This is a genomic window from Methylobacterium sp. J-030, from assembly GCF_022829545.1.
Taxonomy (GTDB): domain Bacteria; phylum Pseudomonadota; class Alphaproteobacteria; order Rhizobiales; family Beijerinckiaceae; genus Methylobacterium.
The window spans coordinates 55,361-112,556 of sequence record NZ_JAKSYM010000084.1 but is presented as its reverse complement, the minus strand read 5'-3'; the positions used below and the strand labels follow the sequence as shown (position 1 = coordinate 112,556).

The 57,196-nt window shown below is 69.4% G+C and carries 45 protein-coding genes, 1 tRNA gene and 1 rRNA gene; 26 read left to right on the top strand and 21 right to left on the bottom strand.

Going from position 1 to position 57,196, the window contains the following annotated elements; translation table 11 throughout:
• The 5 genes from rrf to MKK75_RS05355 all read left to right on the top strand — a co-directional run.
• A 5S ribosomal RNA gene (gene rrf, locus MKK75_RS05375) occupies positions 1-113 on the top strand; the annotation flags it as partial.
• 111 nt (positions 114-224) lie between these two features.
• Positions 225-301, top strand: a tRNA-Met gene (locus tag MKK75_RS05370).
• A gap of 769 nt (positions 302-1,070) precedes the next feature.
• Positions 1,071-3,002, top strand: a complete 1,932-nt coding sequence (locus MKK75_RS05365) for an autotransporter assembly complex protein TamA (protein ID WP_244041597.1) — start codon at positions 1,071-1,073, stop codon at positions 3,000-3,002.
• 51 nt (positions 3,003-3,053) lie between these two features.
• On the top strand, positions 3,054-7,358 hold the full coding sequence (locus MKK75_RS05360; protein WP_244041592.1) for a translocation/assembly module TamB domain-containing protein: 4,305 nt from the start codon (positions 3,054-3,056) through the stop codon (positions 7,356-7,358).
• Between the two features lie 128 nt (positions 7,359-7,486).
• Positions 7,487-7,804 carry an HPr family phosphocarrier protein gene (locus tag MKK75_RS05355; RefSeq protein ID WP_244041591.1) on the top strand — a complete coding sequence of 106 codons (318 nt, stop codon included), beginning with the start codon at positions 7,487-7,489 and terminating at the stop codon, positions 7,802-7,804.
• Positions 7,805-7,810: 6 nt separating this feature from the next.
• On the opposite strand, the gene nth is transcribed toward MKK75_RS05355, so the two are convergent.
• From nth to MKK75_RS05335, 4 genes are all read right to left on the bottom strand, one after another.
• Positions 7,811-8,521, bottom strand: a complete 711-nt coding sequence (gene nth / locus MKK75_RS05350; RefSeq protein WP_244041590.1) for an endonuclease III domain-containing protein — start codon at positions 8,519-8,521, stop codon at positions 7,811-7,813.
• A 64-nt stretch (positions 8,522-8,585) separates the two neighbouring features.
• A complete protein-coding gene (locus MKK75_RS05345; RefSeq protein WP_244041589.1) occupies positions 8,586-9,452 on the bottom strand; it encodes a GNAT family N-acetyltransferase in 867 nt (288 codons plus the stop codon).
• A 104-nt stretch (positions 9,453-9,556) separates the two neighbouring features.
• On the bottom strand, positions 9,557-10,651 hold the full coding sequence (locus MKK75_RS05340; protein ID WP_244041588.1) for a CobW family GTP-binding protein: 1,095 nt from the start codon (positions 10,649-10,651) through the stop codon (positions 9,557-9,559).
• A 62-nt stretch (positions 10,652-10,713) separates the two neighbouring features.
• On the bottom strand, positions 10,714-12,198 hold the full coding sequence (locus MKK75_RS05335; protein WP_244041587.1) for a D-alanyl-D-alanine carboxypeptidase family protein: 1,485 nt from the start codon (positions 12,196-12,198) through the stop codon (positions 10,714-10,716).
• 258 nt (positions 12,199-12,456) lie between these two features.
• On the opposite strand from MKK75_RS05335, the gene queE reads away from it, so the two are divergent.
• Entirely contained in the window at positions 12,457-13,089 is a 633-nt protein-coding gene (queE, locus tag MKK75_RS05330) for a 7-carboxy-7-deazaguanine synthase (RefSeq protein ID WP_244041586.1), read from the top strand.
• 216 nt (positions 13,090-13,305) lie between these two features.
• Here queE and MKK75_RS05325 read toward each other — a convergent pair whose 3' ends face one another.
• Genes MKK75_RS05325 through MKK75_RS05315 form a run of 3 tightly spaced genes read right to left on the bottom strand, consistent with a single transcriptional unit; the run spans position 13,306 to position 15,271 of the window.
• The gene (locus tag MKK75_RS05325; protein WP_244041585.1) at positions 13,306-13,764 is read right to left on the bottom strand and encodes a hypothetical protein; all 459 of its coding nucleotides are present in this window, start codon (positions 13,762-13,764) and stop codon (positions 13,306-13,308) included.
• The gene (locus tag MKK75_RS05320; RefSeq protein WP_244041584.1) at positions 13,761-14,360 is read right to left on the bottom strand and encodes a hypothetical protein; all 600 of its coding nucleotides are present in this window, start codon (positions 14,358-14,360) and stop codon (positions 13,761-13,763) included. Before MKK75_RS05320 ends, MKK75_RS05325 begins: the two co-directional genes overlap by 4 nt.
• Positions 14,357-15,271, bottom strand: a complete 915-nt coding sequence (locus tag MKK75_RS05315) for a DUF6925 family protein (RefSeq protein ID WP_244041583.1) — start codon at positions 15,269-15,271, stop codon at positions 14,357-14,359. The genes MKK75_RS05320 and MKK75_RS05315 overlap by 4 nt, the downstream gene beginning before the upstream one ends.
• A gap of 175 nt (positions 15,272-15,446) precedes the next feature.
• Here MKK75_RS05315 and rfbC point away from each other — a divergent pair, with 175 nt between their 5' ends.
• The 9 genes from rfbC to MKK75_RS05270 all read left to right on the top strand — a co-directional run bounded on the left by rfbC (position 15,447) and on the right by MKK75_RS05270 (position 25,067).
• Positions 15,447-15,998 carry a dTDP-4-dehydrorhamnose 3,5-epimerase gene (gene rfbC / locus MKK75_RS05310; RefSeq protein WP_244041582.1) on the top strand — a complete coding sequence of 184 codons (552 nt, stop codon included), beginning with the start codon at positions 15,447-15,449 and terminating at the stop codon, positions 15,996-15,998.
• 92 nt (positions 15,999-16,090) lie between these two features.
• Entirely contained in the window at positions 16,091-17,140 is a 1,050-nt protein-coding gene (gene rfbB, locus MKK75_RS05305) for a dTDP-glucose 4,6-dehydratase (RefSeq protein ID WP_244041581.1), read from the top strand.
• A complete protein-coding gene (gene rfbD / locus MKK75_RS05300; protein WP_244041580.1) occupies positions 17,140-18,045 on the top strand; it encodes a dTDP-4-dehydrorhamnose reductase in 906 nt (301 codons plus the stop codon). Before rfbB ends, rfbD begins: the two co-directional genes overlap by 1 nt.
• Positions 18,042-18,941, top strand: a complete 900-nt coding sequence (gene rfbA, locus MKK75_RS05295) for a glucose-1-phosphate thymidylyltransferase RfbA (protein ID WP_244041579.1) — start codon at positions 18,042-18,044, stop codon at positions 18,939-18,941. Before rfbD ends, rfbA begins: the two co-directional genes overlap by 4 nt.
• A gap of 390 nt (positions 18,942-19,331) precedes the next feature.
• Positions 19,332-20,429: an OpgC family protein gene (locus MKK75_RS05290; protein WP_244041578.1), complete on the top strand. Its 1,098-nt coding sequence runs from the start codon at positions 19,332-19,334 to the stop codon at positions 20,427-20,429.
• Positions 20,390-21,274: an SGNH/GDSL hydrolase family protein gene (locus MKK75_RS05285; RefSeq protein WP_244041577.1), complete on the top strand. Its 885-nt coding sequence runs from the start codon at positions 20,390-20,392 to the stop codon at positions 21,272-21,274. The genes MKK75_RS05290 and MKK75_RS05285 overlap by 40 nt, the downstream gene beginning before the upstream one ends.
• Before the next feature lie 57 nt (positions 21,275-21,331).
• Positions 21,332-22,672 (top strand): lipopolysaccharide biosynthesis protein, encoded by a 1,341-nt coding sequence (locus tag MKK75_RS05280; protein ID WP_244041596.1) that lies wholly within the window; start codon positions 21,332-21,334, stop codon positions 22,670-22,672.
• Positions 22,669-23,808 (top strand): GNAT family N-acetyltransferase, encoded by a 1,140-nt coding sequence (locus tag MKK75_RS05275; RefSeq protein ID WP_244041576.1) that lies wholly within the window; start codon positions 22,669-22,671, stop codon positions 23,806-23,808. Before MKK75_RS05280 ends, MKK75_RS05275 begins: the two co-directional genes overlap by 4 nt.
• Before the next feature lie 311 nt (positions 23,809-24,119).
• Complete coding sequence (locus tag MKK75_RS05270; protein WP_244041575.1) at positions 24,120-25,067, top strand: TIM44-like domain-containing protein; 948 nt, start codon at positions 24,120-24,122, stop codon at positions 25,065-25,067.
• A 38-nt stretch (positions 25,068-25,105) separates the two neighbouring features.
• Here MKK75_RS05270 and rsmA read toward each other — a convergent pair whose 3' ends face one another.
• The 5 genes from rsmA to lptF all read right to left on the bottom strand — a co-directional run bounded on the left by rsmA (position 25,106) and on the right by lptF (position 32,060).
• Complete coding sequence (rsmA, locus tag MKK75_RS05265; protein WP_244041574.1) at positions 25,106-25,984, bottom strand: 16S rRNA (adenine(1518)-N(6)/adenine(1519)-N(6))-dimethyltransferase RsmA; 879 nt, start codon at positions 25,982-25,984, stop codon at positions 25,106-25,108.
• Entirely contained in the window at positions 25,981-27,096 is a 1,116-nt protein-coding gene (gene pdxA, locus MKK75_RS05260; protein ID WP_244041573.1) for a 4-hydroxythreonine-4-phosphate dehydrogenase PdxA, read from the bottom strand. Before pdxA ends, rsmA begins: the two co-directional genes overlap by 4 nt.
• Positions 27,097-27,146: 50 nt before the next feature.
• Positions 27,147-29,726 (bottom strand): LPS-assembly protein LptD, encoded by a 2,580-nt coding sequence (locus MKK75_RS05255; protein WP_244041572.1) that lies wholly within the window; start codon positions 29,724-29,726, stop codon positions 27,147-27,149.
• Between the two features lie 77 nt (positions 29,727-29,803).
• Entirely contained in the window at positions 29,804-30,892 is a 1,089-nt protein-coding gene (gene lptG / locus MKK75_RS05250; RefSeq protein WP_244041571.1) for an LPS export ABC transporter permease LptG, read from the bottom strand.
• Positions 30,893-30,899: 7 nt separating this feature from the next.
• The gene (gene lptF / locus MKK75_RS05245; RefSeq protein WP_244041570.1) at positions 30,900-32,060 is read right to left on the bottom strand and encodes an LPS export ABC transporter permease LptF; all 1,161 of its coding nucleotides are present in this window, start codon (positions 32,058-32,060) and stop codon (positions 30,900-30,902) included.
• Between the two features lie 208 nt (positions 32,061-32,268).
• Between lptF and MKK75_RS05240 the strand changes: the two genes are divergently transcribed.
• From MKK75_RS05240 to msrP, 4 genes are all read left to right on the top strand, one after another.
• Positions 32,269-33,780, top strand: a complete 1,512-nt coding sequence (locus MKK75_RS05240) for a leucyl aminopeptidase (RefSeq protein WP_244041569.1) — start codon at positions 32,269-32,271, stop codon at positions 33,778-33,780.
• 437 nt (positions 33,781-34,217) lie between these two features.
• A complete protein-coding gene (locus tag MKK75_RS05235) occupies positions 34,218-34,844 on the top strand; it encodes a hypothetical protein (RefSeq protein ID WP_244041568.1) in 627 nt (208 codons plus the stop codon).
• Positions 34,845-34,942: 98 nt separating this feature from the next.
• Positions 34,943-36,697: an AMP-binding protein gene (locus MKK75_RS05230; RefSeq protein ID WP_244041567.1), complete on the top strand. Its 1,755-nt coding sequence runs from the start codon at positions 34,943-34,945 to the stop codon at positions 36,695-36,697.
• A gap of 443 nt (positions 36,698-37,140) precedes the next feature.
• Entirely contained in the window at positions 37,141-38,094 is a 954-nt protein-coding gene (gene msrP, locus MKK75_RS05225; RefSeq protein WP_244041566.1) for a protein-methionine-sulfoxide reductase catalytic subunit MsrP, read from the top strand.
• Between the two features lie 213 nt (positions 38,095-38,307).
• Here the strand turns inward: msrP and MKK75_RS05220 are convergent, their stop codons facing one another.
• The 7 genes from MKK75_RS05220 to carB all read right to left on the bottom strand — a co-directional run bounded on the left by MKK75_RS05220 (position 38,308) and on the right by carB (position 46,643).
• On the bottom strand, positions 38,308-38,574 hold the full coding sequence (locus tag MKK75_RS05220; protein ID WP_244041565.1) for a YARHG domain-containing protein: 267 nt from the start codon (positions 38,572-38,574) through the stop codon (positions 38,308-38,310).
• A 40-nt stretch (positions 38,575-38,614) separates the two neighbouring features.
• Entirely contained in the window at positions 38,615-39,505 is an 891-nt protein-coding gene (locus tag MKK75_RS05215) for a LysR family transcriptional regulator (protein ID WP_244041564.1), read from the bottom strand.
• 278 nt (positions 39,506-39,783) lie between these two features.
• Positions 39,784-40,764, bottom strand: a complete 981-nt coding sequence (gene trxB, locus MKK75_RS05210; RefSeq protein WP_244041563.1) for a thioredoxin-disulfide reductase — start codon at positions 40,762-40,764, stop codon at positions 39,784-39,786.
• 10 nt (positions 40,765-40,774) lie between these two features.
• Entirely contained in the window at positions 40,775-41,824 is a 1,050-nt protein-coding gene (locus MKK75_RS05205) for a mitochondrial fission ELM1 family protein (RefSeq protein ID WP_244041562.1), read from the bottom strand.
• A 273-nt stretch (positions 41,825-42,097) separates the two neighbouring features.
• Positions 42,098-42,598, bottom strand: coding sequence for a hypothetical protein (locus MKK75_RS05200; protein WP_244041561.1), 501 nt, complete (start codon positions 42,596-42,598; stop codon positions 42,098-42,100).
• Between the two features lie 4 nt (positions 42,599-42,602).
• Entirely contained in the window at positions 42,603-43,079 is a 477-nt protein-coding gene (gene greA, locus MKK75_RS05195) for a transcription elongation factor GreA (RefSeq protein WP_244041595.1), read from the bottom strand.
• A gap of 90 nt (positions 43,080-43,169) precedes the next feature.
• Positions 43,170-46,643: a carbamoyl-phosphate synthase large subunit gene (carB, locus tag MKK75_RS05190; RefSeq protein WP_244041560.1), complete on the bottom strand. Its 3,474-nt coding sequence runs from the start codon at positions 46,641-46,643 to the stop codon at positions 43,170-43,172.
• A 303-nt stretch (positions 46,644-46,946) separates the two neighbouring features.
• On the opposite strand from carB, the gene MKK75_RS05185 reads away from it, so the two are divergent.
• Entirely contained in the window at positions 46,947-47,381 is a 435-nt protein-coding gene (locus tag MKK75_RS05185; protein WP_244041559.1) for a pseudoazurin, read from the top strand.
• A gap of 31 nt (positions 47,382-47,412) precedes the next feature.
• On the opposite strand, the gene MKK75_RS05180 is transcribed toward MKK75_RS05185, so the two are convergent.
• Positions 47,413-47,790: a hypothetical protein gene (locus MKK75_RS05180; protein WP_244041558.1), complete on the bottom strand. Its 378-nt coding sequence runs from the start codon at positions 47,788-47,790 to the stop codon at positions 47,413-47,415.
• Between the two features lie 310 nt (positions 47,791-48,100).
• Here MKK75_RS05180 and MKK75_RS05175 point away from each other — a divergent pair, with 310 nt between their 5' ends.
• On the top strand, positions 48,101-48,634 hold the full coding sequence (locus MKK75_RS05175) for a hypothetical protein (RefSeq protein WP_244041557.1): 534 nt from the start codon (positions 48,101-48,103) through the stop codon (positions 48,632-48,634).
• On the top strand, positions 48,631-48,843 hold the full coding sequence (locus MKK75_RS05170) for a hypothetical protein (RefSeq protein ID WP_244041556.1): 213 nt from the start codon (positions 48,631-48,633) through the stop codon (positions 48,841-48,843). The genes MKK75_RS05175 and MKK75_RS05170 overlap by 4 nt, the downstream gene beginning before the upstream one ends.
• 159 nt (positions 48,844-49,002) lie before the next feature.
• On the opposite strand, the gene carA is transcribed toward MKK75_RS05170, so the two are convergent.
• A complete protein-coding gene (gene carA, locus MKK75_RS05165; protein ID WP_244041555.1) occupies positions 49,003-50,226 on the bottom strand; it encodes a glutamine-hydrolyzing carbamoyl-phosphate synthase small subunit in 1,224 nt (407 codons plus the stop codon).
• A 191-nt stretch (positions 50,227-50,417) separates the two neighbouring features.
• Here carA and MKK75_RS05160 point away from each other — a divergent pair, with 191 nt between their 5' ends.
• From MKK75_RS05160 to MKK75_RS05145, 4 genes are all read left to right on the top strand, one after another.
• The gene (locus MKK75_RS05160) at positions 50,418-50,879 is read left to right on the top strand and encodes a GatB/YqeY domain-containing protein (RefSeq protein WP_244041554.1); all 462 of its coding nucleotides are present in this window, start codon (positions 50,418-50,420) and stop codon (positions 50,877-50,879) included.
• A gap of 118 nt (positions 50,880-50,997) precedes the next feature.
• A complete protein-coding gene (gene dnaG / locus MKK75_RS05155) occupies positions 50,998-52,887 on the top strand; it encodes a DNA primase (RefSeq protein WP_244041553.1) in 1,890 nt (629 codons plus the stop codon).
• A 203-nt stretch (positions 52,888-53,090) separates the two neighbouring features.
• Positions 53,091-55,073, top strand: a complete 1,983-nt coding sequence (gene rpoD, locus MKK75_RS05150) for an RNA polymerase sigma factor RpoD (RefSeq protein WP_244041552.1) — start codon at positions 53,091-53,093, stop codon at positions 55,071-55,073.
• A gap of 70 nt (positions 55,074-55,143) precedes the next feature.
• Entirely contained in the window at positions 55,144-56,403 is a 1,260-nt protein-coding gene (locus tag MKK75_RS05145) for an adenylate/guanylate cyclase domain-containing protein (RefSeq protein WP_244041551.1), read from the top strand.
• The last annotated feature ends 793 nt before the right edge of the window (positions 56,404-57,196 follow it).

The following is a 57,196-nucleotide window of genomic DNA, read 5'->3' as shown; positions in this document are numbered from 1 at the left end:
GGTGGCCTGAGCGGCGTGCCCAGAACCCGATCCCATCTCGAACTCGGCCGTTAAACACGCCAGCGCCCATGGTACTGTGTCTCAAGGCACGGGAGAGTCGGTCGCCGCCAGACCCGCCCATCGCAACCAACACGCGCAGGCGCGCACGAGCCCGCGCCATTCCCTCACCACGATCACCGATCCGGCCCAACCGCACACGCCCGCGGTCAGGCCGTACACGCTGGCGCGGGGTGGAGCAGCCCGGTAGCTCGTCAGGCTCATAACCTGAAGGTCACAGGTTCAAATCCTGTCCCCGCAACCAACATCACCCAACCACAACACAACCACACAGCCCGCCGAGCCAACCGCTCCGCGGGTTTTCACGTGTTCGCCCTACGAAAACTCTGCGCCCGACCTGCGCTCTGCGCGTCCAAGCCATCCGCCGGGCAGGGGAGGGCGCTCTTGCCGCCTCCGTCCGGCGCGACACGATCTTGTCGAGGGCTCGGCACTTCGCTCAGCCAATAGCGCTCGTCAATGACCCGCCTCAGGTGAAGCACTGGCTGTTTCCGCAGCCGAGTGGCCTCGGAGATCACTCTGCCGAGACGGTTACGGTTCGACGATGTCGCGGCGGTCCAGGATGCTGCGATGGATCAGCACAGGCTCGTATGGCTACCCGGCTGGCTGATAGGTATGACGTTGCGGCGGGGCGTCTCGTCGTCGTGCTGGGCACCGAACCGGTGCACACCTTCGAAAGCCGCGCCCTCTGACCGGAAACACACCATCTCCCGATGCGGGTGCGCCGCGCGATCGGTGCGTCAATCGCCAGCCTGTCAGACCACGTCGCGTTGCGGTCGGTGGCCTGATCGGCCCGGCACCGCGATCAATCTGGACGACGCACGACGCGGTGTTGGCCTGGGCGGCACATCGCCATAAGGTAGGTTGGGGTACGTCGTAGCGCGCGGCGTAGGGGGGAGCAGCGATGACGATCCAGCTGGGCGGCACGGCCGACCTCGGTCGGGACTGAAGAGCGCGGTTTGCGCGTTTCCCGCCCCGCCAACCCAGTTTCCGTGGCCCGCGTGCTGCCGCGACTGATGCTCGTCGGCGCGATGCTGCTTCCGGCAGCCATTCCGCTGCCGGTGCATGCCTTCGACCTGTTCGGCCTGTTCGGGAGCGAGCCCGAGCCGCCGGCGCCGAGCCCCTCCGCCCTGCCGTACACGGTGCGGATCACCGGCACCGACGAAGCCGACGTCCTGCAAGCGCTTCAGGACACCGCGACTCTCTACCGTCTGCGCCAGGAGCCGCCCCCGGACGGGGAGGGGCTTCTGCGCCGGGCGGAGGCCGACCGTGCCAAGCTGGCCGATGTCCTGTCAGGTTATGGCTACTATCAGGGCACCGTCGCGATTCGGATCGACGGCGCCCCCGTCGGCGGCCAAGCCGCGGCGGTCGTCGGTGCCGCCGAGGCCTGGCGCAATCGCGGCCTTGTACCGGTCCGGGTCGCGATCGATCTCGGACCGCTCTATCGCCTGCGCAGGATCGTGGTGCGCGACGCAGCCGGCAGGGCGTTTCCGGACGCGATCCTGCCACCGCGGGTCACCCGCGTGGATGATGACGTGCCAGCCCGCTCCGCCACGGTGCTGGCCCGCGAGGCGCGGATCGTCGATCAGTTCCGAAGCCAGGGTCACCCCTTCGCGAAGGTGATCGCCCGCGATCCGGTCGTGGACGACGCGGCCCACGTCATGGACGTGACCTTCACGGTCGATCCGGGTCCGGTCGCCGGGATCGGTCCCGTGGCGGTCAGCGGAGCCCCCGGCATCGACCCGGCCACGATCCGCTCCTTCATCTACGCCGAACCAGGCGATCCCTACTCGCCCCAGGCGGTGGCGGCGATCCGGCGGTCGGTGGCGCGGATCGAGGCGATCGGCGGGGTGCGGGTCCGCGAGGGCACTGCCCTCGACGCCGATGGCAACCTCCCGCTGTTCGTCGAGGTCAACGAACGGGAGCGCAACCTTATCGGCATCTCCGCGCGCTATTCGACGGTCGATGGCCCGGGCGTGCGGGCCTACTACGCCAACCGCAACCTGTTCGGCGGCGGCGAGACGTTCCGGCTCGATGCCGACATCTATTATCTCGGCCTCGGCAGCGATCCGTTCGCCACGCAGCGCAAGATCGCGGGCATCGGCACCAACGGTCTCGGCGGTCGCCTGTCGGCCACCTATGTCCAGCCGGCGCTCTGGGGGTCGCGCAACGACCTGCTGGCCAACGCCTTCGTCACCCGCGAGGTGCAGCAGAGCTATCTGGTTGACGGCGGCGGCGCCTCCGCGGCGATCCGGCACCGGTTCTCAGACACGGTCTCGGCGCAGATCGGCCTCGACGCGCAGGTCGGCCGCTCCAAGGACGCGCTGGGCACCGTCAATTACCGGCTGATCGGTGTGCCGGCCTCGGTCACCTACGATTCCACCGACAACCTCCTGGACCCGACCCGCGGCGTGCGGGCGATCGCCTCGCTCGCCGCCTATCCGGGGGCGATCTCGTCGCCCGGCATCCTCGTCGCGAAGGCGCAGGGCTCGACCTACTATTCGCTGGACGACGAATCCCGGTACATCCTGGCCGGGCGGATCGGCTTCGGCTCGGTCTCAGGCGCAGCCCTCGGCGACATCCCCGACAATTTCCGCTTCTTCGCTGGGGGCGGCGGCTCCGTGCGCGGCTATCCGTACCGGACCCTCGGCCCGATCGGGCCCTACAACCTGCCGATCGGTGGACGCAGCCTGCTGGAGACCTCGGTCGAGGCCCGCATCAAGGTCACAGACACGATCGGCGTCGTGCCATTCTTCGATGCGGGCACCGCCTTCGCCTCCGCGCTGCCGGATTTCGAAGAGAAGATTCGGAAGTCGGTCGGCATCGGCCTGCGCTACTACACCGGGATCGGCCCGATCCGCGCGGATCTCGCCTTCCCGCTCGACCCCTACAAGGGCGGGCATGTGCGCCCGGCCGTCCTGTATCTCAGCCTGGGGCAGGCGTTCTGAATGGCTGAATTGACAGGGCGAGCCGGAACACGACGGCGAACCTTTCGCCGCATGGGACGTGGCGGTCTAAGCCTCGTACTGATCTGCCTCGCCCTCCTCGTACCGGCGGCGGTGACGCGAACCCGCGCCGACGCGGGCGACAAGTCGGTTCTTGGCAACCTCCTGTCCCGGGCGCTCTCCACGCCGTCTTCGCGGGTTGCGATCGGCGCGGTGGACGGCGCCCTGTCCTCGGATGCCACCATCCGCGATGTCGCCGTGAGCGACCGTGACGGCGTCTGGCTCAAGCTCGACAAGGCCCGGATCGTCTGGCGCAGGCTCGCCCTGCTGTCGGGGCGGCTCGAGGTGGACAGCCTGGAGATCGGTCAGATCGACGTGCTGCGCCGTCCGATCCCCGGCCCGACGCCGCCGGAGGCGAAGCCCGACGGCAAGCTGCTGCCGGACCTGCCCGTCAAGGTCGAGATCAAGGATTTCAAGCTGGCGGAGCTCGTGCTCGGCGAAGCGGTGGCCGGGCAACCCGCCCGGCTGTCCGCCGAAGGGCGTGCCCGGCTCGGCGCGGCGAGCGAGGGGCTGGAACTCAAGGCCCGGGCGCAGCGCCTCGACGCCGCCGGGCGCTTCCTGCTGAGCCTGCTCTACGTGCCGAACGGCGACAAGCTGGAATTGAAGGCGAGCCTGGTCGAGCCCGCGGGTGGCCTGCTCTCCAAGGCGGCCAACCTCCCCGGCACGCCGCCAATCAACTTCGACCTCGACGGGACGGGCACGCTCGACGCGTGGTCGGCCAAGCTCGATTTCGCCGCCGGCCCCGAGATCGGCGCGAAGGGCGGCGCCCGGATCTCGCGGATCGGCGCCGAGCGGCGGCTCGCCCTCGACCTCGCGGCGCGCATCGAAGGTCTGGTACCGGGTCCGGCGGCGTCCGTTTTCGCCGGCACGACGCAGCTCGCAGGTGGCCTCGCCTTCGCGGATAGTGGTGCCTTCCGGATCGACCGGCTGGAGCTGACCTCCCGCACGGCCCGCCTCGCCGCCGGCGGCAGTCTGAGCGCGGACCGGGTGGCCGACCTGACGCTCCAGGCCCGGGCCCTGCCCAACGCCGGCAGCGTCACGAGAGCGGGCGAGGCCGAGATCGGCAAGCTCGTGTTCGACGGCAGCCTCAAGGGACCGATCGCGATGCCGACGATTCGCGGCGAGCTCGACGCGGCGGGCCTGCGCGGCCGCGATTCCGCGCTCGATCGCGTCGAGGCGCGCCTGGACGTCGTGCCCCAGGGTGAGCCCTCGGCGCAACACTTCGCCATCAGCGCGGACGGTACGGTCTCGGGCCTTCGGCTCGCCGACCCGGCGCTGCGGCGGGCGATCGGAAGCCGGGCGCAGCTCACCCTCCGGGCTGGGACCGGGCCGGACGGTGTGATCGACGTGACCACTCTCCGGCTCGATTCCGAGACGGCCCGGGCCGCCTACACGGGCCGGATCGGCCAGAACACGCTGACCGGGACGCTCGATGCCGCGCTTCCGGATCTGGCGGTCTTCTCCGGCCTCGCCGGGCGCGGGCTTGCCGGCTCCCTGGACGCGAAGGCGCGGCTCAGCGGGGACCCGGCCCGGAAAGCGATCGCGGCCGATCTGTCGGTCGCCACCGCCGGCCTCGCGACCGGACTCGCGGCGGCCGATCGCGTCCTGGGCCGCACGCCCACGCTCCAGGGGCGGGTCTCGCGCTCCTACGACGGCTACGGGTTCGACCATCTGCGCCTCGAGGCCCAGGGCCTCACCGCGACCCTGCAGGGCGAGGCGACCTCGCAGCGCGCCGATGTAGCCGGACGCCTCGACCTCGGGAGCCTCGCCGATCTCGATGCCCGCCTCACCGGGCGCGCCGCGGTCGATGCGCGGCTCACCGGCTCCCTGGAGCATCCGGACCTGACCGCGACGCTTACCGCGGCCGCCGCCACCGCGGACGGCAAGCCGATCCGCGGGTTGCGGGCCGAGGCCGTGGTCAAGGATGCGCTCCTGGCCCCGGAGGGCAGCCTGCGCCTCTTCGGCGACGTGGCCGGCAAGGCGCTGACCGGCGATGCCCACGGGGCACGCCTCGGGGAAGACTGGATGCTCGACCGGCTCGCGCTCAATCTCGGCTCGGTGGCGGTGGCAGGGAACGCGGCGGTGGCGGCCGAAACGTGGCTCTCAGCCGGGTCCCTCACCGTACGGGCGGGCAATCTCGAGGACGTTGCGCCGCTCGCCCCGGAGCCCATTGCCGGACGCCTCGATGCGGCCGTGACGCTGTCCCGCGACGGCGGCCGCCAGGATGCGGCGATCCGGGCGACAGGGGCCGCCCTACGCTACGGCAGTTCCGCTCTGACCCGCCTCGACGCCGATCTGAGGGGTCGCGATCTTCTGGCGCATCCGATCCTCGACGGGCGCCTCGACGCCGACCGGCTCGTCGCCGCCGGCCCGCAGATCGACACCGTTCGTTTAGTCGCCAGCGGCAGCCCCGCCTTCAGCGACGTCACGCTGACCGCCAAAGCCCGCGGCTTCGGCCTCGACGGGGCCGCGCGGATCGTGCCGGCCGCCGAGACCCGCATCGAGGTCCAGCGCCTCTCGGCTTCCCGCGGCAACGAACGCTTCGCCCTTGCCGGGCCGGCCGCCATCACCCTGCGGGACGGCGGCGCCGCGATCGACGGCCTCGTCGTCGCGGCCGGCAGCGGCCGTATCACCGTCGCGGGTCGGGCCGGACGCGACCTCGACCTGACGGTGGCGATCCGGGCGCTGCCCCTGTCGGTCGCCCGGATCGCCGCTCCTGACCTCACCCTCGCGGGGACCCTCGACGGGGAGGCGGATCTGCATGGGCCAGCCGACAGGCCGGAGGGGCGCTACGCGCTGACCGTCTCTCGGCTCGTGGCGCCGCAGACGCGGCAGGCCGGGCTGCCAGCTTTGGATGCCAGCGCCAAAGGCACCCTGTCCGACGGGCAGGCGAGCCTCGATGGCCGGGTCTCCGCCGGGCGCGGCGTGGCGCTGACGGTGGCGGGCAAGCTCCCGATCGAAGCCGGCGGCGCGCTCGATCTGCATGCCCGGGGAACCCTCGACGCGGCGCTCGCCAACTCGCTGCTGAGCGTCGGTGGCCAGAGCGTCGCCGGACACATTGCCATCGACGGGGGCGTCACCGGCACGCTGGCGGCTCCGCGAGCCCAGGGTTCGGCTGTCCTGACTGATGGCAGCTTTACCGATCCCCTCAACGGCATCCGTCTCACCGGGATCGAGGGTCGGGTCAGCGGTCGGGGCGACAGCCTCGTGGTCGAGCGCCTGACCGCGGCGACCCGGAATGGCGGGCGCGTCTCCGTGACCGGGCGGGTGGCACTGCAACCGGATTTCCCCGGCCAGTTCCACGTCGTCGCGGAGCGGGCCGAGCTGGTGTCGAGCCCGCTGATGACCGCCGTATCGAGCCTCGATCTCACCCTCGCCGGCCCGCTGGCGCGGACGCCGCGAATTTCCGGCCGCGTCGATGTCGCCTCGATCGACGTCGCCGTGCCTGATCGGCTGCCAGCCACCGTCCGGCCCCTGCCGGGGGTGCGCCACGTCAACACGCCGCCGGATGTGCGGGCGCGGCTGGCTCAGCACGCCGCGCGGAAGGCCGCGGCGGCGCCCGGGCGCCGGCCGAAGAAGCCGGCTGTTCCCTTCGACGCGACGTTGGACGTGGCAATCGATGCGCCGAGCCGGATCTTCGTGCGCGGGCGCGGCATCGATGCCGAACTCGGTGGCGCTTTGAGGGTCACCGGAACCTCACTGGCGCCCAATGCGGTCGGCGCCTTCGCGATGCGGCGCGGCCGCCTGGAACTGGTCGGCCAGCGCCTCGACTTCAGCCGCGGCCGGCTGACCTTCGCGGGCAGCCTGACCACCCCGGAGCTCGACTTCGCCGCCGAGACCAAGGCCGGGGACGTGACCGCACGGGTGGCTGTGTCCGGCCCGGCCGACGCGCCGCAATTCGCCCTGACCTCCGACCCAGTGCTGCCGCAGGACGAGATCCTGTCGCGGCTGCTGTTCAAGAAGGCGGCTGGCGGCCTGTCGCCGTTCCAGGCCCTGCAGCTCGCCCAGGCGGTGGCCCAGCTCTCGGGCGGCGCCGCCGGACCCGACGTGTTCGAGCAGGCGCGGAAGGGTCTCGGCCTCGACAGTCTCGATGTCTCGACGGGGGCGAGCGGCGGCCCGGCGCTCGGCGCCTCGCGCTACATCTCGGACCGGGTCAGCATCGGCGTGAAGGCCGGCGCCAAGCCGGCCGACACGGCGGTCGGCGTTGATTTCGACGTCACGCGGCGGATCAAGCTGAAGGGCGAGGCCGGCAGCGACGGCCGCACCAGCCTGGGCGTCGGCGCCGAGTACGAGTGGTGAGCTGGCCGGCGCGAGGACGCATTCGGCCGACGGCCATGATCGTCCGGGATAGACACACCCCGTCAAAGATTTAGGTTCGAGGCAAGCGGCCGCGACAGCCGTGGATCGGGCGGGATACACCACGGGCGATGGACGAGCTTTTCGAGACGGACGACGATCCCCCGGTGCCTGAAGGGGGCTTTCTCCGGATGCTACCGATCATCAACCGCCGTGGCCTGCACGCCCGGGCCTCCGCGAAGTTCGTGCAGACCGTCGAGCGCTACGACGCCGCCGTCACGGTCACCCGGGCGGGGGAGACCGTGGGCGGGCGTTCGATTATGGGCCTGCTCACCTTGGGTGCCGCCAAGGGCACGCGCATCGCCGTCACGGCGGTGGGCCAGGATGCCACGGCGTGCCTCGACGCCATCGAGGCGCTGCTGGCCAATCGGTTCGGCGAGGACGAGTAGCGGCGCTCAGATCGCCTTGCCGGGCCAGGTGCAGAGGTCCGCGACCGGGCAGCGCGGGCAGGCGGGCTTCCGGGCCGTGCAGGTGTCGCGGCCGTGGCGGAACAGCCAGACATGGGCGCCGTCCTTGAACCGCTCGGGCACGCGGTGGGCGAGCCCGTCCGCGACGGCGTCCACGGTCGTGCCGGGGGCAAGCGGGATCCGATTGGAGACCCGGAACACGTGGGTGTCCACTGCGATGACCGGCTCGCGGAAGGCGAAGTTGGCCGTGACTTCGGCACTTTTGCGCCCGATCCCCGGAAGGCGGCGCATCGCGACGGAGCTGCGCGGCACGACGCCGCCGAACTCGGAGATCAGCGCCGCCGACAGCTTGACGATGTTGCGCGCCTTCGACGGCCCGAGCCCAACCGGCCGGACGATCTCGGTGATGCGCGCCTCGCCCAGCGCCAACATATGCGCCGGGCCGTGCACCGTGCTGAACAGCGCCTCGGCGATGCGGGCGACCGTCGGGCCGGTGGACTGCGCGGAGAGCAGCACGGTCACCAGCAACCGGAACGGATCGGTGTCGTCGAACCCCGCCTTGGGATCCGGATCGGCCTCGGAGAGGCGGGCCATCACGGCGGCGACCCGTCCGGTCGCGTCGGCGTCGGGCGGTGAAACAGGCTTGGCGCGCGCCCGGCGCGGGGAGGTCCGAAGGCCGTGGAGGGTGTCGCGCGCCATACCGGGCAGCTAGCGTCCCGGCCCCGGTCCGGACAGGCCGGACGCAGCGCGGCCGATTGACCGCTCAGGCCCGCGCCCGCCGCCACGGCACCGAAGCCGCGCCGGCCCCGAGATGGAGCGTGCCGGCGACGAGCTCGCCGGCCCGGCGCAGGAATTCGACCCGCAGCGCCCCGCGGCGCCCGAACAGGCGGCTCACCACGCGAACCAGCGACGCCTCTGCCGGATCGGCGACGATCGGCTGCCGCGCCGTGCGGGCATCGAGGGCGAGGAAGGTCTCGACCGCGTCGCGCACGGCCTGTGCCTCGGTCACCGTACGGATGTCGCAGGTGGACGCCTCCCATCCGGCAGGGCGGATACCGATGAGGCTCGCGGTGGGAATCGATCGCGGTCGGGCCGAACGATCCGCCGTCGGAACGGGACGGATCCGCGGCAACTCCCGATGGGGCTGGGCCGCACCGGCGAGCCGGATCGGACGGCGCAACGCCCCGAGCCGCTCCCGCAGCGCCCGGTCGACGGCCTCGGCGGCAGCCCGCTCCACGAGGGCGGTCGCCTCGGCGTCCGCCGGCTGCCAGGGTCGGGCCCGCCCGCCCCAGACCGGATGCGGCATCGCCAGGGGCACCACGCCCTGCAGCGCGTCCCGCCCGGTCTCCGCGTCGCGGTCCCAGACCAGGGCGATCGCGACGCGACTGCCTGCGGGTCGATGCTGGGCGAGGGGCAGCAGGTGATCGGGATCGCGCAGCGGATCTGTGACGGCGTTCCGGATCAGCATCGCCCGCCATGCGGACACGGCATCCGCATCCACGCCGCCGGGCCGATGAAGATCAACCCGCCAGCCGGGCGCCCGATCCGGCTCCTGCCGCGGCCGAGGCCCGACGGCACACCCGGGCATGCCGGACAGGCCGCCCTGTATCACGGTGAAGCGTGGCGCCATCGTGTGTCCTGCCTCTCGACGCTTCGTCCCGTTTCGGGACAATTCGGCGCCTGGGCGGCGCCATCCGGGTCGAGTGCTTCAAGGCCGATGCCGCGCCTGCAATGTCAGGGACCCGGGATCGCCAGGGGATTGTCTGTGAGGGCGGCGGCATCCGGGGCATCGACGCGCGGGCGGCCCAGGAACGCGTCCCAGAGCTGCCGGACGAAGGCCGGATCGAGATCCTTCAGGATCAGGACGAGGCGGGACGTGTGATCGGGATCCGGCCAAGCCGGCAGGGTGAGCGGCGCGTGGAAGACGTGCTGGACGCCATGCACCACCAGCGGCCGCCCGGGATCCTCGGCCAGCGCCACGAGGCCCTTGAGCCGCAGCAGCTTCGGCCCGTGGCCCGACCGGAGCAGGTCCATGAACATCTCGAAGGCGGTCCGCGGCACGGGCGCCGCGCTGGTCAGGCAGATCGCCTGGATCGACGCGTCGTGCCGGTTCACGTCCGGCTGGGCGTGATCCGCCTTCGCCAGAACCTCGTGGCCGAGCCACGCGCGCACGTCGGCAGCCTTGCCGTCGAGGCCGAACAGGCCGCCGAGCAGCTTCTCCACCGGGGCGTCCGGTGCGAGGACCGGCGCGACCGGGTTGAGGGCGGAAAGCCGCGCGTGGATCGCGCTCATGTCGTCCACGAGGTCGGCCTTGGTGAGCACGATCCGGTCGGCGATGGCCACCTGCCGGACCGCCTCGGGATGCGCGTCGAGGGTCTTTGCCCCCGTCGCCGCATCCACCACCGTCACGACCGCCTGAAGGCGGAAGCGAAGCACGAGATAGGGATGGTAGATCAGCGCGTGCAGGATCGGGGCGGGGTCGGCGAGGCCGGTGGTCTCGATCACCACGCGCCGGAATGGGCCGATCCGCCGGTTGTCACGCTTGCGCAGCAGGTCTTCCAGGGTCGCGATCAGGTCGCCCCGCACCGTGCAGCACAGGCAGCCGGCGCCGAGCAGGATCATGTCCTCGTCGACCGTCTCGATCAGCAGGTGATCGATGCCGATCTCGCCAAACTCGTTGACGATCACCACCGTGTCGGCGAGCTCAGGATCGCGCAGCAGCCGGTTCAGCAGCGTGGTCTTGCCGGCGCCGAGGAAGCCGGTGAGCACGGTGAGCGGGATCGGCTCGGGGCGGCGCGGGTCCGGAGACGGGGCAGGGCTGAGGGACATACGCGTCGAGGTAAGGTCCGTCGGCCCGCGCGGCAACGCAGCGATCGGCCGCGTGGGCGCGCTTACTCCTCCGCGGACGCCTTCTTGTCAGCCGGCTTCTTGGCCGGGGCCGGCTTGTGCGCGGCCGTCTTCGGCGCCGGCTTGGACAGGCCCTTGCCCGGCTTGGCCTCCGGCATCGACGGCGTCGTCGTGGCGGTATAGGCGCTGGCCGATCGGGGGAGACCGTGGGCCGGTTTCGCGGCAAGCTTCGGGGCCGGCTTGGCGGCGGACTTCGCGGCATCCCGGGACGCTTCCCTGACGGCCTTCGCGCGTTCCACCCGCTCCGCGCGTGCCTGCTTGGCCGACTCCAGCGCCGCGAGGCGCTTGGCCTTCGCGGCTTCGAGCTTCGCGGCGCGGCTGTTGGCGGCCGCGGTCTTCTGCTCGGATTCCTGCGCGTCGAGAATCTGCTGGCCCTCGGCCGGGTTGCGGCCGATCCAGACCGCGATCGGCTGCAGCGGCGCCCGCGGCGGCAGGCTCCGGGCGCGCAGCGCCGGGTTGGAGAAGGCTGCCATCGCCAGCGCAGGGGAATTCGCCGCCGAACCGCCGATCAGCTGCGCGGCCGAACCGGGGACAGTGAGCGCGCCGGGGCCATCCTCGATGGCCGGAGGCTTCTTGCCGCCGCACACGAAGGGCCGCATGTCCGGCGGCGCGGGCAGCGCCGAGGTCGGAAGCGCGTCGAGCGTCGGGCTCGTCCAGCCGGCGCTCTGGCTGAAGGCATAGTCGAACAGGTCGGCGGCCTTCACGTCGCGCTCGCGCGGGCTCGGCTGGCCCATCACGATGGTGACGATCCGGCGCCCGTTGCGGGTCGCCGTCGCCACGACGTTGAATCCGCCCGCGCAGATGAAGCCAGTCTTCATGCCGTCGGTGCCGGGATAGCGCCCGAGAAGGCCGTTGTGATTCGCCATCACGGCGCGGCCGAACTGGATCGCGGAGATCGAGAACAGGTCGTGCTCGTCCGGGAAGTCGCGGATCAGCGCCCGGGCGAGCACCGCCATGTCGCGGGCCGAGGTCCACTGGCGCGGGTCGGGCAGGCCGTTGGGATTGTACCAGTGGCTGTCGCGCATGCCGATCCGCTGGGCGGTCTCGTTCATCAGCGCGGCGAAGTTGTCGATGGATCCGCCGAGGTTCTCGCCGATCGCGTAGGCGATGTCGTTGGCCGACTTGACCATGATGATCTTGAGGGCGTTGTCGAGGGTGAGCTGCGTCCCCGGCTTGAAGCCCATCTTCGAGGGCGGCTCGGTGGCGGCGGCGGCCGAGATGGTGATCATCGAGTCGAGCGAGATCTTGCCCTGCCGCACGAGATCGAGCGCGACATAGGTGGTCATCAGCTTCGTGATCGAGGCCGGATACCACGGATCGGTCGGCGCCTGCGCGTAGATCACCTTGCCCGAATCCACGTCCGCCACGAGGATCGGCACCGTGACCGCGTCCGCGGCGCGGATCCCCGCGAGGAGCCCCGTCAGTGCCGCGAACCCGACGGTGAAACGCCGGAGGAGAGAAGAGGACATGCGTGTCCGACTCGTCAGAGAATCGCCAGGGTCGGCACCGCGAGGCGCCGCAGGTCCGACCCGGGGGGTCGGATAGGGCACAACCCGAGCGACCGCTGCTCGGTCGCCGGGCTGCAACCCGGCATCAACGTGCCCACCGTGGCAAGAGCAAGGCGAGAGCGATGCGCGGCCCTGCACGGCGCGGTTGTCGGTGGTGCCCGGTCGGTACAGGGCCTATCTGCAGGCGACGCGTCGCGCGGGACGATGACTGGGACGACAGTGAGTTACGCGGTCAAGGAAGTTTTCCACACGCTTCAGGGGGAGGGTGCCCAGGCGGGGCGCGCGGCCGTGTTCTGCCGCTTCGCCGGGTGCAATCTCTGGTCCGGCCGCGAGGCCGACCGCGCCGCCGCGGCCTGCCGATTCTGCGACACCGACTTCGTCGGTCTCGACGGGGAGGGCGGCGGACGGTTCGCCGATGCATCCGAGCTCGCCGATGCCATCGCGGCGACGTGGGAAGGGGGCTCGGAGAACCGCTACGTGGTGTTCACGGGCGGCGAGCCGCTGCTCCAGCTCGACGCTGCGCTGATCGCGGCGGTGCACGCCCATCGGTTCGAGATCGCGATCGAGACCAACGGCACGCTGCCGGCGCCCCCGGGCATCGACTGGATCTGCGTCAGTCCGAAGGGGCGCAATGCGCTGGCGCAGACGACCGGCCATGAATTGAAGCTCGTCTATCCGCAGGCGGATGCCGACCCGGCGGATTTCGTCGGGCTCGATTTCCGCCATCGCTTCCTCCAGCCCCTCGACGGGCCGGGCCGGATCGCCAGCACGGAGGCCGCAATCGCCTATTGCCGACGGGATGCCCGCTGGCGGCTCTCGCTCCAGACCCACAAGATGATCGGGATTCCATAAGGTAAAACCGGTCAGTTCGATCGTGCAGGGATCGGATATGATCCACGCCGGTCGTTCAACGTTTTCCCAACGCAGATGTCGATCTGGCTGCCGCAGGGCCGATGCTGCGCGCGGCAGCAATCGCGGCCTTTTGGTCCAGATCGCCACACTGACGGCGGACCGCTCCGGTTCTGCGCGGCATCCGCGCCGCGTAATACTTTGGTGCAAGCGGTAGCGTCAGACCGTGAGCGCGGATTGCACTTGGTACAGCGCGGCAATCACCGCAGTCACGTCGATTCCGGTCCTGTTGCTTTCCCCATGCGCGATCTTGTTCCTGTGCTCGTCGTATCGCATCGCGAGAGCCCACTCGCTCCCTTTTCCTGCTTGCTTGTCGAGCAACAATGAAAGCCTCTCCTCGAATTTTGTCTTATCCAAATTGTAATTGTAAAATTTCCGGCGCTCGATCCAGTCTGGATGCGCCTGACCTGTCGTGATCACGGCCGTGAATTTTGTGTTGATCTCATTTTCCAATTGGCCCCATAGCAGAACAAAATATTCGTTGTCATTAAAACGCCGGAAATCTTGAATTGCCGCTTGCCTATGAGGATCGTTGCTGTTGAGGGCTTTGTCGAGTTCGCCAAATAGGTAGTTCTCGATCTCTGTATAGGCCGCCAGGATCTGCGGAACCAAGTTCATTGCAGCGCCGCGAGCCAAGAGGATTGATTGAGGGGGTTCACGTGACCGCGTGCCCCCGGCTCGGAGATACGCCACCCCGAACCCGCGGTCGGCGGCACGCCCGTAATCAGGTACCGCCGTTCTGCAGTGAGCAGATCGAGCCGGCCATCTCCGCCGATAATCCACAGGCCATACGGCACAATCTTGGCCTCCCAGACGGAGTTATCATAGATATTAAGAACGGAAAGCTCGACCGGAGCAACGCCGTAATATTTCATCAATTCTTCATGCATGCTAAGATGCTGTGACGTGTCCAATCTGTAGTCCGCAGGAGACCAATCCTTCAACTGCCGATAAAGGTCATCGCTGCGATCTTGCCAGTCGCTCACCCGCGCTTGGACGGTAACGAGGCTGATGTCTTCGGCGAGAGTCGTATGAGACGACCTGGGGCATACCTGATCATCGCGATCTCCGAACAATGCGGTCGTGGGCTGCCGAAGTCGAGTGCCGCCTTCCGCGGCGGCGTCAGGCCAACAGTCCACGCCGACAGAGATCTGGATCCGGTAGCGATGGAATGGCTCGGGCACGCGGGCGCGCAGCCAAATCATCGCGCTCACGGTCTCATGGCCGCGCGCTGCGCCCGTGCGGCCCGGATCGCCGAGCGCGCGAACCGCCCGTCCGCCAGAATCGCATCCGGCTCCTCCCCGGACAACACCGCACGGCGGAGGGCAGCGAGCACCGGATCGCCCCAAGCATCGAGCAGCCGTCCGAACGCCGCGTGGCGCGCCGCGTCGAACGGAACCGGCCGGCCGGTCGCGTCCTTGCCCGGATGGGCCGGGTGCAGCGCCGCGACCGGAACCCACCCCTGCGGGATCGGCGCGGTCGCCGCATGCGTCCGTCGCAGGCGCAGGAGCTTCGGAAGGATGTGGCTGTGCGGGCCGGGATCGGCGCTTCCGCCCGGCGCCGGGATCGCTGTATAGACCTCGATCCGCCCCGGGCGCCCGATGAACACCCGGTGCGGGCTCTCCGCCAGGAGCGCGTGAACGGCGGGATTGCCGGGCGCGAAGAGCGGCCGGCCGCTCGCGGACCGCAGGCGCGCGATCAGGTTCGGGTCGGTCACGCGCACGCAGGCATCGATCGCGTCGAGGCCGAGACCGAGGTCGAACAGCACACCGTCGCAGTCGCGCAACCGGACCGCCGCGGTGTCTGGACCCAGTTCGGTCAGCACCGCGCGCCGTCCCATCGCGCAGGCCGCGGCCGGCAGGCAGAGTGCGACCGCCTGGCTCCAGCCATCGATGAAGCCGGTTTCATAGGCGACCGGCCGCAGCCCCGGGAACAGCGTCAGAGCGAGGGCGCCGCGGTTCGTCGCGAGCCCGATCCGCCCGTCGTCGAGGGGCCATGCCGGTTCATCGAGAGTCCGTCGGAACGCCGCGACGGCACCGTAGCTGCCGAGACTCCAGGCACAATCCGGGTCGGCGGCCTGCGCGCGCAGCATCGCCGCGATGGATCGCTCTGCTTGACCTGTCATCAACTCCTACGCGAGCGGCACAGCACTTCACCGCCTTGACACGGCCGGCAAATGACCGGAAGTCGCAAGCCGATCAACAAGGTTGGGTTCGGCGACGCGAGCCCCCGGCTCCGAACGGGCCAGGGTTAGCACGTCCGCCGCGGCCGACCTTGGGACCCGCGGGAAGGGCGCTGGCATGGACGTCATCGAGACCGAGATCCCGGACGTGAAACGCATCGTGCCGAAGCGGCTCGGCGATGCCCGCGGCTGGTTCTCCGAGACGTTCCGCGCCGACGCGATGCAACGGGCCGGCATCACCAACACCTTCGTCCAGGACAATCAGTCCTTCTCGGCGCCCCAGGGCACGATCCGCGGGCTGCACTTCCAGATCGCGCCCCGGGCGCAGGCCAAGCTGATCCGCGTCCTGCAGGGCGCGATCCTCGACGTGGCGGTCGACATCCGCAGCGGCTCGCCGACCTACGGCAGGTACGTCGCCGTGACCCTCGATGCCGAGACAGGCGCGCAGCTCTTGATTCCGCACGGCTTCGCGCACGGATTCTGCACCCTCACGCCCGACGTGATGGTGGCCTACAAGGTCGATGACTACTACAGCCCCGAGCACGACCGGTCGCTCGCCTGGGACGACCCCGAGATCGGGATCCCGTGGCCGGTCTCGGGCGAGGGAGCCATTCTGTCCGACAAGGATCGCCGGGCGCCGACCCTGGCCGCACTCGGTTCCGTCTTCTGACCGCCGCGCCATGGCGGCCGTAATTCCGTCACGGCGGGTCGTCTTCTGAGGCCCCGCCACTCCGTTTTCGACGATCCAAAGAGGACCCTGCCATGCGCATTCTGGTGACCGGAGGCTGCGGCTTCATCGGCTCGGCGCTGGTGCTGCACCTCGTCAACGATCTCGGCCACGAGGTCTGCACCCTCGACGCGATGACCTACGCGGCGAACCCGATCTCCCTGGCCGCGCTCGCCGACAATCCGCGCCACAGCCTCGTCGAGGCCGATATCTGCGACCACGCCGCCGTGCAGAAGGCGTTCGCCGCGTTCAAGCCGCAGGCGGTGATGCATCTGGCCGCCGAGAGCCACGTCGACCGCTCGATCACGGATCCCGGCGCCTTCGTGCGGACCAACGTCATCGGCACGCAGACCATGCTGGACGGCGCCCGCGGGCATTACGAAGCCCTGCCGGAGGTGGATCGACAGAGCTTCCGGTTCCTCCACGTCTCGACCGACGAGGTCTACGGCTCGCTGCCGCCCGGTGCCTACTTCACCGAAGAGAGCCGCTACGACCCGCGCTCGCCCTACTCGGCTTCCAAGGCAGCCTCCGACCACCTCGCACGTGCCTGGCACGAGACCTACGGCCTGCCGGTGCTGGTGACGAACTGCTCGAACAATTACGGGCCGCGCCACTTCCCCGAGAAGCTGATCCCGCTGATGATCCTCAACGCCCTGGAGGGCAAGAAGCTGCCGGTCTACGGCGATGGCCAGAACGAGCGCGACTGGATCCACGTGGAGGACCACGCCAAGGGCCTCGTCGCCGTGCTGGAGCGCGGCCGCGTCGGCCAGACCTACCTGCTCGGCGGCCGGGCGGTGCGCAACAACCTCGCGGTGGTCAAGGCGCTCTGCGCGGCCTTCGACCGTCTGCGCCCAGGGAGCGCCCCGCACGAGCAGCTGATCAGCTTCGTGGCCGACCGCCCGGGCCATGACCGGCGCTACGCCATCGATTGCACCAAGGCCGAGACCGAACTCGGCTGGCGGCCGCAGAAGACCTTCGAGCAGGCGCTGGAAGAGACCGTCGCCTGGTATCTCGACAACGAGAGCTGGTGGCGGCCGATCCGCGAGGGCCGCTACAAGGGCGAGCGCCTGGGACTGAACGCCTGATGCACATCCTCGTCCTCGGCGGTGCCGGTCAGGTCGGCACCGAATTGCAGGCCGTGTCCTGGCCGTCCGGCGTCACCGTCCATGCGCCCGGCCGGGCCGAGCTCGACATCGCCGATGCGGATGCCGTCGGGTCGGCGCTCGATCGCCGCGCCTACCGGGCCGTGATCAATACCGCCGCCTACACGGCGGTCGACAAGGCCGAGTCCGACATCGTCGCGGCTTGGCGCCTCAACGCTTTGGCACCTGCGATCCTCGCCGCCGCCACCGCGGCCCGAAAGATCCCGCTCGTCCACGTCTCGACCGATTACGTCTTCGCCGGCACCAAGCCGGACCGGGCCTATGAACCCGGCGAGCCGATCGATCCGCAGAGCGTCTACGGGGCCAGCAAGGCCGCGGGCGAGCTCGCCGTGCGGACCGGGAACCCGCGCCACGCGATCGTGCGCACCGCCTGGGTGGTGAGCCCGCACCGGGCCAATTTCGTCAAGACGATGCTGCGGCTGGCGGCCGAGCGCGATGCGCTGACCGTGGTCGACGATCAGCACGGCTGCCCGACCTCGGCCGCCGACCTTGCCGAAGCCCTGGCGGCGATCGCACAGCGCCTCGCGACGGACGAATCCGCGCCCACGGGGACGGTCCACTGCGTGAATGCGGGCGACACGACGTGGTGCGGCTTCGCCGAGGCGATCGTGGCGGGCTCCGCCCGGCGCGGTGGCCGCTCCGTCCCGGTCAAGGGCATCCCGACCTCCGCCTACCCGACCCCGGCCCGGCGCCCGGCCAATTCGCGCCTGTCCACGGCCAGCCTCACCGAGGCGTACGGCCTTCGGCCCCGCCCCTGGCGGGCGGCGCTCGACGACATCCTGGACCGGCTCGTCGGGCCGGTCTCAGAGGGAGTATCCAAGCCATGAAGGGCATCGTCCTGGCCGGCGGATCCGGCACGCGCCTGCACCCGGCCACGCTGTCGATCAACAAGCAGCTTCTGCCGGTCTACGATAAGCCGATGATCTACTACCCGGTCTCGGTGCTGATGCTGGCCGGCATCCGCGAGATCCTGATCATCTCCTCGCCGGAGCATCTCGACAACTACAAGCGTCTGTTCGGCACCGGCGAGCAGTTCGGCCTGACATTCTCCTACGCGCTGCAGCCGCGGCCGGAGGGCCTGGCCCAGGCCTTCGTCATCGGACGCGACTTCGTGGGCGACGACGACGTCGCGCTGATCCTCGGCGACAACCTGTTCTTCGGCGCCGGCATGGGCGAGCTTCTGGAACGCGCTGCGCAGCGGAAGAGCGGTGCCACGGTCTTCGCCTATCATGTCGAGAATCCGCAGGCCTACGGCGTGGTCAACCTCGACAAGGCGGGCCGTCCGACCAAGATCGTCGAGAAGCCTCAGAACCCCGAATCGACCTGGGCGGTGACCGGCCTGTACTTCTACGACAATCAGGTGCTCGACATCGCCGCCGAGGTGAAGCCCTCGGCCCGGGGCGAATTGGAGATCACCAGCGTCAACGAGGCCTACCTGCAGCGCGGGCAGCTCCACGTCGAGCGGATGTCGCGCGGCTACGCGTGGCTCGATACGGGGACGCACGACAGCCTGCTGGAGGCGAGCGAGTTCGTCCGCACCCTGCAGCACCGCCAGGGCCTCCAGGTGGCCTGCCTGGAGGAGATCGCCTACCTGCAGGGCTTCATCACCCGGGACCAGCTCGTGGCCCGCGGCGAGATGTTCGCCAAGACCAGCTACGGCCAGAACCTGCTGCGGCTCGCCCGCGAGAGCGAGGACGACCTGCGCCTGCGCCGGGGCAAGTAGACGACGCGCGCTATCGCTCATCACAGCTGATGCAGGCCCTGCGCATCAGCTTATCGGTCTCCGCATCACGCCCCGGCGACCTGACGCGCCCGAGCGATGAGGTGTCGGGCGCCGTCACCGGCGATGGGGGGCTGGCGGTCCCGGTTCGGGCTTTCGCGATGGCGGCACCGGCCGCCGGGACCGGCGGGAGCATGAAAGCGGTGCGCGTCGCGATCAAGCGATGACCCGGGGGCTCCGTGCCGGGACGTAACGCGGGTGTGACCGCGCGGTTCGATCCGCGGGGCGATCCCCACCTTTGTTCGCCTTTGCAGACCCGGGCCGGCACCGTATCAGGGGCCGCCACCCCGCCGCCGACCCTCAGAAGCGTCCAACCCCGGAGCCGACGCGACGATGCGGGATCCCAACGCGATCGATTTCTGGCGCGGCTTCGCCCTGGTGACGATCTTCATCAACCACATCCCGGGCAACACCTTCGAGCGCTACACCTTCTCGCAATACGGCATCTCGGACGCCGCCGAGCTGTTCGTGTTCCTGGCGGGCTGGTCGATCGGCATCGCGACCCGCGGCCGCGACGGGGTCCCGGAACCGCCGATGAAGAGCGTGGTGCGGCTGCTGAACCGGACCGTCGAGGTCTACAGGGCGCAGCTCACCGTGATGCTGCTGGCGCTCGCCATCATCGCGGGGGCGGCGCTGCTGCTCGACAACCCGCTCATCCTCGAATGGCACAATGCCGGCGGTTTCTTCGCGGATCCGATCCAATCGGTCTGCGGCATGGCGCTGCTGACCTACCAACTCGGCTACTTCAACATCCTGCCGCTCTACGTGCTGCTGATCGGCGTCGCGCCAATCTTCGTCCTCGTCGGTCGCTTCAGCCTCGTCGCGGCGCTGATCCTCTCCGGGGGGCTCTACCTCGCCAGCCTCGTCTTCGAGTGGAACGTGCCCTCCTGGCCGGGGGAGGGAAACTGGTATTTCGATCCGTTCTGCTGGCAGGTGCTTCTGGTGCTGGGCTTCGTGCTGCAGCGATGGAACGCCCGGTCCGATACCCTGCGCCGCTGGTCGCACCGCCTGTTTCCCGCCGGGATCGTCATCGTGCTCGCCGGGATCGTGCTCGCCGTCACCGAGATCCGGCCGGATCCGATGCTGGTGCCGGAGCCGCGTCTGCTGTTCACATTTGAGAAGACCTATCTCACTCCGGCACGACTCGTACATTTCCTGGGGGTATTGTTGGCGTTCGCCCCCGTTTACGCATTGCTCGCCCCCCGAATCGGCCGCATCGTCTCGTACCTGACTCAGCTGGGACGGAACTCCTTGGCGGTCTTCTCGATGGGCTCGATCCTGAGCCTCATCGCGCAGCTCGTGCGGTTCCAGACCGGCGGCGGCCTGCTGATCGATATGCTGGTCGCCGGCTCGGGCCTGATCGCGCTGGGATTGACCGCATGGTTCGTCGAATGGCGTACCCGCAGCAAGTCTCCGAGGCCGCGGACGTGAGCGCGGCCCGCCCGCGGCCGTTCATCCGGGCCGCGATCCTGGCGGCCGTGGTGCTGGCCGCTTCGGCGTCGCCGCCCCGTGCCGAGCAGACGGCCGATGCCGGCGCTGGCGAGCCGAGCCTGTCGATGGAATGCCGGGTGCCGGGCGCGCAGTTGTACACCGCCGCCAAGCTGGGCGCCGTCCGGGCGGCGCTGGCCGAGAAGAGGCCGATCAAGCTGCTGGCGATCGGCGGCTCCGCGGCCCCGGGTGCCTCCGCCTCCTATCCGGCCAAGCTGGAGGCGGCCCTCGAACAGGCGCTGCCGAAGGTCGACGTGGTGATCGACCATCGCGGTTTGCCGGGTGAGGTCGCCTCCGGCGCCGCCGAGCGCCTGCGCACCATGGTGGTGGAGGCCGAGCCCGATCTGGTGGTCTGGCAGGTCGGCACCCACGACGCCATCGCGCGCGTGGAAGCAGACGCCTTCGAGTCCGCGCTCAGCGAGGCGGTGGCCTGGATCAAGTCCCACGGGATCGACGTGGTCCTCGTCGATCCCATCTACACGGCCAGCATGGCGGCGGACGCCGATTACAACCGGATCGTCGAGGCCGTCCGGACCGTGGCGACGCAACAGCAGGTCCCCCTGGTGCGGCGCTACGAGGCTTTGCACTACCTGTCGAGCCGCAGCGACCGGGGCGAGGGACACATGCTCGGTCGCCAGTTCCGGCTGAACGATCTCGGCCTTCGCTGCATGGCCGAGCACGTGGCACTGACGATCGTCACGTCGCTGGCGAAGACCGAGACGCCCGCCGAGCCCAAGGCCGCGCCCGCCGTGCCGCCCTTAACCGGGACGCAACGCGCACCGGGTTAGACCGGACAACCAGAGGTCGGCGCTCCGCCGCCCTTGGAGTTCGGCGTGGAACGCGACGTGTCAGGCACGGCTCTCCCGATCCGCGCGTTCAGACGCCTGCGCGCGCTCACCGGCGGGCCGCAACGCGTCGCGCTCACGGTCTTCGCGATCCGCGTCGGCTCGGCCGGCTTCGCCTACGGCGCACAGGTTTTGGCGGCGCGGCTGATGGGCTGGGACGCCTACGGCATCTTCGCGTCCGTCTGGGTCTGGACCGCGATGCTCGGCCACACGCTGACGCTCGGCCTGTCGCAGGGTGCCTGCCGGTTCGTGCCGGTCAACCAGGCGCAGGGCGATCTCGACCTCGCTCGGGGCTACATCCGCGCCGGCGCGCTGATGACCAGCGGCGCCGCCTTGGCGGTGGCCGGCCTCGGTGCGGCGCTCCTGTTCCTCGAACCGGATCTGTTCGCGCCGGCCTACCGGGCACCGGTCGCGGTCGCCCTCTGCGTGATGCCGCTCTTCGCGCTCCAGGATTATCTGGAGGGCGTGGCGCGCAGCCAGAACTGGATCGGGCTCGCCATCGCACCGCCCTACCTCCTGCGCCAGACCCTGATGATGGCCTGCATGATCGCGGCGGTGCTGCTCGGGGCCCCGCCGCGCGCCGAGGTCGCGATGGGCTGCATGCTGGTGGCCGCCACCGCCGCGACCGCCCTCCAGGCGACTTTGCTCGCTGCTCGCCTGCGCAGGGACCTGGCGGACGGACCGCATCGCTACCACTGGCGGAGCTGGCTCGGCACGAGCCTGCCGATCGCCGCGATCGATCTCGCCAATGCCGGCTTCACCTTCGTCGACGTCATCGTGCTGGGCGCCCTGGTGAGCCCGGCCGAAGTGGGGCTCTACTTCGCGGCGACGCGGATCCAGCAATTCGTGGTCTTCGTGCATTTCGCCGTCAGCGCGGCGACGCTCCAGCGCTACAGCGCAGCCCACGCGCTGGAGAACCGGTTCCTCCTGGCCGAGCTCGTGCGGCGTCAGGCGCACCTGACCGCGGCTGCCACGCTCGCGGTCGGCGGCGCGATCCTGGCCGCATCGCCTCTGCTTCTGGCGATGTTCGGCGCGCGACTGGGAGACAGCTTCCCGATCCTGTGCGTGCTCGTGGCCGGCAGCGTCGCGGTGAGCGTGTTCGGACCGGGCGAGGATCTCCTGACGATGCTGGGCGGGGAGCGGCGCTGCGCGGGAATCACAGCGGGCGCGCTGATCGCCGCCGCGGGCCTGTGCCTCGCTCTGGTGCCGGCCCTGGGGGCGCTCGGCGCCGCCGTGGCGGTGGCGCTCGCCACCGTGGCACGCGCCGGCCTTCTGGCCCGCACCGCCGGCCGGATCCACGGCCTGCCGACGCCGATCTGGTCCGCGGGAGCCGTCCGATGAGCCGCACCGATGCCGCCCTGCGCCCCGTGGACCGTTCGGGCTTCGACGCCGCGGCGCCCGAGGCACGGGCCTGGGACGCGCTGTTCGAAGCCGCGGCCCAGCCGCATCCCCACTTCTCGCGGCACGTCCTGGCGGCGCACGGGGCGGCTGGATTGGTGCCGCCCGGCCTGCGCTTCATCACCGTCCGGCGCGAAGATCGGCTCACGGCGCTCCTTCCCTGTGCGCCGGCCCGCGACCTTTCCGGCCTCGGCGGCCGGGTGATGCGGCCGTTCCTCTCGCCCTTCGTGACGGCCACGGCGCCCCTGATCGCCGACGGGCCCGAGCGCGCCACGCACGCCCATGACCTCGTCGTCGCCCTCGAGGCGGCTTCCGCCGGCGCGGCCTGGCGCTGGCCGCTGCTGCCGACCCGGGAGGGGGCGGTTCCGGACATGCTGTCGGCCATGCGGGCACGCGGCTGGGGGATAGGCATCGTGGCGGCCTTCGACCGTCCGGTCATGGACCGCCGGCCCGACCACGACGCCTTCCTGGCCGATCATCCGAACCGGTCCCGGTTCAAGGACCTGCGCCGCCGGGCCCGCCGCCTCTCGGAGGCCGGCAGCGTTGCGTTCACGACCGCAATGTCGGGGGCGGACCTCTCCCGACTGGTCGCGGCGTTCCTCGAACTGGAGCGCGCCGGCTGGAAAGGGCAGGCCGGCACCGCCATGGCCTGCCGGCCGGAGACCGAAGCGCTCGCCGGAGCCCTGTTCGCGGACCAGGCAGGCCCGGTCGGCGTCCGGGCGGACGCGCTCACCCTCGACGGGCGGCCCGTCGCGGTCAGCCTCGCGCTGGTCGGCGCTGGCACGGCCACGCTTCTGAAGACCGCCTACGACGAGGCATTGCGCAGTCACGCCCCGGGACTGCTCATGGAGGCCGAGATCGTGCGCGCCTGTCATGAGACCGGTTTCGCGGATCGGCTCGACTCGGCGACGCTCGACGGCTCGGCCCTGGAGAGCCTTTACCGGGACCGAACCGCCATCGCAGAGATCATCGCGCTGCCGCCAGGATACCATATGCTCTCCCTGGAGCGACGGCTGCGCCTTGCCCGGTTCGAGCAGGAAGCGCGCGCCGTTGCGAAGCGGGCGCTGCGGCGGCGGTAGCATATCGTCAACCGGGGACGTGCGACCGGCCCTCCCGAGGGTGCGCCTCCACCGAAACCCGCGGTCGGAGTGTCGCTCGCCCTTGATGGATCGGCGCCGACGCCCGACAGCACAACCTCGGCAGGCCGGCTGGGATAGGCATGCCGGAGTTCGGTTGACGGGCGAACGCGGTCGCGCGATCCGGCTTCGCGGCCGAGACTGACGAACGTCACCGCGCGGTCGCGGGTGCAGGACTAAAACCCCGCCTCAGCCGTTCCCATATTGTTGCTGGCGTTCCGCGCCGTTCGGTTCTCGTCCCCAGGGGCCTGTTCATGTTGACTCAGATTTCGCGCCGCCGGCGTGTGGCCGCCCTTCTGGCGCTGGCCACGGCGCTGACCGTCGCGGCGCCCGGCGTCGAAGCCCGTCCGGGCGGCGGCGGATCCATGGGCTCGCGCGGCTCGCGCACCTTCACGGCCCCCTCGGCAACGCCAACCGCGCCGGGTGGCGGCATGACGATGCAGCGCTCGCAGACCGCGCCGTCCCCCGGCATGGGTAGCCCCGGCATGCAGGCGCCGGCACAGGGTCGCCGGTTCGGCGGCGGCTTCTTCGCGGGCCTGCTCGGCGCCGGCCTGATCGGCGCGCTGCTCGGCGGTGGCTTCTTCGGCGGCCTCGGCGGCCTCGCCTCGATGATCGGCCTGCTGTTCCAGGTCGGGCTGGTCGTCGTGGTGGTGATGCTGGCCCTGCGCTTCTTCCGGCGCCGGAACGAGCCGGCCGGTGCGGGCGCGCCCTACGCGCGCTCATCCCTCGACGGCCAGCAGGGTCCGGGCGGCGCGCCCGGCGGCCCCGGCACGTTCGGCGGCCAGCGTCCGCCGCAGACCCGCCCGGTGCAGGTCGGCCCGAACGACTTTCAGGCGTTCGAGCGGCTGCTCGGCGACATCCAGGACGCCTATTCCCGCGAGGACCGGGTGACCCTCGGCAACCTCTCGACGCCGGAAATGGTGAGCTACTTCGACGAGGAGCTGCGCAACAACGCGGCCCGCGGCGTGGTCAACAAGATCTCGGACGTGAAGCTGCTGCAGGGCGACCTCGCGGAGGCCTGGGCGGAGGATCGTACCGAATACGCCACCGTGGCGATGCGCTACGCCCTCAAGGACGTGATGGTGGAGCGGGCCGGCGGCCGGATCGTGCAGACGGACTCGTCGGAGGCCACCGAGCTGTGGACCTTCCAGCGTCAGCCCGGCCGCGGCTGGGTCCTGTCGGCGATCCAGCAGACCCGCTGACCGGAGACGCGGCCCGGCCGGAGCCGGGGTCGCTTCCGTCAAGCCGGCGCCGCCAGAGCGGTGCCGGTTTTCTTGTGGGCGTCCCACAGGGTGGCGAGTTTCACGAATCCCGCCACGGGAACCTCTTCCGCCCGCGCCGTCTCGATGAGGCCCGCCGCCTCGAGCAGGCGGCCGGCCTCCGGCGTCAGAGCTTTCAGGCTCTGGCGCAGCATCTTGCGGCGCTGGCCGAAGGCCGCGCGGGTCACGGCCTCCAGGGCGCCGGCCCGGCAGGGAAGGGGCGCAGCCCGCGGCACCAGCCGGACCACGCTCGACGTGACCTTGGGTGGCGGCACGAAGGCCGAAGGGCTGACGTCGAACAGGATCTCGGCCTCGCTGCGCCAGCCGCACAGAACGCCGAGCCGACCGTAATCCGCCCGCTCCTCGGGGCTGGCAACGATCCGCTCCGCCACCTCGCGCTGGAACATCAGCACCGCTTGATCCCACCAGGGTGGCCACGCCTCGCCAGCGAGCCAGCCCGTGAGCAGGGCCGTGCCGACATTGTAGGGCAGGTTGGCGACGATCCGGGCCGGCCCGGAGCCGATCAGCGGCCGCGGATCGAACGCGAGGGCGTCGGCGTCGACAACCTCGAGTCGCCCGGGATAGTGAGCGGCGATCTCGGCGAGCGCCGGCAGGGCGCGGGGATCGCGCTCGATCGCCACCACGCGGGCGGCGCCCTCGGCCAGCAGCGCCCGGGTCAGGCCGCCGGGTCCCGGGCCGACCTCCACCACCGTCACGCCGTCGAGCGGACCCGCGGCGCGGGCGATCCGGCCGGTGAGGTTGAGATCGTACAGAAAATTCTGGCCGAGCGCCTTCCGGGGCTCCAACCCGTGCCGGGCGACGACATCCCGGAGCGGGGGCAGACCGTCCCCGGCGCTCACAGCTCGTCCTCGGGGTCGAAGTGGCGGGCGCCCACGGGCCGGGGCCGTCCGGCGTAGATGTTGAACGGGACGATTTCGGTGCCGCCGGGCGTCCCGGCGCGACCGGCCGCGTTGGCGGCGAGCCGGGCGGCGAGGCGCAAGGCGGCCATCAGGCTGTCCGGGCGCGCGATCCCCCGGCCGGCGATGTCGAAGGCGGTACCGTGGTCCGGCGAGGTGCGCACGAACGGCAGCCCCAGGGTGACGTTCACGCCGTCATCGAATGCGATCGTCTTGATCGGGATCAGGGCCTGATCGTGGGTCGGCGCCAGGGCGACGTCGTAGGTCGCGCGGGCGCGGGCGTGGAACAAAGTGTCGGCGGGCAGCGGCCCGCGGATGTCGATCCCGGCGGCGCGCAGCCGGGCCACCGCGGGGGCGAGCACGTCGCGATCCTCGTGGCCGATCGTGCCGGCCTCGCCTGCATGAGGGTTCAGGCCGGCGAGCACCAGGCGCGGCTCGGGCAGGCGGAATCTTTGCTGCAGGTCCCGGGCGACGATCGTGGCAGTCTCCTCCACCAGCGCCTGCGTGAGAAGGCCTGGCACGTCCCTGAGGGGCACGTGGATCGTCACCGGGACGACCGACAGTTCCTCGCTCCAGATCATCATCACCGGCCGCGGCGGCGTGAGGCTGGGGGGCACCGCCAGGGCGGCCAGGAACTCGGTGTGACCGGGATGGGCGAAGCCGGTCCGCGTCAGCACGAACTTGGCGATGGGGTTGGTGACGACCGCGCTGGCGCGCCCGGCCTTCACGAAGCCGACCGCCGCCGTGATCGACTCGATGGTCGCGCCGGCATTCACGGTGTCCGGCACGCCGGGCTCGGCGGCGACGAGCGCCCCGCTCGGCAGCGGCACCACCGGCAGGGCGTGGGGAAACACCGCCGCGGCGGTCTCGGGATCGGCCTCGGCCACCGGGACGGGGCGGTTGAGGCGGTGCGCGAGGCGCTCGATGAAGGCGGGATCGCCCACGAGGAAGAAGGGCGGCAGCGGATCCGCGCCGCCGCGCCCGAGCCAGGCGCTGAGCGCCAGTTCCGGTCCGATCCCGGCGGGGTCTCCGAGGGTGAGGGCAAGGGGCGGCATGGGGGGTCTATAGCGCCGGCCGGCCGCGGGCGCATCTGCGCCGCCCCTGCTCACCGCACCGATGCGATGCCGTCCGCCGTGGTGGCCGTGCCGACGTTCTGGCGCAGGTCCGCCTCGCCCAGGGTCTTGAGCTCGACGCGCAGCAGCACCGTCTGATTGCGCTCGCGCACGCCCGTCGCGGTCGCGATCGGCGAGTTGATGTAGTTCAGCGAGACGGTGGTGCACTCATCCTGATAGCCGCCGCCGAAGCTCGCCCCCGAGAGGTAGAACCGGCCCGGGTTCTCGTAGACCGGCACGGTGCCGACCGGGTTCGCGAGGTAGCTCGTCAGCGCGTCCTGGTAGGTGTTGCGCACGTCGAGGTAGTGGGTCAGGTCGACCAGCAGCGAGCCGGTGATGAACCAGTTCGGCGTGATGTTGTAGGTCGCGGTGGCGGTGATGCCCTCGCGGTAGTGGCTGTAGCCCAGCAGCGGCTGTGCCTCGTAGTACGAGTAGAAGGCCGATAGCGTCAGCGGCAGGAACGGCGCGAATCGGGCCGTCGCGCCGGTCTCGAGGCGGGCGACGTGGAAATCGGCCTGGTTGAACCGCGCCCGGGTGATGAACGTGATGTTCTGGTTCGGCGACACCTGGAACCGGCCCACGAAGTCCGACCGCTGGGTCTCCAGTCCGGAATCGAGGCCGACATCGGCGATGTCGCCCCGGCGGAACGAGTTCACGCCCGCGAGCTGAATGGACTCGCCGAACAGGACGTTGGCGTACCAGCCCGACGGCGTCACGACGGAATACTGGCCGCCGAGATTGGTGCGCACGCCGCCCTCGACGCGATCGTAGCCCGAGAACTTGTCCCATTCGAACAGCGAGGTGTCGTCGAAGACGAGGCTCTGCGCGTCCTCGTTGGGCAGGCGGCCGATCCGCGTCTCGGACGGGCGCGCGATGATCTGGCCGATCGGCTCCAGGGTGTGGACGCCGAGCGCGCCGAAATTGGCCACGAACGGATAGCGGTAATCGAGGCCGATCGCCGGCATCACCCGGCCGGCCAATCCCTGGTCGACATGGGCGACCTGCGGGACGAGGTCGTTCTGATAGCCCGAGAAGCTCGTGCTGTTGAAGAATGCGTCGGTGCGCAGATAGGCGAAGGGCGTGAACTTCTGGCCCAGATCGTCGATGAAGCTGCGCCGCCAGGAGAGTTCCGCGGAGGCGCGGGTGTTGTTGCCGGCGAGCCCCTGGATCGCGCAGGTGCCGCGCTGGAACACCGTGCAGGTCTGGTAGAGCGGGAAGCTGACGCCGTTGACGCTCGGCGAGAACAGGTAGCTCGCGGTGCGCGGCAGCCCCTGGAACTGCGTCGTCTCGCGGTTCAGGCTGGTGATGTTGGCCTGGAAGCGCACCTCGCCGCCGACCTCGGCTGGACCGTTGACGCGCTTGTCGTAGTCGATCACCGGGGCGACGATCGGCTGCTGCTTCTGCCAGTCGAAGCTCGACAGGCCCTTGAAGTAGTAGCCCCGCGCCTCGAACCACGAGCGGTCGCCCTGTCCGATCAGGTAGGCGGTCGAGGTCGCCTCGCGGAAATAGTCCGTGGTGATGTTCTGGTTGCGGATCCGGTAATTGTCGAGGAACCACTTGTCGGTGACGCCGACGAGGTCCCAACCGGTCCGCCAGCGGGGATTGATGTAGAACCGGCCCTGGGACTCGATCGAGCCGCGGAAGTCGCGCTCGCCGGCGCCGAGCGGGCTCGGCAGGAAGGCCGAGGGCGTCGTCTGCGAGATGCCGGACAGGCGCAGATTGTAGAAGCCGTTGTCGACCCGCTGGCGGAACTCGCCCTGCGCCAGGACGCCCTGGCGGCTCAGCACGGTCGGCGTCAGGGTCAGGTCGTAGTCCGGCGCGAGATCGACGAAATACGGAAGCGACACGCCGGTGCCGAGCGCCGTCGTGCTGACAAAGCGCGGCGTCAGGAAGCCGGTCTTGCGCTTCACCGTCGGGTCGGGCGCCTCGAAATACGGCAGGTAGGCGACCGGGATCCCGGCCAGTTCCAGGGTCGAGTCGTCGAAGTAGACCGTGTGGGTCTGGTTGTCGTGGATGATCTTCTGCGCCTTGATCTGCCAGAGCGGCGGCGTCTCCGGATGGTCCTTGCAGGGTTCGCAGGCCGTGTAGCTGCCGGACTCGAAGCTCGTCTGCTCGCCGTTCAGGCGCTCGGCCCGGGGCGCGGAGAAGCGGGTGCGCACGGTCTCGAACTTGCGCTGCACGGTCTGCTGGCCTCGGAAGGCGTCGACGAAGCCGGTCTTGAAGTCGTCGGTCAGCTCCATGCGTTCGCCGGTGACGACCCCGCCATCGGCCTCGGTGAGGCGGACATTGCCCTCGGCGAAGACCCGGCCGGTGTTCCGGTCGTAGCGCACCCGGTCGGCCTGGAGGGTGCGAGGACCGTAATGCAGCTCGGCGTTGCCACGCGCCGTCACCGTGCTGTGGTCGTTGTCGTAGATCAGCTCGTCGGCCTCGACGAGCAGCTTGTCGCCGGGCTTGCCGGTCCGGAGTTCGGGCAGCGCTTGCGCGTGCGCCGACAGGCCACCCGCCAGCGGCGCCGCGAGCGCCAGCATGGCCAGGAAACCCGCCTTCCGCAGGATGTCGGCGACCTTACGCAACGCGTGTCCCAACCCCTGTGACGTCGACCGCCACCAACCCCACCACCGGTCTCCCTGCCCGCGAGGGATCGCGAGCCTCAGCCGTCTTCCTGGTACAGAAGCGTGAGCGTACCGAGAAGACTGCCTACCACGGCGGGGAACCAGGCCGCCACCGGTGCGGCGACGAGTCCGGACGATCCGAGCCCCTCCATGACCTGGCGGATCACGTAGAGGGCGAAGCCGGCCGCGACGCCTCCGAGGACGAGTTTGCCGACACCACCAAAGCGGAAGAACCGTAAGGAAACGGTTGCGGCCACGAGCACCATCGCCACGAACAGGACCGGTCTTGCCCACAGGACATCGTACTGAAGACGGTATCGGGTGGCGTCCAAACCGGCCCGTTCGGTGCGTGCGATCGTTGTGGGAAGTTGCCAGAAAGGCACAGATTCCGGGGGGGTGAAGCGCTGGCGGACCTGCCCGAGGTCGAGGTTCGAGGCAATCAGGTAGGTGTCGAACGACTCAGGCGGCGCGTCCGGCGTGAGGACGCGCACGTCGGACAGCTCCCAGTAGCCGTCGTGAAGCGTGGCCCGGGCGGCGACCAACTGGTCGACGAACTTGCCGGCCGCGTCGAAGGCGAAGACCGAGACGCCCGACAGGGTCGTGGTGCCCTCGATCGCGGTCTCGGCGCGCAGGATCGCCTCGCCGTCGATGCCCTTCTGGCGGATCCACAGGTCCTTGCCCGAGCTGGCCTTTGTGGCCTTGGCGAAGATCTTCGCTTCGATCTCGGTGGAGCGCTGCTTCAGCAGCGCCGACACGGGGTTGTAGACCCCGACCGCGAGAGCGCCCAGCGCCAGCGCCACGAAGATCCCGGGCTGCAGGAACTGCCACGCGGAGATCCCGGCCGCGCGGGCCACCACCAGCTCCAGCTTGCGCGAGAGCTGGAGCAGGGTCGCCATCGAGCCGAACAGCACCGCGAAGGGAAGCACGCCCTCGGCCACCGCCGGGGTGCGGTAGAGGGAAAGCTGCGCCATCAGCCCAGTGGAGGCGCCCTGGGTCTCGCCGGCGCGGCGCAGCAGCTCCACGAAGTCGAGGGTGTAGACCAGCGCGAAGACGGTGACGAAGACGCCCAGCACCGTGCGGGCGAAGCGGGCGGCGAAATACCGCCCCAGGGTCGGGCCGATGAACATGGCGAGATCAGGCCGCCGGGGCGAAGCGGCGGCCGGGCAGGAGGCCCCGCAGCCCCCGCGCGACGGCGCCGTTGAAAGCCCGCACCTGCGGCCCCCAGAAGATCAGCAGGCAGGACAGGCCGATGGCCAGTAGCGGCACGCCGTAGACCGCCGCCACCGCGGCCTGGCTGCGCGCCGCCGCGCTGACCGCCGCGAAGCCGGCGATCCGCAATGCCACCACCGCCAGGATCGCCGCCGCGATGGCGAGCCCGCGCCCTTGACGGGTGGTCCGGGGATCGCCGAGCGCCGCGAACGCGATGAAGGCGAGCGCCAGTGGGTAGAGGCAGGCGGAGAGCCGGTCGTGCAGCTCGGCCCGGAAGCGGCCCTTCTGCAGCTTGTAATAGCCTTCGCTCTGGTCGGGGAACAGGAGCTGCGTGGTCGACCGCTCGCGGGGCTTGTAGATCGTGTCCGAATCCGGCGGCGCGAAGGCCGCGAGGTCGATCGTGTAGCGCTCGAACGTCAGGATCGAGGAATCGCGCGAATCCTTCTGCTGCTGGTGGACGCTGCCGTTCTCCAGGATCAGGTAGCTCTGCCCGTCGATGTCGACGGCGTTGCCCCGGTCGGCGAGGTAGACCTTGGTCTTGCCGGCCTCGCGCCGGTCCTGGATGAACAGGCCCTTGAGGATGCCGCCCGGTCCGCGCTCGCGGAAATGGAAGGTGATGCCGTTGTCGAGCTGGGTGAACTGCCCCTCCTTGACGACGTTGGCGATGAAGTCGCCGCGCACCCGGGTGATGACGTCGCGCAGCTCCTGGAAGCTCGCCGGCATCACCACCACCACCAGGAATCCCACGAGAAAGCTGACGATCATCGCGAGCCTTCGGAACGGGCGGAGCAGCGCCCGCGGCGGCATGCCGGCCGCCGACATCACGATCAGCTCGGAATCGCCGTTGAGCCTGTTGAGGGCGTAGATCGTGCCGATGAACAGGGCCACCGGGGCGATCACCACGATCAGCGTCGGCAGCGATAGGCCCGTCACGAACAGGAAGACCAGCAGCGTCTGTCCCTTCGCGGTCACGAGGTCGAGCTCGCGCAGGGCCTGCGTCAGCCAGATGGTGCCGGTCAGCCCGATCAGGCAGGCCAGGGTGGCGCCTAGGGCGATCCGGAAGATGTAGCGCTCGATCTGCCTCATCGGCCCGGCAGTCCCGCCCGTCGCATCGCGCCCCCGGCGCGGCAGGGACCCGACAAAAGGGGCGATTCGAGGGCTGTCGCGCCGCGTTGCGTTCTCCGTCTCAGCGGCTACACAGGGCGGATGGCCTGCGCGGTGCGCGGCCTCGGTGTGCGGCTCCGGACAAGCGGGCCAAGGGGCGGCACGAACAGCGGCAGGGATGGCGGCGGGTATGGCGGACGGTATCGAGATCGGTTTCGGTCCCCTGGAGAAGAGCGGGCCGGGCCCCGGTGGATCCGGCGATCTCGTGGTGTTCGTGGGCGACGAACTCGCCCTCGGCTCGGCGGCGCGGGAGATCCTGGGCGCGTCCGGCGCGGATCTCGTCGCCCGCGCGGCCGCATCGGAAAAGTTCAAGGGCCGCTCGCTCAGCGCCCTGAGCCTGCCGGCGCCCGCTGGGGTCGCGGCGGACCGCCTCGTGGTGGTGGGCCTCGGCTCCGACAAGGACCGCGCCAAGACCGACTGGCCGGCGCTCGGCGGCTTCACGGCCGGCAAGGTCTCGGGCCGCACAGCCCGGGTGGTGCTCGACTGGCCGGGCGCGGTCGTCTCCGCGCGGGAGGCCGGCGAATTCGCCCTCGGAGCGCGCCTGCGTGCCTATAGCTTCGACCGCTACAAGACCAAGAAGAAGCCCGATGCCGAGGACAAGGCCGGCACCGCGCTGACGCTGCTGCTGCCCGACCACGCCGCGGCCTCCCGCGAGGGGGAGGGCGCCCGGACACTCGCCGACAGCGTGATCCTGGCGCGCAACCTCGTGAACGAGCCGCCGAACGTGCTCTTCCCGGAGGAGTTCGCCCGCCGCGCCGCAGAGCTCGGCACGCTCGGCGTCGAGATCGAGGTGCTGGAGCCCGCCCGGATGCGCGAGCTCGGCATGGGCGCGTTGCTCGCCGTGGCGCAAGGCTCCGTCCGCGAGCCGCGGGTCGTGATCATGCGCTGGAACGGCGGCCCGGCCGGCGAGGCGCCGGTGGCGCTGATCGGCAAGGGCGTGATCTTCGATTCCGGCGGCATCTCGATCAAGCCGGGCGGCGGCATGGAGGACATGAAGGGCGACATGGGCGGCGCGGCCGCGGTCGTCGGGGCGCTCCACGCGCTCGCCGCCCGCAAGGCGCGCTGCAACGTGATCGGCGCCATCGGCATCGTCGAGAACATGCCGGACGGCGGCGCCTACCGCCCCTCCGACATCGTGACCTCGCTCTCGGGTCAGACCATCGAGGTGATCAACACCGACGCCGAGGGCCGCCTCGTGCTAGCCGACGTGATCACCCACGTCGTCCGCAGCTTTAAGCCGAAGGCGATGGTGGACCTCGCGACGCTGACCGGGGCGATCATCGTGGCGCTCGGCCAGGACATCGCCGGGATGTTCTCGAACGACGACACGCTGGCGGGCCACATCCACGCCGCCGGCGAAGCCACGGGCGAGAAGGTCTGGCGGATGCCGCTGATCCCCGCCTACGACAAGGCGATCGATTCGAAGTTCGCCGACATGAAGAACACCGGCGGCCGCCACGGCGGTGCAGCGACGGCGGCCTCGTTCATCAAGCGCTACGTCGAGGAGGTGCCGTGGGCGCATCTCGACATCGCGGGGGTGGCGATGTCGTCGAATGCGAGCGAGATCAATCGCAGCTGGGGTGCCGGCTGGGGCGTGCGCCTCCTCGACCGGCTTGTGCGGGACCATTACGAGGCGAAGTAGGGGGCGGGCGGTTTCTTCGGGCATGTCGGCGGGGTGGGCCGATTTGAAGGAAACCGCAGCGTCCCGCTTCCGGACGGGCGCTGCCCGACCCGCTTCTCTCCCGCCCCCTCTACGGGGGAGGGCAGGCTCCGAAGGGGGTTGGGAGACGGGAGCCCGGCCTCCGAACGGGGCGTCGCCTTCATGAAGTGCGCAGTCTCATCCTGCACCGTCGCCCCCCTCTCGCGACCCCCGCTCACGCGGGGGCTGCCCTCCCCCGCAGAGGGGGGAGGGATGGCGCGCGGCAGCCTTGTCACCGCCCCTCTCAACCGTCCCACACCGCGAGCGGAAGCAGCATGGGCGCCATTCGCTCCGTGAAGCGCACGCAGCCTCATCCGACGGCCCCCGCGGCACCTTACCCATGGCGCACGCGCCTCGGCGCAGCGGTTCCAATCCTGGCCATGTTGCTGGCCCTGGCCCTCGCCGCCGCGACCGGACTCAGCCAGCGCTCGGTCCTGCCGGAAGCCGTCGAGCCCTGGGTCTACGGCTATTTTGCCGGGCGCTACCCGCTCTTCGCCTTCGCCCTGATCTACGGGGTCGCACACCTCGCCCACGTGGCGGCCCAGCCCGGGCCGGCCTCCGTCCCGCGCCGAACCGCGTTCGGCCTCGCGGGCGCTGCTGCGTTGCTGCTGGCCGGCCTCTATCCCACCTTCGGCGGAGTGATCCTGCGCGCCGGCTTCGCCACCGGCGGGATGGCGTTCCTGACCCATCAGCCCCTCTGGCTGGCCTACGCGCTCGGGGCCGGCGTCGCGGCGGCGCTATTCGGCGGCATCCTCGGCCTGTCCGCGATCGCGGCGAACCGTCCTCTGCGGCCGCGGCTCAAGCGAATCGGAGCGGGGACGCTGGCCTTCCTGACCCTCTGGTTCGGCGCAGCCGTGATCGGCCTGTCCGGCTCGCTCGGGCTCGGACCCTGGCCGCAGCGGGCGCTACGCCCCGACGAGGCCGGCCCTGCCGCCCTCCTGCTCATCATGGCCGCGCTGCCGCACGCCGCTCTGACGACAGCGCGGCGGCTTCGTCCGGCCATCTGAGGGGGCTGCCTTGCGGGGCGCGCGCCCTTCCCGCACAGTTGGACCGTTCTGCGTTCAGGGACCCGACCGTCGAGAGCCGGGCCCGGGGAGGCTACCCGATGCACCAAGCGAACGTGATCGAGCACGGCGCGCAAGCAGCCCCGTCGGAGCGGAGGCCCGTTTCGAAGGCCGGCCAAGCCGCGGCGCATCCCTGGCTGGCCTCTTACCCGCCGGGCGTGCCCGCCGAGATCGACGCGGCGCGTCTCGGCAGCCTGGTGGAGCTGTTCGAGACCAGCGTGACCTCCTTTGCCGACCGGCCGGCGATGCTGTGCTTCGGCGCGGCGATGACCTACGCGACCCTCGGCCAGCAGGCGCGTGATCTCGCGGCCTGGCTGCGGGCCGAGGGGCTGGCCAAGGGCGACCGGGTCGCCATCATGCTGCCGAACGTGCCGGCCTACGCGCTGGCGATCTTCGGCATCCTGCTGGCGGGCGGGACGATCGTGAACACCAACCCGCTCTACACGCCCCGGGAACTCACGCAGCAGCTCACCGATTCCGGGGCGCGGTTCCTGATCGTGCTGGAGAATTTCGGGGCCACGGTCGCGTCCGTCGTGCCGGATGTCGCCCTGGATCGCGTGGTCCTGGTCGGCCCCGGCGACGGGCTCGGCCTGAAGGGCCGCGTGATCAACCTCGCCAGCCGGCACGTGCGCAAGGCGGTGCCGCCGTTCCGGCTGCCGGACGGCCTCGCCGTGCCATTCGCCGCCGTCCTGCGCCGGGGCCGAGGGCTGCCTCGGGCGGCGATACAGGTCGATCCTGAGGATCTCGCCTTCCTGCAATACACGGGCGGCACCACCGGCGTCGCGAAGGCGGCGATGCTGAGCCACCGCAACATCATGGCGAATGTCGAGCAGTCGCAACTCTGGTTCGACTCGAAGGATCCGAGCATCGAGCGCTGCTGCGTCACGGCGCTGCCGCTCTATCACATCTTCGCGCTGACCGCGTGCTTCTTCCAGTTCATGCGCACCGGCGGCGCCTGCCTCCTGATCCCGAACCCGCGGGATTGCGACGGTATGGTCAAGACCTTGAGCCGGACGCCGTTCACCCACTTGATGGGCGTCAACACGCTGTTCAACGTGCTGATCAACCACCCGAAGATCGGGACGGTCGACTTCTCGAAGCTCGACTTCGTGGTCGGCGGCGGCACGGCGGTGCAGCGCGCGGTGGCCGAGCGCTGGAAGGCGCTCACCGGGAACACGATCATCGAGGGCTACGGCCTGTCGGAGACTTCGCCGGTCGTCTCGGCCAACCCGCGGGGCATGCGCGCGTTCTCGGGCACGATCGGTTTTCCGTTGCCCTCGACCGAGGTCTCGATCCGCGACGCGGCCGGTCAGCCGGTCCCGCTTGGGCAGCCCGGGGAAATCTGCGTGCGCGGCCCCCAGGTGATGCGCGGCTACTGGAACCGGCCGGAGGAGACGGCCCTCGCCATGACGGCGGACGGCTTCTTCCGCACCGGCGACGTCGCGATCATGCTGCCGGACGGCCAGTTCAAGATTGTCGACCGGATGAAGGACATGATTCTCGTCTCGGGCTTCAACGTCTATCCGAACGAGGTCGAGGAGGTGCTCGCGACCCATCCCGGCGTGCTCGAATGCGCGGTGGTCGGCGCGCCGAACGCCGAGACCGGCGAGATGGTGGTGGCCCATGTGGTCCGGAAGGACCCGGCGCTCACGCTCGAAGCGATCCGCGCCCACGCGCGCGCGCAGCTCACCGGCTACAAGGTGCCCCGGCAGGTGATCTTCCACGAGACCCTGCCCAAGACCAATGTCGGCAAGGTGCTCCGTCGGATGCTGCGCGACGAGACGCCGGAAGCCTGAGAACCCGTTCGACCTCAACGTCGCCAAAGGGCTTCGCCCCGACCGTTCCGAAGTGTTTGGCGACGTGCGCGGCATGGGATCGGCACCCCGGGATGCCCGGCGCGCCCCCTTTTCCGGACAGGTAAAGCGCCTGCGGAACCCGATCCGGGATCCCGCACAGAGAGCGACGCGCCTGCGGCCCAGGATGATCGTGATCGACGCTTCGCCAGGTCGTGCGCTGGATCCTGGGACGCATTCCGCCGGCGCTGCATGCGCCCGGGACAGGGATGGTGCAGAACCGGCCGGGGCCCCGCCCTGTCGAAACCAACACGGATCCCGGGCCGCGGCACCTGGACGCGTAACCGCCCGGCCGCCCTCGCCGAAAGGTGAGGCTGCAGCGGTTGCAGGCCTATCGGCCTCGGCCGATCTGTGGGTTGTAGGCGCGGGAAACCGAGGAGTCGGCGATGTTGATCAAGCGCAAGCGCGGATGGGAGATCCCGGAGCACCTTGCCACCCCGGAGGCGCTGTTCCTGAACCGCCGCGCGCTGATCGGCGGGGCGGCCGGGCTCGCCGCGGGTTCGCTCCTCGGTGGCCGAACCGCCCTGGCCGCCGCGGGCGATCCGTCGCCCTATCCGGCCCCGCCGAACCCCGCCTACACCCTCGACCGGCCGGTGACGCCCGAACGGTTCAGCGGCGACTACAACAACTTCTACGAGTTCGGCACGTCCAAGACCGTGCTGCCCGCCGCGAACGCGCTCAAGACCCAGCCCTGGACCCTGAAGATCGACGGCCTCGTCGAGAAGCCGTTCGAGATCGGTGTCGACGACCTGATCCGGAAGATCGGGTTGGAGGAGCGGCTGTACCGCCACCGCTGCGTCGAGGCGTGGTCGATGGCGGTGCCGTGGACCGGCTTCCCGCTCGCCAAGCTCGTGGCGCTCGCCAAGCCGTCCTCAGGCGCGAAGTACATCCGCTTCGAGACCTTCATGGACAAGGCCATGGCCCCGGGCCAACGCGCCTTCTTCTACCCCTGGCCTTACACGGAGGGCCTGACGCTGGCCGAAGCCGGCAACGACCTCGCCTTCATGGTGACGGGCGTCTACGGCAAGCCGCTGCCCAACCAGTTCGGCGCGCCGATCCGCGTCGCGGTGCCGTGGAAATACGGCTTCAAGTCTGCGAAGTCGCTCGTGAAGGTCTCGTTCACGGCCGACCGGCCCAAGACCTTCTGGGAGGGGCTGCAGGCTTCCGAGTACGGCTTCTGGGCCAACGTGAATCCGGCCGTGCCGCATCCGCGCTGGAGCCAGGCGACCGAGCGGGTGCTCGGCACCGATCAGCGCGTGACCACCCTGATCTACAACGGCTACGGCGAGCAGGTCGCGGGGCTCTACAAGGGGCTGGAGGGCGAGCGGTTGTTCGTGTGACCGCACCGCCGCAACGGCGGCCTTTCCCGGGTGCATGCAGGGCCAGCGGAATGCGGCCCGGGATCCGCTCGAGACCTCGCGGCGCGTCGGTCCGGATGAACCTGTGGCGCTGTGTGCGCTGGCTCCCGGATCAGGTTCGGCTCTCGCTCCACCCGTCCGGGAAAGAGGCGCTTCGACCTCGGGAATGGCGCCACCCTCGCTGATGACGGCGCGCTACGGCGGGCAGGCGTGGGCGCGCTCGAAGGCCTGGAGCCGGGCAACCGCCCTCTGCTCCTGGGGTGACAGGCGCACATCCCGCATCGAATCGTAGCGGCATTCGGCGTTGCCGAAGGTGCGGATCGCCCGATCGGTGCGGAAGCAGTAGCCGGCCTGCTTGTAGATCAGATTGCGCTGATACCACGCCTCCGCGCAGTCATCCGCCTGGGCCCCCGAGGCGATGCATAGGACCAGCACCAGTGTCGTCGGCACAACCGGGCGCATGATTCATCTCCAGCAGAGTCTGGATTTGAGCATTGCGCCTTCAATAGGTCCAGCGCTGTGCCTTCGAGACGAGGAAATCGCGGAACGCCTGAACCCGGGCGACCGAGCGCATCTCCTCGGCGTAGACGAGGTAGCTCTCCAGGCTCGGCATCTCGGTCTCGCGCAGCACCTGCACGAGCTGCTGGTCGCCATCCACCGCGTAGTCGGGCAGGATCCCGATGCCGGCACCCGCCTCCATGGCGCGCTGCAGGGCGCCGATATTGTTCACCGTCAGGTGGACTTGGCGGCGGTCGCGCCCATCACGGCCGGCATCGGCCAGCCAATGGGCCGCGAGCAGGTAGGATGGTTCGTTGCCGCCAAACGAGACGAGGCGGTGGTCGTCGAGATCGTCGATGGACTTGGGCTCGCCGAAGCGCTTGACGTAATCCTGGCTCGCGAAGGCATGGTAGTGAACGGTGAACAGGCGCCGCTGGATCAGGTCCGGCTGGGCGGGGCGTCGCATCCGGATCGCCACGTCCGCCTCGCGCATGGCGAGATCGAGCTCCTCGTTGGTGAGGATCAGCTCGATCCGCACGTCTGGGTAGAGATCGAGGAACTCGCCGACCCGCTGCGACAACCAGGACGTGCCGAGTCCCACTGTTGTCGTCACCTTGAGATCGCCGGTCGGCCGCTCGGCCGTCTCGACGAGGCGGGCGCGGGTATTCTCCAGACGCAGCTTCATGTCCCGGGCGGCCCGGAACAGCAGATCGCCCTGCTCGGTGAGGAGGAGTCCCCGCGCGTGGCGATGGAACAGGGGCGCCTTCAGCTCGCGCTCCAGGGCGCTGATCTGGCGACTCACCGCCGATTGGCTGAGGCCGATATCGTCGCCCGCCTTGGTGAAGCTGCCCGCCTCCGCGACGTTCAGGAAGATCCGGATCTTATCCCAGTCCAAGGCCAGAACCCCTACCAGCGCGTGCCCCTGGCCAGCGCCCGTGCGAGGCGGGGGCATGGCGAAGCAGGCGGATCACCGGGCGAGCTGCGCGGCGCCGGCCGCGGAGAACTCCACACACCGCACCGCGCGGGTATGCGTTTCATGCATCCCGGCGCAGTCGACACTCCTATGCGCACGGCGCATGATCGAGCGCAAGCGCGGGGATCAGGATTTCGGAGGAAGACCGCCGGTCTGCGCCATCAACACAACCGCATGTTGAACGAACCGCGTCGATCACCCTACTCGGCGGCCGCGGCCTGGACCGGATTCTCGCCGATCTCCAGGTTTGCCAGAAACTTCTCCGCCTCCAGCGCGGCCATGCAGCCCATGCCGGCGGCGGTGATCGCCTGTCGGTAGACGTCGTCGGTCACGTCGCCCGCCGCGAAGACGCCGGGGATATCGGTCTCCGTGGTGCCGGGCTTGACGGTCAGGTAGCCGCCGTGGCGCATCGGCAATTGCCCCTCGAAGAGCGCGGTCGCCGGCTGGTGGCCGATCGCCACGAACACCCCGTCGGCCTTCACCTCGCTGATCTCGCCGGAGCGCGGGTCCTTGAGCCGGACATGGGTGACGCTCGGCGCGGGCTTCTGCACGCCGCAGATCTCGGCGATCTCCCGGTGCCAGAGCACTTCGACGTTCGGGTGCTTGAACAGGCGCTCCTGCAAAATGCGCTCGGCCCGGAACGCATCGCGGCGGTGGACGACCGTGACCTTGCTGGCGATGTTGGCCAGATACAACGCCTCCTCGACCGCGGTGTTGCCGCCGCCCACCACCACGACCTCCCTGCCGCGGAAGAAGAAGCCGTCGCAGGTCGCGCAGGCCGAGACGCCGCCGCCCTGGAAGGTCGCCTCGGAGGGGATCCCGAGCCACTTGGCCTGGGCGCCGGTGGCGATGATCAGCGCGTCGCAGGAATAGGTCTCGCCCGAATCGGCCTCAAGCCGGAACGGCCGCTGCCTGAGATCGACCTTGGTGATGTACTCGGAGACGATGCGGGTGCCGACATGCTCGGCCTGGAGCCGCATCTGCTCCATCAGCCACGGACCCTGGATCGCCTCGGCGAAGCCCGGATAGTTCTCGACATCCGTGGTGATCATGAGCTGGCCGCCCGGCTGGAAGCCCGAGATCAGCAGCGGCTCCACCATGGCGCGGGCTGCGTAGATCGCCGCCGTGTAGCCGGCCGGCCCCGAGCCGATGATCACCAGCTTGGCATGCGTGTGGGCCATCTCTAACTCCTCAGGCGCGCTCGGCCGTCCGGTGCGCAGCATAGGCATTCGCCAGCGCCTCGGCGATCACCGGCGTCGCATCGATCGGCTTGTACGTCAGATTCACCAACTGACCGGTGAACGGTCGCAGGGCTCCGGCGATCGCGAGCCCGGCGAACATCCGCCGGTGCCGGATATAGGTGCGCGGCAGGTCGAACAGCAGGACCGGCGCCCCGGTGGCCACGGCCTCGCTCACCATGTTGGCCGAGTCGGAGGTGACCACGATCGCTTCGGCGAGCGCCAGCATGGCGACGTAGGGGTTCTCGCCGGTCCCGTCCCAGAGGAAGCCGCCGGTCTCGGCGGCCAGCGCCTTCACGGCGTTGCGGAGCGGATCGGGGGTCCGGCGGGAGATCGTCACCATCAGCCGGCAGCCCTGCTCCACCAGGCTGCGCAGGTCCCCGACGAGGCGGACCATGTCGGTCTTGCGATAGCTCAAATGCCGGCTGTCGCCGCCGACCAGCACGGCCACGCGCGGTCCGTCGAGGCGCGCGAGGCGCGGATCGGGCCGATCGCGGGCGGCCGCGAGCCGCGCTGCGGTCACGAGGTGCGGGGCCGTCAGGGTGGTGAAGACGTTGGGTCCGCGCAGGTCGTCGTAATCCGGCACCCAGATGAAATCGGCGCTGTCCTCGCCGGTGCGCGGATCCTTGAGGAAGGCCGTGAAGGTCCGCCCGCCCGTGGCGCGCCGCACGGCCCGTAGATAAGGCACCGACCGGCGTCCCGAAGCGATCAGGATGTCGGGATAGGGACCCGCCAAGGCGCCGGCGCGGCGGCGCGGGCCCTCGCGCGGATCGATCGGGCCCCAGGGCGCCATCCAGCCGAACGGCCCGGAGGCCGGGACCTGCCGTATCTCGTGCGCGATCCCCAGCGTCTCGACGATTCCGACGCACTGGTTCTCGTCGCCGGCCTTGCCGTCGGTGACGATCCAGGCGCGGGCGCGGGCCAGTTCGGGCAGGGGCTCGGATCGCGCGCCCGGGCGGTTGCGCAGGGCGGGTTTTGCCAGCGTCACGTCGATGCTTGCCATGCGCCTCGCTCAAGAAACCCGCTTCTGCCCCGGTGCCGAGTCCGACTGCCGGAGCACCGCACGTCGAGATCGGACCTTCGATCCCATCCACCCCCTCATCCTGACGTGACCGCGTCAGCGGGCCTCGACGGAGGGCTCCAGAGACCACCGTGACGCCTGAAGGGCTCCTTCGAGACCTTCGCTGCGCTACGGCACATCAGGATGACCCGGACAGATCCCGCACCGCCGGATCGGCGTCGTCCCACCTTGGAAACGCTGGTCGGCAAAGCTCACCTACTCCCGCGGCAAATCCCGCGCGAGCCACTGGGCGTAGATGTCGGCAATCGCCGCCAGCCGGCGACCCTCGAAGTCCTGGGCATACCACGCGCCGCCGTAGCTCGACGGCGTCGCGGTCATCTGCGGGTGCCGACCGAGAATCTGACCCTTCGGCCCGACCAGCAGCGCCTCGCCTTCCAGATAGTCGGTCTGGAAGTTGCCGCCCAAGCCCAGCCGCGCGCCGCTGCCGACATAGGGCCGCAGCGACAGGCCGCTCACCACAACGACGAGGCGCGGGCCGCGACCGCCGATCCGATCCGCGAAGTTTTTGCGCAGGGCCTCGGTCAGGTCGGCCGCCAGCGCGTCCGCCTGCTGGCCCGCGCCCTTATCCAGAAGCGGCCGCACGTCGACGCGAATGTCGGAAAACCGGGTGGTCGCCGGAAAATCATCCGCCGCCGCGGAGCCCGCGACGGCGCAAAGGATCGCACCGGCGAGCCGCCCCTGAACGCGCCAGGGCATGCGCTCAGCCGCCGTACTGAACAGCGACGACCTCGTAGGACTTGCCGCCGCCGGGCGTCGTCACCTCGACCGTGTCGCCGACGCCCTTGCCGATCAGCGCGCGGGCGATCGGGGAGGTGATCGAGACCCGGCCCGAGCGCACGTCCGCCTCCGGCTCGCCCACGATCTGGTAGGTCTTCGTCTCCTCCGTGTCCTCGTCGACGAGTTTCACGGTGGCGCCGAACTTGATCTTGCTGCCCGAGAGCTTGGTGACGTCGATGATCTCGGCGCGCGCGATCATGCTCTCCAGCTCCATGACGCGGCCCTCGTTGTGGGACTGCGCCTCCTTGGCGGCATGATACTCGGCGTTCTCCGACAGGTCGCCCAGCGCGCGCGCTTCGGCGATCGCCTGGATGATGCGCTGGCGCTCCACCTGCTGGCGGTGTTTCAGCTCCTCTTCGAGGGCTGCGAAGCCGCGCACCGTGATCGGAACCTTGTCTATCGTCATCGTCTCGCGCCACAATGAAGAGGCCCGGCCGAGAGTGCAGCACTCTCTCCGGGCCACGAGATGAATTCAGCGGGATCCTGAGGCTCAGGCCGCGAAGTATTCCTGCAACGCGCGGACCTTGAGATCGCCTTCTAAGTAGGCCTTGATCCCCTCGGCCGCGGCCATCGCGCCGGCTAGAGTGGTGTAATACGGCACCTTATGCAAGAGGGCCGCGCGCCGGAGCGAGCGCGAGTCCGACAGGGCGCCCGCGCCCTCCGTGGTGTTCAGGACGAGGTGGATCCCGCCGTTCTTGATCGCGTCGACCACGTGCGGGCGGCCTTCGAGCACCTTGTTGATCCGCTCGGCCGGGACACCGTTCTCGACGAGATAGCGCTGCGTGCCGCCGGTCGCCACGATGGTGAAGCCGAGGTCGCACAGGAGCTTCATGGTCGGCAGGATGCGGACCTTGTCGGCGTCCCGCACCGAGACGAACACGCTGCCTGCCTTCGGCACCTGCGTGCCCGACCCGAGCTGGCTCTTGGCGAAGGCTACGCCGAAGCTCGCATCGAGGCCGATCACCTCGCCGGTGGAGCGCATCTCCGGCCCGAGCAGCACGTCGACCCCGGGGAAGCGCGCGAACGGGAATACAGCTTCCTTGACGGCGATATGCGGCAGGGTCTTGGGCCTCAGGCCGAAGGTGGCCAGCGCCTCGCCCGCCATGATCCGAGCGGCGATCTTGGCGATCGGCTCGCCGATCACCTTGGCGACGAACGGCACCGTGCGCGAGGCGCGGGGGTTCACCTCCAGCACGTAGATCGTGCCGTCCTTGATGGCATACTGCACGTTCATCAGGCCGACGACGTTGAGCGCGAGCGCCATCGCCTTGGTCTGACGCTCCAGCTCGCCCATGGTCTCGGGCGAGAGCGAGCGCGGCGGCAGCGTGCAGGCCGAGTCGCCGGAATGGATGCCGGCCTCCTCGATGTGCTCCATGATGCCGGCGATGAACACGTCCCTGCCGTCGCAGACCGCGTCGACGTCGACCTCGACCGCGTCAGACAGGTAGCGGTCGAACAGGAGCGGGTTCTTGCCGAGCACCGTGTTGATCTGGCCGGTCTTGTCGTTCGGGTAGCGCGCCTTGACCTCCGAGGGGATCAGGCTTGGTAGCGTGTCGAGCAGATAGTCGGCAAACTGAGTCTCGTCGCGGATGATCGCCATGGCGCGGCCGCCCAGCACGTAGCTCGGGCGCACCACGAAGGGCAGGCCGAGATTTTCGGCCACCAGCCGGCTCTGCTCCACCGAATAGGCGATGCCGTTCTTGGGCTGCTTCATCTGCAGCTTGTCGAGGAGCCGCTTGAACTGGTCGCGGTCCTCGGCGAGGTCGATGGCGTCCGGCGAGGTGCCGAGGATCGGCACACCCGCGGATTCGAGGGCGCGGGCGAGCTTCAGCGGTGTCTGGCCGCCGAACTGCACGATCACCCCGTGCAGGGTGCCGGCCTGCCGCTCGGTCTCGATGATCTCCAGCACGTCCTCGGCGGTCAGCGGCTCGAAGTAGAGCCGGTCCGAGGTGTCGTAGTCGGTCGAGACCGTTTCCGGGTTGCAGTTGACCATGATGGTCTCGTAGCCCGCATCCGACAACGCGTAGCAGGCGTGGCAGCAGCAATAATCGAACTCGATGCCCTGGCCGATGCGGTTCGGACCGCCGCCGAGGATCACGATTTTTTTGGCATCCGTCGGTTGCGCCTCGTCGACCACCGCGCCGGCGAACGGCGCCACGTAAGTCGAGTACATGTAGGCGGTGGGCGACTTGAACTCGGCCGCACAGGTGTCGATCCGCTTGTAGACCGGCCGCACCGCGAGCGCCCGGCGCTTGGCCTGCACTTCGGCCTCCTCGAGGCCCGCCAGCACCGCGAGGCGCGCGTCGGAGAAACCCGCCGCCTTGAGTTGGCGGAAGGCGCCGGCCGTGCCCGGCAGGCCATGGGCCTTCACCCGCATCTCCAGATCGATGATCGCCTGGAGCTGCTCCAGGAACCACGGGTCGATCTTGCAGGAGGCGTAGACTTGCTCGTGGCTGACGCCGAGGCGCAGGGCCTGCGCGACCTTCAGCAGCCGGTCCGGGGTCGGGGTGCCGATGGCCGCCTTGATGGCGTTGTGGTCGTCGCCCTTGCCCAGCCCCTCGATCTCGATGTCGTCGAGGCCGGTAAGACCAGTTTCGAGCGAGCGGAGCGCTTTCTGCAGGGATTCCGCAAAGCAACGGCCGATCGCCATGGCCTCGCCCACCGACTTCATGGCGGTGGTCAGCGTCGGCTCGGCGCCCGGGAATTTTTCGAAGGCGAAACGCGGGATCTTGGTAACGACGTAGTCGATCGTCGGCTCGAACGAGGCCGGCGTGGCGCCGCCCGTGATGTCGTTGGCGATCTCGTCCAGCGTGTAGCCGACCGCGAGCTTCGCCGCGACTTTGGCGATCGGGAAGCCGGTGGCCTTCGAGGCGAGCGCCGAGGAACGCGAGACGCGCGGGTTCATCTCGATCACGATCATCCGCCCGTTCTCGGGGTTGATCGCGAACTGCACGTTCGAGCCGCCGGTCTCGACGCCGATCTCGCGGAGCACCGCCAGGGATGCATCGCGCATCACCTGATACTCCTTGTCGGTGAGCGTCAGCGCCGGGGCGACGGTGATCGAGTCGCCGGTATGCACCCCCATCGGGTCGATGTTCTCGATGGAGCAGACGATGATGCAGTTGTCGTTCCTGTCGCGGACGACCTCCATCTCGTACTCTTTCCAGCCGAGCACGCTCTCCTCGACCAGCACCTCGTTGGTCGGCGAGGCGTCGATGCCGCGCTCCACGATGTCGAGGAACTCCTCCCGGTTGTACGCGATGCCGCCGCCGGTGCCGCCCATGGTGAAGGACGGGCGGATGATCGCCGGCAGGCCGACCTCGGCCAACGCGATCAGCGCCTGCCCGATGGCGTGCTCGCCGTAGCGCTTGCGCCGGTCGGTCTCGCCGGCCGCCCAGCTCTTCTCGAAGGCCTTCAGCGCGGTCTGGCGGGCCTCCGGATCGGTATTGGCGGCCTCGATGCGCGCGACCTCGCCGAGATATCTTTCGCGATCCGCCTTCTTGGCCGCCGAGGCGTTGGCCAGCGCCGATTTCGGGGTGTCGAGCCCGATCTTGGTCATGGCGTCGCGAAACAGGCTCCGGTCCTCGGCCTTGTCGATCGCCTCGGCGGTGGCACCGATCATCTGCACGCCGTACTGGGCCAGCACACCCATCTTCTGCAGCGAGAGGGCACAATTCAGGGCCGTCTGGCCGCCCATGGTCGGCAGGATCGCGTCCGGGCGCTCCTTCTCGATGATCTTGGCGACGATCTCCGGGGTGATCGGCTCGACATAGGTCGCATCCGCCATGTCCGGATCGGTCATGATGGTGGCGGGGTTCGAATTGACCAGGACGATCCGGTAGCCCTCCTCGCGGAGCGCCTTGCAGGCCTGGGTCCCGGAATAGTCGAACTCGCAGGCCTGTCCGATGATAATCGGACCCGCACCGATGATCAGGATCGAAGAGATGTCGGTGCGTTTGGGCATCGGGGGCCTTGTCAGGCCAAGCGCGCCCGATCGGGCAGGGCCAGAACCCTGCGCCCGGACGCGCGTGGCGGGATTATCGTTGAGCCCCGCGTTTACACGGGGTGTCCCCGCTTTGGAAGGCCAGGGCGAATGCGCAACCCAAGCGCACACAGGATGCGTGACGCCGCCACCGTCAGCTAAGTCTGGAGGTTTTCCAAGTTCATCTGGCGATCAATTGCGCGCTTGTCGGCCTCGAACGCGATCCGTCAGGCTCGAACGATCGTCATTTCCGTAGATCGACATCATAATAATTCGAGACTGACAATGATCAGGGAATCCGTGGGAGCCGCAGCTTTGCTGATCGGCTCGATCTTGGGGGCGAACACCACGGAAACCATCGTGACGACGTTGAACAGCGACCCCGGCGGGAGGATGGTCTTCGATCCCGCCTACGTGAAGATTCAGCCCGGCGACACGATCCGATTCGTGCCGACCGACAAGGGCCACAACGTCGAACTCATCAAGAGCATGGCGCCGGAGGACGCGCCGCCCTTCAAGACCGTGGTCGGCAAAGAGGTGGCGGTGACCGTCGACAAGGCCGGCCTCTACGGCTTCAAATGCGCGCAGCACGACATCTTGGGCATGGTCGGCCTGATTCAGGTCGGCGACAAGCCGGAGAACCTGGAGGCCGCCAAGGCGGTCCAGCACGGCAAGCTGGCCGCCAAGCGCTTCGAGCCGCTGCTCGACAAGGTGCAATGACGATGGCCGGGGCGCCGCGCGCCGCCTCGTCTTAGAATCCTGCGTAAAGGGCAGCCACGGCCCGGTCGATCGACAGGTAGAACACGCCGAATGCCACCAGTGCGGCGGCGGCGAACTCGACGGCGACGTTCGAGAGCGTCTGCGCCCGGCGCAGGGCCTCGCGGCCGAAATACAGCGACACCCAGGCCAGGGCGAGAACCGCCGGCAGGGCGAACAGGTACGACATGGTGCTCTCGACCCGGTCGAGGCCGCCGGCGGGGTCTATCAGCGCCCGGATGTTGCGCACCCACGGGGCGTAGACGGCCGCGGTGAGGGCGGTGACCCAGGACAGGCCAACGGCGACGCCGAGATGGAACGTGAAGGTGCGGTGCAGGCGGGAGAAGTCGTCGCGCGCCTCGTCGATGGTCATCCGGCATTCCCCTCCGACGGAGCCGGTGCCGGCGGGCGCCAATGCACCGCCGTCCACAGGCCGTCATGGGCGGTCTTAAGCCGGAGGAATCGGCGGATTTTATGGCCCCGGCGGGGCCCGAATGGGATTGCGGCCCAGGACTGTTCCGAGCGCTTCCAGCTGTGGTGACCAAGGCGTCACAGCACCGGACTTACGGTGCGGCGGCTTGATCAGCTACGGGTTGTGCAAGGTGGTCAAAGCATTGTTGCACGACCTCGGATCACGTAAGCGTTGAGACCGAGACCTCTATCGTCATAAGCGGAGAGCATCGTTGTCTTCCTTCGCCGCGGCGAAGCAGCGATACGCCGTTCGGCAGGACGAAGCCCGGCGACTGGCAAGTCGAAATCTTCAGGGCCCGCTCGGAGTGACATTTCATCTGACGGCTTGGGGTGAGCGAGCGCGCCATGCTTATGAAACGCAATGGCTTTCCGCAGCTCGACATCCGGATGCGGGCTGGGACTGGCCGGAGATCCATCGACGCAATCGCAACGAGCCAGACGCTCTCTCGCTCGCCATTTGGGTCGGCGACGATCGGTTGTGCGGACTCGGATTTGCCGTGCCGAGCAGTCGCGCAGTCACGCTTCGTTTCCTCGAAGGCGACCCGCGCCCGGATTGTCCGCTCATCGGGCGGCGGGCGCTCATCGCCTTGGAAGCCTCGGCGCTGTACGCGCAAGGGATCGGACGGAGCCAAATCCGCGTTGAGCCGGCGAACGAGACGCTTGCCGCGCTCTACCGCGACAGGTACGGTTTCGCTCTTGTAAGCCTTGAGGGTGCGCCCGCATATTACGTGAGGAACATCCTATGACACGCGTCCTCGCCAACCTCGCCTACAGTGCTTGTCGCGTGCTGTCCGGTCACGCGCGTCGCCGTGAGCCAGAACAGGTGACCCCGACGCCGCGTCCCATGATCGGCTTCTTCGCGACGCTCTCCGACCAGGAGAAGGGCGCCGCGCTCTCCTATCGCGGTCCGGAGAATCACGGTGCCGAGGAACTGCGCCGCTCCGCAGTCCGATAGCCGACACGGTATGGCGTGGGATGAGCACCACCCTGTCGTCGTTCTACGTCCTGGACCTTAATTGGGACGGATGACGGATTGACCGATCATTCCGCAGGGCGCGAATGCGCCATGCGGTCTTGTTACGCGTGTGACCGAACTCGTAAGCGATGCCGCGGATTATGCCCGCTCCGGCTCGCCCGAACGCATCAGCGTCACGAACCGCTCGAACAGGTAGTGGCTGTCGCGCGGGCCGGGCGAGGCTTCCGGGTGGTGCTGCACCGAGAAGGCCGGGCGGTCGATGAGGGTCAGGCCGCAATTCGAGCCGTCGAACAGCGAGACGTGGGTTTCGACCGCCGTCTCCGGCAGGCTCGCCGGGTCCACCGCGAAGCCGTGGTTCATCGAGACGATCTCGACCTTGCCGGTGGTCTTGTCCTTCACCGGGTGGTTGGCCCCATGGTGGCCCTGGCCCATCTTCACGGTGCGGCCGCCGAGCGCCAGACCCATCAGCTGGTGCCCGAGGCAGATGCCGAAGGTCGGCACCTTCGCGTCGAGCAGCTGGCGGATCACCGGCACCGCGTAGGCGCCGGTCGCGGCCGGATCACCCGGGCCGTTCGACAGGAACACGCCATCCGGCTTCAGCGCCAGGATCTCTTCGGCCGTCGTGGTCGCCGGCACCACGGTGACGTCGCAGCCGGCCTGGGCGAGCAGCCGCAGGATGTTGCGCTTCACGCCGTAATCGATCGCCACGACCTTCAAGCCCTCGCCGGAAGCCCGCTTGCCGTAGCCGTTGCCCAGCGCCCAGACGGTCTCCGACCATTCGGACGGCGCCCGGCTCGTCACCGGCGGCACGAGATCCAGCCCTTCCATCGGCGCGAGCGCGGCGGCGCGGGCCTTCAGGGCCTCACGGTCGAACCGGCCTTGCGGGTCGTTGGCGATCACGGCGTTGGGCATGCCCTGGTCGCGGATCCGGGCGGTGAGCGCCCGCGTGTCGACCCCGGTGATGCCGACGATGCCGCGGGCCTTCAACCAGCCGTCGAGGTGTGAGGACGAGCGCCAGCTCGACGGCTTGGTCACCGCCGAAGCGATCACGGTGCCGCGCACGCCGGAGGCCGGGGCCGCCTCAAGGCTCTCCAGATCCTCGTCGTTGGTGCCGACATTGCCGATATGCGGAAAGGTGAAGGTGACGATCTGCCCGGCATAGGACGGATCGGTCAGGATCTCCTGATAGCCCGTCATCGCCGTATTGAAGCAGACTTCGCCGTCGGCGATGCCGGTCTGGCCGATGCCGAAACCCTCCAGGACCGTGCCGTCGGCCAGGACCAGCAAGGCCGTGGCGACCGGCTCGGCCCAGGGCTCGGGCGCCGGGGCCTTGGGGGCGGGCGCGGCGGCGTCTTGCAGCATGGGGTGGGTCTCGCTTATGTCCGACCGAAGGCGGGCGCCAGGGTGCGGCGCTCTCGGCTTGCGGCATGATCGTGTGCAGCGCTCTTAGCGAGCGGCCCGCGATGGGGTCAATGTGGCTCCGCCTCCCGCCGGGCTCAAGATCCGCAAATCGCAGGCCAGCCCGTATGTCGCCTGTTGGAAGGTTCACCGAGATGCTGCGCGCGCGCTTCACCACCGAGATGAAGGAGGCCATGAAGGCCGGCGACAAGGAGAAGCTTGCCACCGTCCGGATGATCCAGGCCGCCCTGAAGGACCGGGACATCGAGGCCCGCGGCAACGGCAAGGAGCCGATCGCCGACGAGGAGATCCTGTCGCTGCTCCAGAAGATGATCAAGCAGCGAACCGAATCAGCCGGTGTCTACGAGCAGGGCGGCCGCCCGGAACTCGCCGCCAACGAGCGCGCCGAGATCGCCATCATCGAGCGCTTCCTGCCGACGCAGATGGACGAGGCCGAGACGAAAGCGGCGATCGAGGCGGCGATCACGGAGACCGGCGCCGTCGGCCCGAAGGACATGGGCAAGGTGATCAGCGCCCTGAAGGGCGCCTATGCCGGCCGCATGGATTTCGGCAAGTCGAGCGGGCTCGTGAAGGCGGCGCTGGCGTCGAAGGGTTGAGCGAAGCCGGTCACGCTGTCCCCGCAATCCCCGATCCGGGACGCGGCTGGGACAACGATCGGGACTCCGCGGTGTTCGGCGCGCTATAATCGGCGGTCGCGAAACCCACCCAGGCCCCGTGCGCTATCCGTCCCACATCCTGGAAGAGATCCGTGCCCGGCTACCGGCCTCGTCGGTGGTGGGGCGGCGGGTGCAGCTCAAGAAGGCCGGTCGGGAATGGCGCGGCCTGTCGCCGTTCAACGCCGAGAAGACCCCGTCCTTCTACGTGAACGACCAGAAGCAGTTCTACCACTGCTTCTCGTCCTCCAAGCACGGCGACATCTTCACCTTCCTGATGGAGACGGAGGGCCTGAGCTTCCCCGAGGCCGTGGAACGGCTGGCCGGGGAGGCGGGCGTCAGCCTGCCTGCGCCGACCGAGGACAGCCGCGCCGCCGAGACGAAGCGCGCCGGCGCCACCGAGGTGATGGAGATGGCCGCCCGCTGGTTCGAGGCGCGGCTGCTCTCGAATCAGGGCGCGGAAGCCCGCGCCTATCTCGAACGGCGCGCGCTCAGCCGCGAGACCCAGCAGGCCTTCCGCCTGGGCTACGCCCCGAACGACCGCTACGCCCTGCGCGATCATCTCGCCGGGCAGGGCGTCGACAAGGACCTGATGATCGAGATGGGGTTGCTGGCGGCCGGGGAGAGCGTCTCGGTTCCGTACGACTATTTTCGCGACCGGGTGATGTTTCCGATCACTGACACACGCGGGCGGGTGGTGGCCTTCGGCGGGCGGGCGCTCTCGAAGGACGTGCGCGCCAAGTACCTGAACTCCCCCGAGACGCCGCTCTTCCACAAGGGCCGGACGCTCTACAACCTCCACGGCGCGCGCAAGGCCGCCCACGAGCGCAGCTCGATCATCGCGGTGGAGGGCTACGTCGACGTCATCGCGATGACGCTCGCCGGGCACCCCGAGACGGTGGCCCCGCTCGGCACCGCGCTCACCGAGGATCAGCTCGGCCTGCTCTGGCGGCACGCCGACGAGCCGATCCTGTGCTTCGACGGCGACAAGGCCGGCCAGCGGGCGGCCTTCCGCGCCCTCGACATCGCACTGCCGCTGCTGGAGCCGGGTCGGTCGCTGCGAATCGCGCTGCTGCCCGGCGGCCAGGATCCCGACGACCTGCTGCGCTCGGGCGGCCCCGGCGCAATCGATCAGGTGCTGGCGGCCGCCCTGCCGCTCTCCGAATTGCTCTGGCGGCGCGCCGTCGAGGCCGGACCGATCGACACGCCCGAACGGCGCGCGGGCCTGACGCAGACGCTGCGGGCCACCGTCGCCACGATCCGCGACGAGACCGTCCGGCGCTACTACCGCGACGAGATCGAGGAGCGGTTCCGCAGCCTGTCGCCGCGCGGGCGCCGGGCCGCGGAGCCGGGCGCCCGCGGCCGCCCCCGCTTCGTCAAGCCTGGCGAGCCGATCTCCCCCCGAATTACCGGCAGTCCGAGCCCGTCGGTGACGGCCTCGGCGGGCTTCACCGGCGCCGCGTCGGTCCGCGAGGCGATGATCGTCGGCACGCTGCTCGCGCATCCCGAGATGCTCGCCGACTTCGCCGAGGAGATCGCCGAACTCGATTTCGAGGACCCGGATGCGCAGGCGCTTCTGTCGGTCCTGCTCGGCAGCGCCGCCGAGGATCCGCACACGGATCCGGATGTGTTGCAAAATCGCATCACTCGCGCCGGACTCGCCGCGGCCTCCGGGCGGATCCTGGCGCTGGCGCGCTCGCGGGACCGCACGACCCTGGCCCCGCATGCGGATCCGGCACAGCGTACGGACGCCCTCCGGCAGGCGATGATCTTGCACCGGCAGGCAGGAGCGCTACATAGCGAACTTCGCGATGCACGGCAGGCGTTTGAGAACGATCCGACCGATGCCGGTTGGGCATGGCTCTGCGAAGTGAAGGCGAGGCTCGAGACCGTCATCGCCGCCGAGGCTGAGGCCGACCTGCCGGTGTCGAGCGACTCGACGGCCGAGTGACGGCTGTGTCATGGCGTTATGGCTGGCGATCGGGAGCGGCTCGCCATAGTTAACAATCGGTCAAGCCTCAGGCTTGCATACGGATACCGACGACTCAAGGCGACGGAGCAATCCGGCGCCGATCCCGTACCGCGGTGCCGCTGGCGTGGACCGGCCTTTCAGGGGCCTCCGCAGCGCGCCGCCCACGAAACAATAGGCTGATCATGGCGACGAAGGCAACGGAACGGGACGAGACGGACGCTGCCCCCGAGCAGCAGACCGACGGGCCGCTCCTCGACCTGACGGATGCTTCGGTCAAGCGGATGGTGAAGCTCGCCAAGAAGCGCGGCTACGTGACCTACGAGGAGGTCAACGAGGTTCTGCCCGAGGGCCAGTCCGATCCGGACCAGCTCGAGGACGTGCTGTCCCAGCTCTCCGAGATGGGCATCAACGTCGTCGAGGCCGAGGAGACCGACGAGGCCGCGGCCGAGAAGTCCGCCGGCGAGGGTGACGAGGAGGAGGCCGAAAGCGGCGAGGTCGCCGAGGTCGCCCCCGCGCGCGCCGTCACGGTCGCCACCACCACCAAGGAGCCGACCGACCGCACCGACGACCCGGTGCGCATGTACCTGCGCGAGATGGGCTCGGTGGAACTCCTGTCCCGCGAGGGCGAGATCGCCATCGCCAAGCGCATCGAGGCCGGCCGCGAGGCGATGATCGCGGGCCTCTGCGAGAGCCCGCTCACCTTCCAGGCGATCATCATCTGGCGGGACGAGCTGGTGGAGGGCAAGGTCCTCCTGCGCGACATCATCGATCTGGAGGCGACCTACGCCGGGCCGGACGGCAAGAACGCGCCGCAGATCGCCGAGGGCGAGGAGACCGAGGAGGCCGAGGCGCCGGCCCTGCCCGAGGGTGGCGACGACGAGGACGACCTGGAGAACAACGTCTCGCTCGCCGCCATGGAGGCGGAGATCAAGCCGCGCGTGCTCGAGACGTTCGACTCCATCGCGGCGAACTACCGGAAGCTGCGCAAGCTTCAGATCGAGGGGACCGAGCGCAAGGCCGCCGGCACGCAGAACACCCCGGCCCAGAACCAGAAGCAGGCCGAGCTGAAGGACACCGTCGTCGCCGACGTGAAGTCGCTCTCCCTCAACAACAACCGGATCGAGGCCCTGGTCGGCCAGCTCTACTCGATCAACAAGCAGCTGATCGGCCACGAGGGCCGGCTGATGCGCTTCGCTGAGAGCCACGGCGTCGCCCGCGACGAGTTCCTGCGCCACTACCAGGGCTACGAGCTTGATCCGAACTGGATGGAGCGGGTCGGCACGCTGGGCGGCAAGGGCTGGAAGAACCTGGTCGAGAAGGGCTCGAAGCAGGTCGGCGAGCTGCGCGCGCAGATCCTCGACCTCGCCTCCGAGACGGGCCTCGAGATCGGCGAGTACCGCCGCATCGTCAACATGGTCCAGAAGGGCGAGCGCGAGGCCCGGCAGGCCAAGAAGGAGATGATCGAGGCGAACCTGCGCCTCGTGATCTCGATCGCCAAGAAGTACACGAACCGCGGCCTGCAGTTCCTGGACCTGATCCAGGAGGGCAACATCGGCCTGATGAAGGCCGTGGACAAGTTCGAGTACCGCCGCGGCTACAAGTTCTCGACCTACGCCACGTGGTGGATCCGGCAGGCGATCACCCGCTCGATCGCCGATCAGGCGCGCACCATCCGCATCCCGGTGCACATGATCGAGACGATCAACAAGATCGTCCGCACGTCGCGCCAGATGCTGCACGAGATCGGCCGCGAGCCGACCCCGGAGGAGCTGGCCGAGAAATTGGCCATGCCGCTGGAGAAAGTGCGAAAAGTTCTGAAAATCGCCAAGGAGCCGATCTCCCTCGAGACGCCGATCGGCGACGAGGAGGACAGCCATCTCGGCGACTTCATCGAGGACAAGAACGTCGTCCTGCCGATCGACGCGGCGATCCAGTCGAACCTGCGCGAGACCACGACGCGGGTTCTTGCCTCGCTCACCCCCCGCGAGGAGCGGGTGCTGCGCATGCGCTTCGGCATCGGCATGAACACCGACCACACCCTCGAAGAGGTCGGCCAGCAATTCTCGGTGACCCGCGAGCGCATCCGCCAGATCGAGGCCAAGGCCCTGCGCAAGCTGAAGCATCCCTCGCGCAGCCGGAAGCTGAGGAGCTTCCTGGACAACTGAGCCCCCGCCGCGGCACGAGCCGCGGCGCCTGCCCTTCGACCGCGCGACCGCGCGGCATCATACTGGCGCCATGCTCGAACGCCGCCCGCCCACGCCCGGTCTGCCGACGGCCTTCGCGGACGGCACCGAGGCCGATGACGTCCCCTTCGGCGCGATCCAGCCCTCCGTGGGCATCCGCGACTGGCTGCTCGGCGAGGGCGCGCGGCTGGAAAAGGCCGAGGCGATGCTCGAAGGCCTCGCCGAGCGCCTGATCGCCATCGGCGTCCCGGTGGACCGCGCCTCCACGGCGATCGACACCCTGCATTCGGAGTATGCCGGCGTCGGCCGGATCTGGACGCGGGACGGGGGCACCACGGTCCGGCTGTTCCCGCATGGCGCGCGCTCGACCGACGCCTACCTCAACAGCCCGTTCCACACGGTCCATGAGACCGGGGAATGGCTGATCCTCGACATCGCCGAGACCCCGGACGACGCCTTCGCGATCATCCCGGACCTGAAGGCCAGCGGCTACACCGCCTACGTCGTGGCGCCCCTGTTCTTCACCAACGGCACCAAGAACGGCATCACCTTCGCCACCCGGGCCTCGGAGGGTTTCGGGGACGACGACATCGCGATCCTGCGCTTCGTCATGCCGGCGCTGGCCGCCGTGATGGAGATGCGCGTCCTCAACAAGCAGCTCGACCACGTGCTGCGCCTCTACGTCGGCGACGAGCCGCACCGGGCGATCCTAGCGGGCGACATCCGCCGCGGGCAGGTCACGCGGATCCGCTCGGCGATCCTGTTCGCCGACATGCGCGACTACACCCGCACCTCCGCCGACATGACTCCCGAGGAGGTGGTGGGCCTGCTCAACGTATTCTTCGATTGCCTCGTGCCGCCGATCGAGCGCGAGGGCGGCGAGGTGCTGAAGTACCTCGGCGACGGTCTGCTGGCGATCTTCCGTGAGTCCGGCGACGATCTCGGCGGCGCCGCCAAGGGGGCGCTGACGGCCGCCCAGCACGCGCTCGCGGCCCTCGACGAGGCCAACGCCCTGCACCAGTTCCCGGTGCCGGTAGCGGCCGGCATCGCGCTCCATCACGGCGAGGCCGCTTACGGCAACGTCGGCTCGGGCTCCCGGCTCGACTTCACGGTGATCGGCCGGGACGTGAACCTCGCGAGCCGGTTGGCGCAGCTCAACCGCATCCTGGGTGAGCCACTGCTGATGTCGAAGCCGTTCGTCGATTTCCTCTGGGGGGATCCGATTCCCCTCGGCGAGCATACGCTGGACGGGTTCCGGGAGCCGATGGCGGTGTTCCGGCCGAAGTTCCTGCGGCCGCGCAAGCGTGACTGAACTGTTCCGACCTCCGGGTGATCTCTGACCTGCTGCCGATGGCGATGCTTTCAGTTCCGTACGCCGGCACATACGTCGACGCGTAGGGAGCTTGCTGACATCCCCAAACAGGATCGATCATCTTCGCCGTCACCTCCCGCGCCAATGCGCTGACGGTTGCGATGACATCAGTCGGAACGTCCGTTCGCCCCAGGATTTCCAGGCACGCATGGGCACAGACGCCGCATTGGCCGATGTAGTAGGCGTTGGCGGCGTACTCTTCGAGCAACCCATAATTGTAAACCCACGGGTTGAGCGACAATCCCTCGCTCGGAAGTGTAAGGGCGAGGCCCGCTTCGGCATACCGATATCCCTCCGGGAAACGTTTCATCCGCCGACAGAATCGGCTGGCGCCGTGGCGCGCCTCCGCTCGCGCCGGACGGACGGAGGTTGCGCGCTCGTAAAGCTGCAAAACCCTGTCGGCGGGCTCATCGAGGCGCTCCGCGTTGACGGCGGCCATAAGTAAGCTGAAATAGATTTCTTCATCCCAGCCACCGAGATCGGCTCGCTTCAGAAAGCAGTCGAAAGCATTCCGATATTCCATGGCTGCATCATAGGTGGACCCGAGGTACATCGTGTACCGCGCGATCATCATGGGGTCCGTCTCGACCGTCAACGCCTGCTTGAGAATTTCAATGTCCCGTGCATGCACCGTCTTGTCGCGGTGTCGCGCGCCATCATCGCCCCGCCGCATGGCAAGGGAAAGGATAGGCACTTCGCATTCACCGGGACGGAACAGAAATTCATGTAGAAC

Excerpts from the sequence above, each read along its gene's own strand:
- MKK75_RS05240 (WP_244041569.1), top strand. The coding sequence starts at position 32,269 with ATGGCGGACGGTATCGAGATCGGTTTCGGTCCCCTGGAGAAGAGCGGG.
- msrP (WP_244041566.1), top strand. The coding sequence starts at position 37,141 with ATGTTGATCAAGCGCAAGCGCGGATGGGAGATCCCGGAGCACCTTGCC.
- rfbB (WP_244041581.1), top strand. The coding sequence starts at position 16,091 with ATGCGCATTCTGGTGACCGGAGGCTGCGGCTTCATCGGCTCGGCGCTG.
- trxB (WP_244041563.1), bottom strand. The coding sequence starts at position 40,764 with ATGGCCCACACGCATGCCAAGCTGGTGATCATCGGCTCGGGGCCGGCC.
- MKK75_RS05325 (WP_244041585.1), bottom strand. The coding sequence starts at position 13,764 with ATGAACTTGGTTCCGCAGATCCTGGCGGCCTATACAGAGATCGAGAAC.
- MKK75_RS05285 (WP_244041577.1), top strand. The coding sequence starts at position 20,390 with ATGGCGTACCCGCAGCAAGTCTCCGAGGCCGCGGACGTGAGCGCGGCC.
- lptF (WP_244041570.1), bottom strand. The coding sequence starts at position 32,060 with ATGAGGCAGATCGAGCGCTACATCTTCCGGATCGCCCTAGGCGCCACC.
- carA (WP_244041555.1), bottom strand. The coding sequence starts at position 50,226 with ATGCTGCAAGACGCCGCCGCGCCCGCCCCCAAGGCCCCGGCGCCCGAG.
- MKK75_RS05355 (WP_244041591.1), top strand. The coding sequence starts at position 7,487 with ATGGACGAGCTTTTCGAGACGGACGACGATCCCCCGGTGCCTGAAGGG.
- pdxA (WP_244041573.1), bottom strand. The coding sequence starts at position 27,096 with ATGCCGCCCCTTGCCCTCACCCTCGGAGACCCCGCCGGGATCGGACCG.
- MKK75_RS05170 (WP_244041556.1), top strand. The coding sequence starts at position 48,631 with ATGACACGCGTCCTCGCCAACCTCGCCTACAGTGCTTGTCGCGTGCTG.
- MKK75_RS05360 (WP_244041592.1), top strand. The coding sequence starts at position 3,054 with ATGGGACGTGGCGGTCTAAGCCTCGTACTGATCTGCCTCGCCCTCCTC.
- MKK75_RS05335 (WP_244041587.1), bottom strand. The coding sequence starts at position 12,198 with ATGTCCTCTTCTCTCCTCCGGCGTTTCACCGTCGGGTTCGCGGCACTG.
- MKK75_RS05205 (WP_244041562.1), bottom strand. The coding sequence starts at position 41,824 with ATGGCAAGCATCGACGTGACGCTGGCAAAACCCGCCCTGCGCAACCGC.
- rfbC (WP_244041582.1), top strand. The coding sequence starts at position 15,447 with ATGGACGTCATCGAGACCGAGATCCCGGACGTGAAACGCATCGTGCCG.
- MKK75_RS05345 (WP_244041589.1), bottom strand. The coding sequence starts at position 9,452 with ATGGCGCCACGCTTCACCGTGATACAGGGCGGCCTGTCCGGCATGCCC.
- MKK75_RS05145 (WP_244041551.1), top strand. The coding sequence starts at position 55,144 with ATGCTCGAACGCCGCCCGCCCACGCCCGGTCTGCCGACGGCCTTCGCG.
- MKK75_RS05290 (WP_244041578.1), top strand. The coding sequence starts at position 19,332 with ATGCGGGATCCCAACGCGATCGATTTCTGGCGCGGCTTCGCCCTGGTG.
- MKK75_RS05270 (WP_244041575.1), top strand. The coding sequence starts at position 24,120 with ATGTTGACTCAGATTTCGCGCCGCCGGCGTGTGGCCGCCCTTCTGGCG.
- MKK75_RS05180 (WP_244041558.1), bottom strand. The coding sequence starts at position 47,790 with ATGACCATCGACGAGGCGCGCGACGACTTCTCCCGCCTGCACCGCACC.
- lptG (WP_244041571.1), bottom strand. The coding sequence starts at position 30,892 with ATGTTCATCGGCCCGACCCTGGGGCGGTATTTCGCCGCCCGCTTCGCC.
- carB (WP_244041560.1), bottom strand. The coding sequence starts at position 46,643 with ATGCCCAAACGCACCGACATCTCTTCGATCCTGATCATCGGTGCGGGT.
- MKK75_RS05160 (WP_244041554.1), top strand. The coding sequence starts at position 50,418 with ATGCTGCGCGCGCGCTTCACCACCGAGATGAAGGAGGCCATGAAGGCC.
- nth (WP_244041590.1), bottom strand. The coding sequence starts at position 8,521 with ATGGCGCGCGACACCCTCCACGGCCTTCGGACCTCCCCGCGCCGGGCG.
- rpoD (WP_244041552.1), top strand. The coding sequence starts at position 53,091 with ATGGCGACGAAGGCAACGGAACGGGACGAGACGGACGCTGCCCCCGAG.
- MKK75_RS05340 (WP_244041588.1), bottom strand. The coding sequence starts at position 10,651 with ATGTCCCTCAGCCCTGCCCCGTCTCCGGACCCGCGCCGCCCCGAGCCG.
- MKK75_RS05230 (WP_244041567.1), top strand. The coding sequence starts at position 34,943 with ATGCACCAAGCGAACGTGATCGAGCACGGCGCGCAAGCAGCCCCGTCG.
- MKK75_RS05275 (WP_244041576.1), top strand. The coding sequence starts at position 22,669 with ATGAGCCGCACCGATGCCGCCCTGCGCCCCGTGGACCGTTCGGGCTTC.
- MKK75_RS05185 (WP_244041559.1), top strand. The coding sequence starts at position 46,947 with ATGATCAGGGAATCCGTGGGAGCCGCAGCTTTGCTGATCGGCTCGATC.
- MKK75_RS05365 (WP_244041597.1), top strand. The coding sequence starts at position 1,071 with ATGCTCGTCGGCGCGATGCTGCTTCCGGCAGCCATTCCGCTGCCGGTG.
- MKK75_RS05315 (WP_244041583.1), bottom strand. The coding sequence starts at position 15,271 with ATGACAGGTCAAGCAGAGCGATCCATCGCGGCGATGCTGCGCGCGCAG.
- MKK75_RS05200 (WP_244041561.1), bottom strand. The coding sequence starts at position 42,598 with ATGCCCTGGCGCGTTCAGGGGCGGCTCGCCGGTGCGATCCTTTGCGCC.
- MKK75_RS05220 (WP_244041565.1), bottom strand. The coding sequence starts at position 38,574 with ATGCGCCCGGTTGTGCCGACGACACTGGTGCTGGTCCTATGCATCGCC.
- rfbD (WP_244041580.1), top strand. The coding sequence starts at position 17,140 with ATGCACATCCTCGTCCTCGGCGGTGCCGGTCAGGTCGGCACCGAATTG.
- MKK75_RS05235 (WP_244041568.1), top strand. The coding sequence starts at position 34,218 with ATGTTGCTGGCCCTGGCCCTCGCCGCCGCGACCGGACTCAGCCAGCGC.
- rfbA (WP_244041579.1), top strand. The coding sequence starts at position 18,042 with ATGAAGGGCATCGTCCTGGCCGGCGGATCCGGCACGCGCCTGCACCCG.